General features: G+C 32.2%; 41 protein-coding genes, 1 tRNA gene, 3 rRNA genes and 1 pseudogene (1 of these 46 running past the window's edge). 3 read left to right on the top strand and 43 right to left on the bottom strand.

Going from position 1 to position 52,489, the window contains the following annotated elements; genetic code table 11:
* From DR024_RS04630 to DR024_RS04575, 12 genes are all read right to left on the bottom strand, one after another.
* On the bottom strand, window positions 1-693 hold a 693-nt coding region (locus DR024_RS04630; RefSeq protein WP_111918216.1), incomplete at its 3' end, for an ABC transporter ATP-binding protein.
* A gap of 15 nt (window positions 694-708) precedes the next feature.
* Entirely contained in the window at window positions 709-2,283 is a 1,575-nt protein-coding gene (locus DR024_RS04625; RefSeq protein WP_027097305.1) for a ClC family H(+)/Cl(-) exchange transporter, read from the bottom strand.
* Window positions 2,284-2,468: 185 nt separating this feature from the next.
* Window positions 2,469-2,888, bottom strand: coding sequence for a gamma-glutamylcyclotransferase family protein (locus DR024_RS04620; protein ID WP_034865866.1), 420 nt, complete (start codon window positions 2,886-2,888; stop codon window positions 2,469-2,471).
* Window positions 2,888-3,529 carry a pyroglutamyl-peptidase I gene (pcp, locus tag DR024_RS04615; RefSeq protein ID WP_055184884.1) on the bottom strand — a complete coding sequence of 214 codons (642 nt, stop codon included), beginning with the start codon at window positions 3,527-3,529 and terminating at the stop codon, window positions 2,888-2,890. Before pcp ends, DR024_RS04620 begins: the two co-directional genes overlap by 1 nt.
* Window positions 3,530-3,548: 19 nt before the next feature.
* Entirely contained in the window at window positions 3,549-4,478 is a 930-nt protein-coding gene (locus tag DR024_RS04610) for a DUF979 domain-containing protein (RefSeq protein WP_027097302.1), read from the bottom strand.
* Window positions 4,479-4,497: 19 nt separating this feature from the next.
* Window positions 4,498-5,181 carry a DUF969 domain-containing protein gene (locus DR024_RS04605; protein ID WP_049180371.1) on the bottom strand — a complete coding sequence of 228 codons (684 nt, stop codon included), beginning with the start codon at window positions 5,179-5,181 and terminating at the stop codon, window positions 4,498-4,500.
* A 241-nt stretch (window positions 5,182-5,422) separates the two neighbouring features.
* Window positions 5,423-6,112, bottom strand: a complete 690-nt coding sequence (locus DR024_RS04600; protein WP_055184881.1) for an amino acid ABC transporter ATP-binding protein — start codon at window positions 6,110-6,112, stop codon at window positions 5,423-5,425.
* Window positions 6,113-6,123: 11 nt separating this feature from the next.
* On the bottom strand, window positions 6,124-6,768 hold the full coding sequence (locus DR024_RS04595) for an amino acid ABC transporter permease (RefSeq protein ID WP_027097299.1): 645 nt from the start codon (window positions 6,766-6,768) through the stop codon (window positions 6,124-6,126).
* Window positions 6,769-6,790: 22 nt separating this feature from the next.
* Entirely contained in the window at window positions 6,791-7,591 is an 801-nt protein-coding gene (locus DR024_RS04590) for an amino acid ABC transporter substrate-binding protein (protein WP_027097298.1), read from the bottom strand.
* Between the two features lie 118 nt (window positions 7,592-7,709).
* Window positions 7,710-7,892, bottom strand: coding sequence for a DUF4177 domain-containing protein (locus tag DR024_RS04585; RefSeq protein WP_027097297.1), 183 nt, complete (start codon window positions 7,890-7,892; stop codon window positions 7,710-7,712).
* Window positions 7,893-7,962: 70 nt separating this feature from the next.
* Complete coding sequence (locus DR024_RS04580; RefSeq protein WP_027097296.1) at window positions 7,963-8,904, bottom strand: SPFH domain-containing protein; 942 nt, start codon at window positions 8,902-8,904, stop codon at window positions 7,963-7,965.
* A gap of 2 nt (window positions 8,905-8,906) precedes the next feature.
* Window positions 8,907-9,341, bottom strand: coding sequence for an NfeD family protein (locus DR024_RS04575; RefSeq protein WP_207734691.1), 435 nt, complete (start codon window positions 9,339-9,341; stop codon window positions 8,907-8,909).
* Window positions 9,342-9,632: 291 nt separating this feature from the next.
* Between DR024_RS04575 and DR024_RS04570 the strand changes: the two genes are divergently transcribed.
* Window positions 9,633-11,531, top strand: a complete 1,899-nt coding sequence (locus DR024_RS04570) for an NAD(+) synthase (protein WP_027097294.1) — start codon at window positions 9,633-9,635, stop codon at window positions 11,529-11,531.
* Window positions 11,532-11,670: 139 nt separating this feature from the next.
* On the opposite strand, the pseudogene DR024_RS04565 reads toward DR024_RS04570, so the two are convergent.
* The 3 genes and pseudogenes from DR024_RS04565 to DR024_RS04555 all read right to left on the bottom strand — a co-directional run.
* A pseudogene (locus DR024_RS04565) lies at window positions 11,671-11,893 on the bottom strand (transposase); the annotation flags it as partial.
* 216 nt (window positions 11,894-12,109) lie between these two features.
* Window positions 12,110-15,739 (bottom strand): efflux RND transporter permease subunit, encoded by a 3,630-nt coding sequence (locus DR024_RS04560; RefSeq protein WP_111918230.1) that lies wholly within the window; start codon window positions 15,737-15,739, stop codon window positions 12,110-12,112.
* A 165-nt stretch (window positions 15,740-15,904) separates the two neighbouring features.
* Complete coding sequence (locus DR024_RS04555; protein WP_027097292.1) at window positions 15,905-16,552, bottom strand: deoxynucleoside kinase; 648 nt, start codon at window positions 16,550-16,552, stop codon at window positions 15,905-15,907.
* Between the two features lie 181 nt (window positions 16,553-16,733).
* Here DR024_RS04555 and DR024_RS04550 point away from each other — a divergent pair, with 181 nt between their 5' ends.
* The gene (locus DR024_RS04550) at window positions 16,734-18,311 is read left to right on the top strand and encodes a DEAD/DEAH box helicase (RefSeq protein WP_055184879.1); all 1,578 of its coding nucleotides are present in this window, start codon (window positions 16,734-16,736) and stop codon (window positions 18,309-18,311) included.
* A gap of 42 nt (window positions 18,312-18,353) precedes the next feature.
* Here the strand turns inward: DR024_RS04550 and DR024_RS04545 are convergent, their stop codons facing one another.
* The 27 genes from DR024_RS04545 to DR024_RS04420 all read right to left on the bottom strand — a co-directional run bounded on the left by DR024_RS04545 (window position 18,354) and on the right by DR024_RS04420 (window position 51,644).
* Entirely contained in the window at window positions 18,354-18,566 is a 213-nt protein-coding gene (locus DR024_RS04545; RefSeq protein ID WP_027097290.1) for a hypothetical protein, read from the bottom strand.
* Between the two features lie 457 nt (window positions 18,567-19,023).
* A complete protein-coding gene (locus DR024_RS04540; protein WP_055185280.1) occupies window positions 19,024-20,811 on the bottom strand; it encodes an ABC transporter ATP-binding protein in 1,788 nt (595 codons plus the stop codon).
* Window positions 20,811-22,547 (bottom strand): ABC transporter ATP-binding protein, encoded by a 1,737-nt coding sequence (locus tag DR024_RS04535; protein WP_099313250.1) that lies wholly within the window; start codon window positions 22,545-22,547, stop codon window positions 20,811-20,813. The genes DR024_RS04540 and DR024_RS04535 overlap by 1 nt, the downstream gene beginning before the upstream one ends.
* 322 nt (window positions 22,548-22,869) lie before the next feature.
* Entirely contained in the window at window positions 22,870-23,430 is a 561-nt protein-coding gene (locus tag DR024_RS04530; protein WP_065254611.1) for a DUF5105 domain-containing protein, read from the bottom strand.
* 135 nt (window positions 23,431-23,565) lie between these two features.
* Window positions 23,566-27,084: a pyruvate:ferredoxin (flavodoxin) oxidoreductase gene (gene nifJ, locus DR024_RS04525; protein ID WP_111918214.1), complete on the bottom strand. Its 3,519-nt coding sequence runs from the start codon at window positions 27,082-27,084 to the stop codon at window positions 23,566-23,568.
* Window positions 27,085-27,321: 237 nt separating this feature from the next.
* Window positions 27,322-28,833, bottom strand: coding sequence for a carboxypeptidase M32 (locus DR024_RS04520; protein ID WP_027097285.1), 1,512 nt, complete (start codon window positions 28,831-28,833; stop codon window positions 27,322-27,324).
* Between the two features lie 67 nt (window positions 28,834-28,900).
* Window positions 28,901-29,119, bottom strand: coding sequence for a hypothetical protein (locus DR024_RS04515; protein WP_027097284.1), 219 nt, complete (start codon window positions 29,117-29,119; stop codon window positions 28,901-28,903).
* Window positions 29,120-29,150: 31 nt separating this feature from the next.
* Window positions 29,151-30,128: an ABC transporter ATP-binding protein gene (locus tag DR024_RS04510; protein ID WP_027097283.1), complete on the bottom strand. Its 978-nt coding sequence runs from the start codon at window positions 30,126-30,128 to the stop codon at window positions 29,151-29,153.
* A gap of 3 nt (window positions 30,129-30,131) precedes the next feature.
* Window positions 30,132-31,124 carry an ABC transporter ATP-binding protein gene (locus DR024_RS04505; protein WP_027097282.1) on the bottom strand — a complete coding sequence of 331 codons (993 nt, stop codon included), beginning with the start codon at window positions 31,122-31,124 and terminating at the stop codon, window positions 30,132-30,134.
* An 11-nt stretch (window positions 31,125-31,135) separates the two neighbouring features.
* Window positions 31,136-32,095, bottom strand: a complete 960-nt coding sequence (gene opp4C, locus DR024_RS04500; protein WP_034865865.1) for an oligopeptide ABC transporter permease — start codon at window positions 32,093-32,095, stop codon at window positions 31,136-31,138.
* 11 nt (window positions 32,096-32,106) lie between these two features.
* Entirely contained in the window at window positions 32,107-33,069 is a 963-nt protein-coding gene (locus tag DR024_RS04495; protein WP_027097280.1) for an ABC transporter permease, read from the bottom strand.
* A gap of 127 nt (window positions 33,070-33,196) precedes the next feature.
* Complete coding sequence (locus tag DR024_RS04490) at window positions 33,197-34,909, bottom strand: ABC transporter substrate-binding protein (RefSeq protein ID WP_055185273.1); 1,713 nt, start codon at window positions 34,907-34,909, stop codon at window positions 33,197-33,199.
* Window positions 34,910-35,364: 455 nt separating this feature from the next.
* Window positions 35,365-37,137 (bottom strand): ABC transporter ATP-binding protein, encoded by a 1,773-nt coding sequence (locus DR024_RS04485; RefSeq protein ID WP_027097278.1) that lies wholly within the window; start codon window positions 37,135-37,137, stop codon window positions 35,365-35,367.
* Complete coding sequence (locus DR024_RS04480; RefSeq protein WP_027097277.1) at window positions 37,130-38,863, bottom strand: ABC transporter ATP-binding protein; 1,734 nt, start codon at window positions 38,861-38,863, stop codon at window positions 37,130-37,132. The genes DR024_RS04485 and DR024_RS04480 overlap by 8 nt, the downstream gene beginning before the upstream one ends.
* Before the next feature lie 176 nt (window positions 38,864-39,039).
* Window positions 39,040-39,156: ribosomal RNA gene (gene rrf / locus DR024_RS04475) — 5S ribosomal RNA — on the bottom strand.
* Window positions 39,157-39,274: 118 nt separating this feature from the next.
* Window positions 39,275-42,182, bottom strand: a 23S ribosomal RNA gene (locus tag DR024_RS04470).
* A gap of 197 nt (window positions 42,183-42,379) precedes the next feature.
* Window positions 42,380-43,894, bottom strand: a 16S ribosomal RNA gene (locus DR024_RS04465).
* Together the 16S, 23S and 5S rRNA genes with 1 tRNA gene alongside form the textbook arrangement of a ribosomal RNA operon.
* A 467-nt stretch (window positions 43,895-44,361) precedes the next feature.
* Window positions 44,362-44,436: transfer RNA gene (locus DR024_RS04460), tRNA-Glu, on the bottom strand.
* A 126-nt stretch (window positions 44,437-44,562) separates the two neighbouring features.
* On the bottom strand, window positions 44,563-45,486 hold the full coding sequence (locus DR024_RS04455) for an alpha/beta hydrolase (RefSeq protein WP_027098088.1): 924 nt from the start codon (window positions 45,484-45,486) through the stop codon (window positions 44,563-44,565).
* Window positions 45,487-45,604: 118 nt separating this feature from the next.
* Window positions 45,605-45,757, bottom strand: coding sequence for a hypothetical protein (locus tag DR024_RS17630; protein WP_153246633.1), 153 nt, complete (start codon window positions 45,755-45,757; stop codon window positions 45,605-45,607).
* A 164-nt stretch (window positions 45,758-45,921) separates the two neighbouring features.
* Window positions 45,922-46,776: an NAD(P)/FAD-dependent oxidoreductase gene (locus tag DR024_RS04450; protein WP_027098089.1), complete on the bottom strand. Its 855-nt coding sequence runs from the start codon at window positions 46,774-46,776 to the stop codon at window positions 45,922-45,924.
* 6 nt (window positions 46,777-46,782) lie between these two features.
* Entirely contained in the window at window positions 46,783-47,097 is a 315-nt protein-coding gene (trxA, locus tag DR024_RS04445; protein WP_027098090.1) for a thioredoxin, read from the bottom strand.
* A gap of 88 nt (window positions 47,098-47,185) precedes the next feature.
* Entirely contained in the window at window positions 47,186-47,326 is a 141-nt protein-coding gene (locus tag DR024_RS17625) for a hypothetical protein (protein ID WP_172458917.1), read from the bottom strand.
* 201 nt (window positions 47,327-47,527) lie between these two features.
* The gene (locus DR024_RS04435) at window positions 47,528-49,234 is read right to left on the bottom strand and encodes an ABC transporter ATP-binding protein (RefSeq protein WP_027098092.1); all 1,707 of its coding nucleotides are present in this window, start codon (window positions 49,232-49,234) and stop codon (window positions 47,528-47,530) included.
* A gap of 25 nt (window positions 49,235-49,259) precedes the next feature.
* A complete protein-coding gene (locus DR024_RS04430; RefSeq protein ID WP_034866196.1) occupies window positions 49,260-49,931 on the bottom strand; it encodes an ATP-binding cassette domain-containing protein in 672 nt (223 codons plus the stop codon).
* An 11-nt stretch (window positions 49,932-49,942) separates the two neighbouring features.
* Window positions 49,943-50,695, bottom strand: a complete 753-nt coding sequence (locus DR024_RS04425) for an ABC transporter permease (RefSeq protein ID WP_027098094.1) — start codon at window positions 50,693-50,695, stop codon at window positions 49,943-49,945.
* Window positions 50,670-51,644, bottom strand: coding sequence for an ABC transporter substrate-binding protein (locus DR024_RS04420; protein WP_027098095.1), 975 nt, complete (start codon window positions 51,642-51,644; stop codon window positions 50,670-50,672). Before DR024_RS04420 ends, DR024_RS04425 begins: the two co-directional genes overlap by 26 nt.
* Before the next feature lie 321 nt (window positions 51,645-51,965).
* Here DR024_RS04420 and DR024_RS04415 point away from each other — a divergent pair, with 321 nt between their 5' ends.
* Entirely contained in the window at window positions 51,966-52,265 is a 300-nt protein-coding gene (locus tag DR024_RS04415) for a hypothetical protein (RefSeq protein ID WP_027098096.1), read from the top strand.
* A 72-nt stretch (window positions 52,266-52,337) separates the two neighbouring features.
* On the opposite strand, the gene DR024_RS04410 is transcribed toward DR024_RS04415, so the two are convergent.
* Window positions 52,338-52,489 carry the final stretch of a YaaR family protein gene (locus DR024_RS04410; protein WP_027098097.1) on the bottom strand. The gene runs 271 nt beyond the window's last position, so 152 of the gene's 423 nt are visible here — the last part of the coding sequence; its start codon lies off the right edge, out of view; the stop codon is at window positions 52,338-52,340.

The raw sequence follows: 52,489 nt of genomic DNA, 5'->3' as shown, positions 1-52,489 counted from the left end.
AACAAGCTTTACATAATCTCTCTTCTCATCAATTAAATCATATCCACCTAACTCATAGCCAATAGAACCATTATATAAGAATCCCACCCTATCAGCTAACACCTCTAGTTTATCAAGCATATGTGTAGATATTAAAAATGAGGTTTTCCTTTCTCTTTTTAAATTAGTTATTAAATCTATAATCTCTTTAATTTTAATAATGTCCAACCCATTAGTAGGCTCATCTAAAATAACTAAATCCGGCCTATTTAATAAACCTCTTCCTATTGCTACCCTTTCTCTCATGCCTAAAGAAAGCTCCTTTGGTTTCTTCTTTAATACTCCATGTAATCCAACAAGCTTTTTAACTTCCTCTATTCTTTCTTTATGATTTAAGTCCATATATCTACATACTATTTCAAGATTTTTTTCTATGGTAAGCTCCTCATAAAATATTGGTGTTTCAATAATTGCACTTATCCTTTTGTAAACATCTTTATCATATTCAGTAACCTTATTACCAAATAAATAAACATTTCCTTTAGTTGCTTTTAAAGTATTCATGATAATTTTCATCAGTGTACTCTTTCCAGAGCCATTAACTCCTACTAATCCATATACTTCTCCAGCCTTAATACTTAAATTAACATTATTTAATACTTCCTTATTATTAAATTCTCTACTAATACCTTCTAAACTAAGCACATTCCCCATCTCTCTCTCCACTCTTTAGCCAACAACCTTAGTAGCTATTCTTTCTATTTCCTCTAAAACTTGACTTACTCTATCTTCAGCAACTAAAACCACAAGAAAATCTCCACCTTCTATCTTTGTATTACCTTTAGGTATTATTTCTTTATCACCTCGTTTAATAGCCACTAATAAACAATCTTCAGGCCAATCTACCTCTTTTAAGTATTTACCTTCAATAATACTTCCCATGAATACAGCCACTTCTATTAAGGTTTTATTTCCTTTTTGAAGAACTGCTTCTCTTTTATTATTTTTTAATACTCTTTCTAAAAGACTTTCGTATATTGGCTCTGATTTAAGTATATCAGCTGTTAAGTAAGAAATAATAACTACAAAAGCTAGCGCTAACATATGCTCAAATGACCCTGTCATTTCTGTAATTAAAATTATCCCTGTTATTGGTGCTTTAACTATTGCAGCAAAATGCCCAGCCATAGCCAATATAATAAAATTTACAATATATTCACTTGGTAATCCAAAGGCATTACAAACAATAACTCCAAATATATTTCCTACCAAAGCCCCTAATACTAATAATGGAAAGAAAATTCCTCCAGGTGCTCCTGATCCAAAACTAACAAAGGTGAAAATAAACTTTATCAAAAGAAATATGATTAAGATTTTAAGTGTAAAACCTTCATTAACTAAAGATATTATTAAATCATGTCCTCCACCTAATAATATAGGGGACATTATTCCAACCACTGCTGCACAAAGAAAAGGAATAGCAACCTTAATTTCTACAGGTACTTTTTTTAGTTTTCCGTATATATCTTGAGATTTAAGCAATCCCTTATTAAATATCATTCCTGAAATACCCACAAAAACTCCCATAATCAATAAAAGCCAATAATATTTCAATGGAAAAACATCTACATTTTTAAAACTCATAGCTGGTTCTAAGCCTAAGAACTGTTTACAAACAAAATCTGCTGCTAGAGATGATGCCATAGCTGACAATAAAACTAACGGAGAAAAATTTTTATGCACCTCTTCTAATGCAAATATTACTCCTGATAGTGGAGCATTAAATGCTGCTGATAGTCCAGCGCTTGCACCACTTGTTATTAAAAACTTTTCTTCAATATTTATTCTCTTAAAAACCTTAGAAAACCCTTCTCCTACAGCTCCCCCCATTTGTACAGATGGACCTTCTCTTCCAACTGAAAGTCCAGCAGACAAACTAAGAATTCCTCCGAAGAATTTATAAAATAATACCTTCAACCAATTTATCTTTATTTTTTTTCCTAAAATACCTTCTAATTGTGGTATTCCACTTCCAGATATCATAGGCTCCTTCTTCACCATAATTCCTACTATTATTCCAACTAAAATTACAACACAAAAAACTTTTAATAAGTTCAAGAAACTACTACTAGCATCACTATATAAAGTTTTAAATAAAGGAGATAATTTAGTAATTAATATTCTATTTAATACAATTACTATTCCAACTAAAGCTCCTATAATGGTGGCTTCTCCAACCAACTTAAACCTTAAACTATGTCTGTGATTAATTATTTCTGATATTCCATTTTTTTTATTACTCATTTTGCTCCCCCCAAGCTGTTACAATAGTCCACTATACATTTTATACTATTTTGTATTTTTTTTCATTTTATTGTTGTAAATTATATATGAATTTAGCATTTAGCTAAATTACTTCAAAAAAAGAATATTCGTAAGATTTTTTTCTTACGAATATTCTTAGTAAAGAAAGAGTTTTTAAGTTCTTCCTATTTTGTCATATGCTTTTTCCAATCCCCATGTTCAACTAGAACTGCTTCATCATGGAATCTTGTATCAATACTTTTATTATAAAAATATGAATAACACTTTTCTTTTGTACCATCTTCAAATTCTACTTCAACCAAGACTTTATTATATTCATTGTTAGGATTGCCTTCTCCAAGAACTCCCTCCATCTTGTCAACTGCCTCCATTACTTCATCATAATTAGAAAATTCCATAACTTCCCCAACTACTTCACCTAAACCACTTAAAACAGCTGGATATCCTTTATAGGGCATATGATATAATACTACATCCTTAATCTTAGCCCTTCTATTAGATATGACATTCCCTTTTAAGTATTTATCATAATTGAAAAAGCCTTCTCTTAAACTTCCATAAGCAAACATTTTTATTTGACTCATTAGCAGATAGTCCCTCCAACAGCTTTTAAATCCGTGTCATTTTCAACAGCTGCCTTAATGCATAATTCTAATCCCTTAGCTATGTCATCTAGGGACATTGCTGGAGTATTTGGCTTTGTAACTACTTGTGATGGAATATATGGTACATGTATAAATCCACCCTTCTTACCTGTATACTTCTTATGAATCATATATAATACACCGTACATTACATGATTACATACAAATGTTCCCGCTGAGTTTGAAACAGATGATGGAATTCCACCTTCTTGCATTTCCTTAACCATAGCCTTAATAGGTAAGTTAGAAAAATATGCATTTTCTCCATCTTCAAATATAGCTATATCAATTGGTTGATTCCCTTCGTTATCCTCTATTCTAGCATCATCCATATTAATTGCTACTCTTTCAGGAGTAACTCCAAATCTTCCACCTGCTTGACCTATAGATATTATTATATCTGGATTATGTTCTTGTATTGCCTCTTCTATCTTTTCTAATGCCTTTCTAAAAACTGTAGGTATTTCTAACTTAATAACTTCAGCTCCTGAAATTTCATTAGGTAACTTTTTAACTGCTTCTAATGCAGGGTTTATTTTTTCTCCACCAAATGGATCAAATCCTGTTATTAAAACTTTCATATCTATCTCTCCTTTATCTTTAGAATGCTAAGAAATACATTAATGGAATATGTATTGCAAGTAAAACTATGGCATATACAGATTGTACTTTTATAACTGCATTTTTATCTTCTATTTCTAATAGTGCCACTGGTAAAACATTAAAGTTTGCTGCCATAGGAGTCATTAATGTACCACAGAACCCTGCTGTCATTGCAAGAGCTGAGGCTACTATTGGATCTCCACCTTGCATAAATACAAAAGGAACACCTATACCAACTGTTATTACAGTAAATGCTGCAAAAGCATTTCCCATTATTGCTGTAAATAATGCCATACCTACACAGTATGCTGTTATCCCAAGCCAAATATTACCTTCTGGAATAACATTTGAAATCATATTAGATATAATATCTCCAACACCTGCTGCTGTAAATAATGCACCTAATGCTGCTAGTAACTGAGGTAAAATTGCTGTAGAGCTTACTGATTGAAGCATTCTATCACTATCTTCCACTACTTCAGAAACTGAACATCTTGTAATTATAAGCGTTAATATAAGAGCTGCTACTGCTGAAATACCTATAGCTGCCACACCAGATATAGGTGTAAATTGAGCAATTGCAAGTGCAACGAAAGCTATAACTAGTGATGGTAAGAATATTTTTAACCCTATCTTTTCAGCCTTAACCCTAGAAAAAGTATTATCTAACTGCTTAATTGTACCCATATTAACTTGATTAAATCCTGATAATATAGCTATAACTATTATCAACCCTCCAACCACTTCAGCTGGAATAAACTGTCCAAATATAAATATAACTGCTAATATTCCCCAAAATGCCGCTGTACCATATCTAGTTTTATGTTTTTTATCTTTTAATGTATATATCATAGTTAATATCATCATTAATCCAACCATGACATAGAATATGTTCAATAATATATCTGAAAGTGCTTTTATATCCATCTAGATTTTCCTCCTTAGTTTATTTCTTTATTCCGTACTTTCTCTTTAAGCTTCTATCTAATAAATAATTTTGTAATACACCTAATATAAAGGCTATTATTGCAACCGGAATAGATGCCTTAGCTATTGCTAGTGTATCAACAGTTTCTCCAAGCCCTGGTAAATTTAAAGTACCAAGTGTACTTGCAATTAATAAAACTCCTGAGTTAGCCATAAATACGTTTTGTCCAAAAAAGTTTGCTATATTATCTGATGCTGCAGAATAAGCTTTTATCTTATCTTCGTCCTTTTTATCAATTTCTCCATACTCTGCTATAGCTGCTCCTTGAGCCATTGGATTTATAAGAGGTCTTACAAACTGAGGATGTCCACCTAATTTAACTGATAGTGTAATAGCAATTTCTCTTACAAATAAATACCCACTAATTATCTTACCAGTAGATAATCCTTTTGCCTTTTTTATTAACATAATTGCCTTTTCTTTTAATCCATATCTTTCACACAAACCTATTACTGGTAATGTTAAAAGAAATAAACACATTTCTCTTTTTGCTACAAAAGTTTCGCCTAAGGTTCTAAGTATTTCTACAATGCTCATATCAGCTACTAACCCCGTTACAACACCTGCCGATATAACTACTGCAATTGTGTTAAGTTTTAATGCGAACCCTACAATAATAATTAATATTCCAATTAAAGCCACTTTTAATCAATCCCTTCTCTTTTGTACAAGCTTAATTTAATTTATTATAACTAATTTTTCGACCTTTTTCCACGATTACAATTCTCATTTTATAAATAAATTATATAATTACATATCATTTTGTCGATTTTTCATATATTTTTCTCACTTTTTTATACCAACTTGCTTCAACTAATAAGTTGTTACCCAAAATTTATTTTATAAAAAAAGAGAAGATTATATTACAAATCTCCCCTTACCCCTAATTAATTTGTTCAAAAATTAAACCTTCAATTAACTTTCCTTTATCCATAGATACAATCCTGTGTGCTACCTTTTTAGCAAAATCCATATCATGTGTTATTATAAGGGTAGCCATTCCAGTTAAACTCAAACTTTTTATAAGCTTTGCCACCTCATCTGTTAACCCTGGATCTAAAGCTGAAGTTGGTTCATCAAAGCATATAAGCTTAGGTTCTAATGCTAATGCTCTTCCTATTGCAACCCTCTGCTTTTGCCCACCTGACAACTGAAATGGATAGCTATTAATTTTATCCTCAAGTCCTAAAAATCCTAAAATTTCCTTAGCCTTATTTATAGCAACCTCTTTTTTTATCCCCAATACCTTTTGAGGTGCCTCTATTAAATTTTCTAAAACACTCATATGAGGAAATAAATTAAATCCCTGAAAAACTAACCCTATATCTCTTCTTATATCTTTAAGCCCCTTTTTATCTATATACTTACCACTATGGCATAATTCTTTGCCATTAATTTCTATATTCCCAGAATCTGCTTCCTCTAGTGCATTAATACACCTTAAAAGAGTAGTCTTACCTCCACCAGAAGGCCCCACAACAACTAATATTTCTCCTGATTTAATTTCTAAGTCTACCCCTTTTAAAACCTCTACTTTTCCAAAGCTCTTAGTTAACCCACTAACTTTTAGCATAAATATCACCTCTATTCATAATAACTAAATTTCTTTTCTACATTTGATAATATCTTAGTTAATAATCCAATAAATAATAGATAAATTGCCCCTACTATTACTAGTGGAAATAATGATGCTGTTCTATTTAAAGCTATAGTCCCTACCTTTAGTAGCTCGTCCAACCCTACAACATAAATTAAAGCAGTATCCTTAACTAAAGTTATTATCTCATTCGACACTGGCGGTAATATTCTCTTAAAAGCTTGAGGAAGTATTATCCTAAAGAATATATGTTTATTTGATAATCCTAATACATATGCTCCTTCATACTGTCCTTTATCTATAGATTGAATTCCAGATCTAAATATTTCTGCAAAGTATGCCCCATAATTTAATACTAATGCTAATATAGCTGCTGGAAACCTTGATATTCCTATATCTAATAAAGGTAATCCAAAAAATATAAATATAATTTGAAGCATTAGAGGAGTACCTCTCATTATAAGAACGTAAATTCCAGTTATCCATCTTATAAAACCTAACTTTGATATTCTTCCTAATGCAATTATTAACCCTAACGGAATAGACATAATTAAGGTTAATATAAATATTTTTAATGTCGTTCCAAAGCCTTGAACTAACTGTGGCATAAGTTCTACTATCATAGTCTCCATAGAGTACTCCTCCTTAAATTAATTATTTTACCACTATATCATCACCAAACCATTTCTTTGAAATTTCTGATGCCTTTCCAGACTCTACAACTTGGTCATAAGCCTTATTAAATGCTTCCACAAGCTTTGTGTCGCCTTTTTTCATACCTACCGCATAATCTTCTTCACCAAAGTTGTCTTCTAGAAAATTAAATTTATCTGAACCTTTTTTATTTGTATAATATTTCAATAAAATTTCATCTGCTACAATAGCATCAGCTCTTCCCGCCTCTAGGTCTCTTAAAGCTTGCTCATTAGTATCAAATGTAACTAACTCCTTAAAATTGTTCTTATAATCTCCAATAGCATTAATAGCACTAGATTCACTTTGAGCTACAACAACCTTACCCTTTAAATCCTCCTTAGTTTTTATAGATGATCCAACTAAAGTTACAATAACTTGTCTATTTCTTAAATAAGGTTTTGAAAATTCAACTTGTTCCTTTCTTTCATCAGTAATAGAAAAACCATTCCATATAAAATCTATATTACCATTGTTAAGTTCTGATTCTTTCATATTCCAATTTATAGGTTGGAACTTTATTTTTTTACCCATAACATTTGATATTTCCTTTGCCATTTCAATATCAAAACCTGTATATTCCCCATTATTATCCTTAAATCCCATTGGAACAAAAGTATCATCAAATCCCAATACTAATTCTTCCTTATCTAAGGAACTTGTTTCACTTTCCTTATTATCGCCACAAGCCACTAGCCCTAAAGCCATAGCCCCTATCATTGTAAGTAATAAACCTTTTTTAACTATTTTTTTTAAACTCATATTTATACCCCCAATTTATTTTCTTTATCTATTTATTACTTTATCATACTAAAGCAATAAAATCAACATTTTTAACAAAAAAAATTGTAACCACAAAATTTGTGATTACAATTAATTTTTATTTTATTTCTTTCTCAAAAACCAAATCAAATTCTCTTACTTTTCCTTCACCATTTTGGTATGTAGGTATTGCACTAACAAACCTCCACCCTTCCTTTGCACATCTATCTATTATTTCTCTATGATTTGCATTTAAAAATAATGTACCTCCAGTTGACTTTTCATATTTATAAATAAACATATGAACTTCCTCTCTACTTCCCTAATTTTAATAAAAGTACTGTAGAAACTACAGTACTTTTAAATAATTCTTATTTTTCTCCCTTAAGCATTTCGCCTATTGCTGCTATGCTACCAAGAGATGATAATGTTTCATTTGGTAAAATAAGCTTATTAGCTGGATTATTAGCCATTTCTTTAAGAGCTTCAACTTGCTTTAATGCAATTACTCTTTCATCAGTTCCAGATTCAATAATCGCTTGGTTCACCTTTCTTATAGCTTCTGATTCTGCAATAGCTATTTGTTCTATAGCCTTAGCTTTACCTTCAGCCTCTAATAATTGAGATTCTTTTAAACCTTCAGCTCTTCTAATATTAGCTTCTTTCTCAGCTTCTGCTTGAAGAATCTTAGCTTGCTTTTCACCATTTGCTTTCTCTATTTGAGATTGTCTTTGACCTTCTGCTTGAAGAATCATAGCTCTCTTATCTCTTTCAGCCTTCATTTGCTTTTCCATAGCATTTTGAATTTCAGCTGGTGGAATTATATTCTTAATTTCAACTGAAAGTATCTTTATACCATAAGCATCTGTAACTTCATCAATAATACTTAATAGATCTTGGTTAATCTTATCTCTACCTGATAGAATTTCATCAAGACTCATATTACCTAGTATATTTCTCATATTTGTTGTAGCAGAATAAACTATACCTGATTTATAATCTTCAATATTATATACTGCATCTTTTGCATTAAGTAATTTATAGAATATTACATTATCAACAGATATCTTAACATTATCCTTAGTAATAACTGATTGAGGTGGTACATCTAAAATTTGTTGCTTTGTAGATACTCTTTTTCTAACGAAGTCTACAAAAGGTATAGTAAAATGCCAACCTGGTTCTAATATCCTATGGAATTGACCAAAACGTTCAACTACATATAAGTATCCAGTATTAACAATTTTAATTGATGATAGAATTATTATAAGAACTATTAATAATCCTACCCCTAATAATATTAATCCAACCATTATTATTCCTCCCTTATTCCTTCAATAACTAATTTATTTCCTTCAATTCCAACTACTTGGAACTTTTGGCCTTTTAATATTTTTTCTCCTTTATTTTCGCCTGTCCAATAGATTCCACTGACCTTGAATCTATATCTATAATCTATATCCTCTGAGGCGATAAAAGTTTTTCCTATATACTCTTCTTCCATAAGCTTAGTACGATTAACAGTATTCTTAAACTTTTTCCTTGACCAAGGATAACCTATTGAAATTGCAATTATACTTGAAATTCCAAACAATATTAGCTGCCATGCAAAACTTAAACCAACTAAAGCAGCAATAATTGCAACTACAGATCCTATTGCAAACCATACAAATAAGAATAAACTTGTACCAATATCAAGTAGTATTACCCCTACGCCAATAACCAACCATAATATAATAGCAGGTATCATTATTTTTCCCTCCTCCTCTGGGATTTACTCCCATACATGATATTATTATACCACTTTTACTATTTTATTTATATATTATTTACTTTATGCTTTTATTATACAAGAACAAATAACCTTATACAAAGTTTATTTTTACCCTTTATAAGTTATTTAATACTGTATTATAGAATATCTCTCTCCCTTTCTTTTGTTTTCATTGATTTTCTAATATTTTCATCTTATTATGTTTATATAATTAGATTTTTTCAAATAATACACTAGTAAGAATATATTAATTGGAGTTGAATTATTATGGATTTCATAAAAGTTGCATCAGCTTGCCCTGTTACTAGAGTAAGTGATGTTGAATTTAATATTAAAAACATACTGACTTGCATTAATGACGCCGTGTCGAATAATGCAAAAATGATAGTTTTTCCCGAACTATCTATTACTTCTTATAGCTGTGGAGACCTTTTTCTTCAAGACACTTTGCTAAATAACTCTCTAAAAGGTATAGAGAACTTACTTTCTTCTACAAAAGACTTAGATATCTTAATAGCTGTTGGTGCACCATTCTTGCACAAAGCTACACTGTACAATTGTGCTTTTGTCTTATTTAAAGGTAAGGTATTAGGAATAGTGCCTAAATCATTTATTCCTAATTATAGTGAATTTTACGAAAAACGATGGTTCTCAGAAGGAGTAGGTGTTAGAGATAAGGTTGTATCTCTTCCTTTCCAAGAAGATATTCCATTTGGAACTAATTTAATATTCTCATGTAAAGATTTTAATTATGCTTTTGAAATATGTGAAGATTTGTGGGTTACCATACCACCAAGCTCATATTTAGCTTTAATGGGTGCTAATATAATAGGTAATCTCTCAGCATCAAATGAATTAGTTAGTAAGATGGAATATAGAAAATCTCTTATTTCTAATCAAAGTGCTAGAGCTTTATGTTCCTATGTATACTCCTCTGCAGGTGTTCATGAATCATCTACTGACCTTTTATTTAGTGGACATTTACTAATTAGTGAAAATGGTACCTTATTAAAAGAGAATAAAAGATTCCAAAGAGATAATGACGTAATTTATGGAACAATCGATTTATTCAGATTAAAAGCCGAAAGAATGAAGAACTTAAGCTTTAGAGACTCTTCAAAACAAGTTAATATTGAACCTAAAATCATAAAATTTAATTATGATGATACAAAGCTAAAATCTTTTGATAGATTTGTAGATAAGCATCCTTTTGTTCCTTCTAATGAGCACGAAAGAGAAACAAGATGCAAGGAAATATTTGACATTCAGTCTGCTGCATTAGCAAAAAGATTTGAACATGTTGGTTTAAAGAAAGCTGTTATTGGAATTTCAGGTGGTCTGGATTCAACCTTAGCTTTACTTGTAGTTGTTAAAACATTTAAATTATTGAATCTACCTATGGAAAATATAGTTTCTATTACAATGCCTGGTTTTGGAACTACAGATAGAACTTATAATAATGCCCTTACTCTATGCAAGGAACTTGGTTGTGATTTAAAAGAAATAAATATAGTAAAAGCTGCTCTTCAACATTTTGAAGATATTGGCCATGATAAGGATATCCATGATGTAACTTATGAAAATGTTCAAGCAAGAGAAAGAACTCAAATACTTATGGATATTGCCAATAAAGAAGGTGGGTTACTAATTGGTACTGGTGATTTATCAGAGCTTGCATTAGGATGGTGTACTTATAATGGTGATCATATGTCAATGTACTCAGTAAATCCTTCTATCCCAAAAACATTAGTAAGATATCTTGTTAGATATGTTGCTGAAAAGGAAGTTTCCAAAGAAGTTTCTGAAACTTTACTTGATATTTTAGATACCCCTGTAAGCCCAGAACTTTTACCAAAGGATGCCAAGGGTGAAATCGCCCAGAAGACAGAAGATATAGTTGGACCATATGAACTACATGATTTCTTCCTATATCATTTTATTAAACATGGATCTTCAAAGGAAAGAATATACTTCCTAGCAAAAGAAGCATTTAAAAATGATTATAGTGATGAAGAAATTCAAAAATGGTTAGACAAATTTATGTGGAGATTCTTCACTCAACAATTTAAGAGAAGCGCTCTTCCTGATGGACCAAAGGTTGGTAGTATATCACTTTCTCCTAGAGGTGATTGGAGAATGCCATCAGATGCAGCACCATGGAAATAAGTTTAAGATAATATAGATAAAAAAGTTAATAAAGATAATCAGAACCACCCGTAAAACGGGTGGTTTGTTCTGCACCTATAAGGCTGTGCTACTCGCACACTGAAACAGTTTGCCAACCGCATACTTTTACATGCTGCACCTAAAAGGTGCTTTTTTTGCTTCCTTTTACCACCTCACCCGTAAACTGGTCAATATATTGTTTTAAACTCAATTGCTCATATGCAATATCTATATTTCAAGTTTGCATGTCTATCAAATATCATCAATGAACTCTTACCTTTTAGATATCACATAAATTGAGCTACGCTCAATTTCGGTGGTATACTAACAAGCGTATTTATATGATCTTTGCATGCATTTGCTATGTGTTAAACTACTATTGTCCATTATGGACACACCTCCTTGTATTATAGTTTTGGTCGCTAAACCTACCATAACTTTACAACGGAGGTTTTCTATTTTCTACTTACCACTAAAAGCTCTTTAGAACCACCAGCGTAGCAAATGGTTTTAAAAATACAATAAGGAAGTTACTCCAGATTGGAGTGACTTCCTTATTTATATTATCTTTCTTATCCTTAATCTACTTCTATAGGTTTCAACTCTTTTCTATGAAGAATATCATACATTATTGGAACCACAAACAATGTTAATATAGTAGCATATGTTAATCCACCTATAGTTACTATTGCCATAGGTTGAATCATATCTGATCCCATTCCAATTCCCATAGCTAAAGTTGATAATCCAAGTATTGTTGTTAATGCTGTCATAAGAATAGGTCTAATTCTTGTTCTACCAGCAATTATTAGAGCCTCCTTCTTATCTACTCCCTCTAATCTTAATTGATTTACATAATCTACGAACACTATACCATTATTAACTACAACACCTGCAAGAACTAAGAATCCAAGCATTGCTATCATACTTAAATTGAAACCTGTTAATAATAATGCAAGTAATCCACCTGTAAATGCTAATGGTATTGTAAATAGAACTATAAATGGTGATAGGAATGATTGGAACTGAGCAACCATGATAGCATAAATAAATACTATTGCAAGCAATAACATACTTACTAAGTCTGAATATGTGCTATCCATTGATTCTTTTTCTCCACCCATTTCTACTGTATATCCTTCTGGAACATTATAAGTACTTAATTTTTTCTCTACATCATCACTAACTAATCCAACGTTATGATCACTATCAACCCCAGCTTTTACAGATATATTTCTAACTTGATTTTCTCTATTTATGCTTGATAAACTTTCCTCTTCACTTATAACTGCAATATCAGTTAGTTTTATCTTCTTCTCTTCGCCATTAACAGTTGAAATTATTTCATAATTATTTAGCTTTTCTTTAGTTAATGATTTTGCATCATCATTAACCAATACCACAGGATATTCTTTAGAATTTAAATTTAAAGTTGTGGAATTTGATTCACTCTTTATTGCAGAAGCTATATCTTGATATACTTGTGCTACTGTAAGTCCATGTTCCATAGCTTTATTCTTGTCTACAGTAATCTTAGTTTCCATAGAACCTTCATCTAATCCATTTTGAATTTCCTTAGTTCCTTCTACACTTTCTAGAATTCCAGCTATATCTTTAGCCATGGATTTTAATGTATCCAAGTTGTCTCCCTTTATTTTCACCTCAACACCAGAGCCCCCTAAAGCAGACATATCCATAGTAGAGGAATTTATTTTTAAGTCACAATTTAAATCTTTAGTTTTTTCTGCAATTTCTTTTGAAACTTCCTTACTTGTTGCTTTTTTATCTTCATTTAAAAGAACATAATAAGAAATAGATTTACTTTGTCCTCCCATCAAGCTTCCTGCTCCAGATTCCATAGCCCCAACAGTTTCTACGTCATCTATTTCTGTAATTCTTTCAATTACCTTGTTACTCATTTCTCTCAAATCACTTTGAGAAGTATCTTTCTCCATACTCATAGTAACTGAAATTTGAAGACTATCCATTTCTGGCATTAATATCATTCCCTTTGTCATAACACCAATAAAACTTATAACCAGCAATATAGCTACTGCACCTAATACCCCCCACTTATATCTAAGAGCTTTTCTAAGTAACCCTTCATAAAAATTCACAAATCTATCAAATAACCCATGCTCTTTCTCATCAAGATTAGTTAATACCTTTGAAGATATTGTAGGTACTAAAGTTAAAGCTACTATTAAGCTTGCTATTAATGAATATGCAATTGTAAGCCCCATATCAGTAAATAACTGTCTTGATAATCCATCAGTAAAAACTATAGGTAAGAATACGCAGATTGTTGTAAGGGTTGATGCTACTATTGCACCTGCTACTTGTGATGCTCCTTGTACTGCCGCCTTTTTTATACCCATGCCTTCATTTCTTAATCTATAAATATTCTCTATAACTACAATACTATTATCTACTAACATACCAACGCCTAGAGCTAGTCCAGCTAATGATATAACATTCATTGTAACTCCACTAAAGTACATCATTGCAACTGCAAATAATAAACTTATTGGAATACTTAAAGCTATTATTATTGTTGGTTTTATATTTTTTAAGAATACAAATAGTATTACTACTGCTAATAATCCACCTAAAACAAGATTATTTAATACAGAACTAATTACTATATTAATATATACCCCCTGGTCTTGAAGAGGAGTAATATGTAAATTGCTATCCTTTTCTTGAAGTTGTTCTATTTTTTCATTTACTTTGTCTGATACCTCTGCTGTGGATGAAGTGCTTTGCTTTTGAAATGCAAGAATAACTCCATCATTCCCATTTATCTTTGCATACATATCACTAGAGTTATCTACCATTTCAACCTTTGCAATATCCTTTAACTTAATGTTTCCAACATTATCTACTGGAACATTAAATAATACCAAATTCTCTAATTCATCTAAACTTGTAAATGCATCTCCTACTTTTACAAGAATTTGTTCGTCCCCTTCTACTAAATAACCTGCAGGCATACTAAAGTTTTCTGCCATTAATATCTTACTTATAGTATCCTTTGTTATTGCACTACCTATGCCAGCCTTTTTATATGCTTCATCTCTTGATTTTTCAAATTCTTCATAGGCTTTATTTAATTCAACTTCAGCGTTATCTAAAGTAATTGAAGCTTTTGTTAATTCTCTTGTTAAAGTTAATTTCCCCACTTCAATTTGCTTTTGAGTTTCTGCTAAATTCTCTAATTGTTTTTCTAAATCTGGAGTTTTTTCATTAATTGAAGCTATTGCTTTATCAATAGTATCTACTCCAGCTGATATTTGATTTAAGAAAGCTTTTATTTCATCGCTAACAGGAATATTTAACCCATTAAAAAATTCTATTAGTTTATCTAAAACTTCCTTTTGTTTTATTAATTGTTCTTTTTGACTTATTAACTCTTCCTTAGTTTTGGGTAAATTCTCTAGTGCATCTTCTAACTTTAACTTTCCATCCTGAATAGCTAAGCTACCTTCCACTAAATCTTCTGTCTTTAACTGTGTTTCTTTTTCTAATAATTTTTTACTTTCTGCAATTTGCTTTTTACCTTGGTCTAACTTGGCTTGAGCTTCTGCTAATGAACTATCAACTGTAGCTAAAACCTTATTATTTATTTGGTTTATTTTATCTTCATTCAATTGAACTTTTATGCTTTCTTCAACTAATCCTGTTCCACTTACTGATGCTACTCCCTCAATTCTCTCAAATTCTGGAATAACATCATTGCTTACATACTCAGATAAATCTTTTACATCTTTGCTATTATAGTCTACACTAGCAACCATAATTGGCATCATATCTGGATTCATCTTCATGAACATAGGAGTTCCAATTTCATCTCCTAATTGTCCCTTTACCATATCAAGTTTACTATTCATCTCAATTATGATGCTATCCATATTTATACCTTGCTCAAATTCTAACATGATCATACTAGAATTTTCTCTAGATATACTGTTTATCCCCTTGATTCCACTTGTAGTTGCTAAGGCTTGTTCTAGTGGTTTTGTAACTGATAACTCTACCTTTTCAGGACTTGCACCCGGATAAGTAGTCATAACAATAACATATGGCAAATCCATGCTTGGAAGTAAATCAGTAGTCATTTTCGAAAATGAAATAAATCCTAATATACTTACTAATATTGCTGATACTATAATTGTTAGTGGCTTTTTTACACTGAATTTTGATAACATTCCCACACCATCCCTCTATACTTTGAAAACTCGATGATATCATTTTAACATTTTTATTATGACTTAGGATATAAAAGTAAATAAAAAAAAGTATTGAATCCAATACTTTTTTTTTACATAATATTAAATAAATAATAACAAATTTAACTTTTTTCTCTTTTGCTACTATTGCCTATTCTTTAATTTTTCTTCTACTAATCTAATAAGTTCTTTCTTATCTTCTTCACTATTTACTATATCTAACTTATCCATATCTATAATTACAACATCTGAAGCACTATAACAATTATTAACCCAGTAATCATACCCTTCCCAAAGGAACTTGTAATATTCCATTAGGGAATCATCTACTTCAAATTCTCTACCTCTAAGCTTTATTCTATTTATTACAGTATCAAATGACCCCTTTAAATAAACCATTAAGTCTGGAGCTTTCTTTGGTATTTCCTTTAACTCCTCCATCATATTTTCTAAAAGATCTTCATATATCTTCATTTCTAATTCTGATATTCTACCAAGTTCCATATTCTTTTTAGCAAAATACCAATCTTCATAAATAGATCTATCTAAAACATTATTATCAGCGTATAATGCTTCCTTAATACTCTTAAATCTAGTATTTAAGAAATAAAGTTGTAGCAAAAAAGGATATCTCTTTTTTTGAATTTCCTCTTCTGATTCACTATAAAAAAGGGGTAGTAATGGATTATCATCTACACTTTCATAGAATACTTCCGAATTAAAATGTTCCCCTAAAACCTTTGATACTGAGCTTTTTCCTAAGCCTATCATCCCTCCAACAACTATCACCATGATTCACCTATCCTTACTTTATCTTTAATTCATTTATAAGAATACAAAGTTACTCTTCCTTAGTCAAGAGAAAGATTTACTAATTAAAATACTTTGCATTATTGTTCAAAGTAAGCTATACTTAGAAAGTTAGTGTCGATACAATAAATTTATTTAAATATATACATGAAGGGAAAATTACATGAAAGAAATTACATTCAGAGATTTAAAATTAAAAGAAACATTATTAAGCGCAATTGATGACTTAGGATATATTAATCCTTCTCAAATTCAAGCTGAGGCTATTCCTTTAGCAATAGAAGGATATGACATAATAGGGCAAGCTCAAACAGGTACAGGAAAGACAGCAGCTTTTGGATGCTCAATAATTAATAATATTAAAAGAGGAAAAGATATATCTTCTATAATATTAACTCCTACAAGAGAATTAGCTATCCAAATATATGAAGAATTAAACAAACTTTCTAAATACGATAAGTTAAAAGTTCTTCCTATATATGGTGGAGATTCAATCACAAGACAAATTAAAGACTTAAAAAGAGGAGTAGATATAGTTGTTGGTACTCCAGGAAGAGTATTAGACTTGATTGGCAGAAAGGCTCTTCCACTATCACATGTACAATTCTTAGTTCTTGATGAAGCTGATGAAATGTTAAATATGGGATTCATTGATGATATTGAAGAAATAATAAAGGAATTACCATCTCAAGAGGAAAGACAAACTTTATTATTCTCAGCTACAATGCCACAACAAATTAAAAAGTTAGCTCAAAACTATTTAAAGAAGGACTATAAAGTAGTAAATATAAAGAAAGTTTCAATGACTGTTTCAAAGATTACTCAAGGTTTCTTTGAAGTTAATCCAAAAACTAAGTTTGAAGCCTTCTGCAGAGTGTTAGATTTAGAAACTCCAGCATCATCAATCATATTCTGTAAAACTAAAAGGGGTGTTGATGAATTAGTTGAAGCACTTCAATCTAAGAGCTACGTTGCTGAAGGTATGCATGGAGATATGTCTCAAATGCACAGAATGAGAACTTTAAAGAGATTTAAAGAAGGTTCATTAAACTTCTTAGTTGCAACTGATGTTGCTGCAAGAGGAATTGACGTAGATGGTGTTACTCACGTATTTAACTATGATTTACCACAAGATGTTGAATCATATGTTCATAGAATAGGAAGAACTGGTAGAGCTAATAGAGAAGGTACAGCTTATTCTTTTGTTACTCCAAGAGAACATTCAATGATTAAGCAAATAAAGAATGTAACTAAAGGATCTATTCCTAAGTTACCAATTCCTACAGTTCAACAAATTATTGACTCAAAGTTCAATAGTAAGTCTAAAGAAATATTAAAAGAACTTAACGATGGTAACTTTGGTAAGTATCTAATACTTGCAAATGAACTATGTGAAAATAATAATCCTGTTGAAGTAGTTGCAACCCTTATGAAGATGCAATTTGATAAAGAAATGAGCTTTGATTATAGTAAGAATGCTTTAGAGGCTCCATCAAGCAATGACGTAAGATTATTCTTCTCTATCGGTAAGAGAGATAAACTTACTCCTAAGGCATTAGTTACTTATATAACTGAAAGAGCTAATATTAGCGGAAAGAAAGTTAATAAAGTAGATATATTAGAAAGCTTCTCCTTTGTAACTGTTGATAAAGATGTATCACAAAAAGTTCTAGAAACTTGTTCTGGTAATAAAATTAACAAAAGAAAAGTTAATGTAGAAGTTGCTACTAAGAGAAGATAATAAAAAAGGCGAGATATCTCGCCTTTTTTTATTTTATATTTATTATATTCTCACTCCAGCTTCTTCATCTGATATAGGTATTAACGTGTCTCTTAAAAACCCTTTTACTCTACGTGCATAAAAATAAAAATCATCCCCTACTTTGCATCGTATATTAGTATTCTTTTCTATATTGTACTTTTTACCGTTATAATCTTCACCAATAAAAAAGTTTCCTTTTTCTTTTTTGATAATGCATCTGAATGTATCTGACAACTTAATTCCTCCCACTAACGTTTGCACTACCATTTTAATACACTTTTATTATTTTTTCAACATAATATTCCAATTAATTTATTTTATATAAAATTCTTTAACTGTATTCAACAATAAATAATAGATATTTATTATATTAAAAAATCACAAAATGTAGAAAACTATTTAAAGAATATAACTCTAACCTATAACCTACAAATGTATCTTTATTTAACTAGTATCTCTTCAAGATTTTTAGACAAACTATAAATGTAAGGAGTTGATGAACCATGGGAAATAAAAAACAACATAGAACAGACGGAGTAATTAATTCATCAGAAATTAGATTTCCATCGTCTATGAAGTCATTTAATACGCCAACCTCAGAATACTCTTACACTAGAGGGGAACATGCAAGTAAAACTGCATTCCAGATCCCTACAAAATTTTAAAAAGAAAGGCATTACGCCTTTCTTTTTTATGCTCCTTCATTTAAGAACTCATATTGTGACATATATAAATTATAATAGTTTCCTTTAATAGCCATTAAACTTTCATGATTGCCATGCTCTATAATCCTACCATCTTCAACAACCATAATTCTATCGCAGTCTCTAATAGTAGATAATCTATGGGCTATTACAAAGGAAGTTCTTCCTTGTAATAGTTTTTCAATACCTTGTTGCACTAACCTTTCAGTCTTTGTATCTATATTAGATGTAGCCTCATCTAATATTAGAATTCTTGGATCTGCAAGAAGTGCTCTAGCAAATGATATAAGTTGCCTTTGTCCAAGAGATAATCTTGAGCCTCTTTCATTAACTTCAGTATTATATCCCTCTTCAAGATTCATAATAAAATCATGTGCATTAACTGCCTTTGCTGCATTCATTACTTCCTCATCAGTAGCATCTAACCTACCATATCTTATATTTTCCATAATTGTATCTGAAAACAAGAAAGTATCTTGTAGCATTATTCCCATATTAGATCTAAAAGACTCTATATCCAAATCTTTTAGATTTTTACCATCAACTAATATTTCTCCAGAAGTAACATCATAAAATCTACTTAATAAAGATACTATTGTAGACTTACCAGCTCCTGTACTTCCTACTAGTGCTATTCTTTCTCCTGATTCAACTTTAAAACTAACATTCTTTAAAACATTTATTCCATCTTCATATGCAAAGTATACTTTTTTAAATTCCACATCGCCTTTTATATCCTCTACAACTTTTGCATTATCCTTATTTTTTATATTTCCTTTAATATCTAAAATATCAAAAATCCTATCTGCAGCTGATAAGTTAGTTACAAAAGTATTATAAAAGCTTGATATATTCATTATAGGTCTCCAGAACATTCCTACATACATAGAAAAAGCTAATAGGGTACCAATTTCTATTTCTCCATTAATGATTAGATTATATCCAACTGCAAATACCACTACTGTTCCAATTCCCCAAGCAAGTTCAGATAAAGGCCAGAAAAAATCATTAATTCTTACAGCCTTTATAAAGGCTTCTACCACTTGATGAACTAGCTCTTTAAACTTATTACTAGTATGGTCTTCTCTAGCAAATCCTTCAACTACTTTAATGCCTGAAAAATCTTCATGAGTAAAAGCATTTAAATTTGAACGTTTATTTCTATAAACTTCCCAGCGCTTTCTAGAAACTATATCAATAACCACCATTGCAGCACCTAGCAAGGGTAATAAAGCCATACATGCTAATGTTAACTTTACATTTAAAAATAACATTACTACTGAAACACAAATAAAACTTAATAATTCAGGGATTAATGATTGAATACTTTGATTAAATAAATTTTTTAATGCATTAACATCTCCAACCACTCTTGCTAGTATTTTTCCAACTGGCCTACTATCAAAAAACTCAAAAGATAAAGTTTGTATATGAGAATATAGTTCATGTCTTATATTAATTAAAATATTATTAGTTATTTCTGAAATCATATTCCATCTTATTCTTGAAAATACCCATGCAATTAGATTTAAAACAACTAAAACCACTCCTATTAATACTAATCCACTAACATCCTTATTAACAACTTTATCATCAATAGCTACCTTTAAAAGATAAGGATTGATAACTGAACATAGCATTACAAAAAACATTAATAAAATTACTATAACAGATTGTTTTTTATATGGTTTTAAATATTTTGATAATCTAATTATTATATCTTTTTTACTTCTTCTAGTTACCTTTTCATCTTGTTTTGTACTGTTCTTAGCCATTATATCGCCTCGCTTTCTAAGGCTTCAAAATCTTTAAATTGTTCACGGTAAATATCATAGTATATTCCCTTTTTCTTTACTAATTCATTATGCTTTCCTATTTCTCTTATTTCACCATTTTCTAAATACACTATTATATCTGCATTTTTTACTGCTGAAATTCTATGCGCTATTATAAATGTTGTAGAATTGCTATCTCTTTTTCTTAAATTTGCTAACAGCTCATGTTCTGTTTCCATATCTAAGGCTGATGTAGAATCGTCTAAAATTAGTATAGGAACTTTCCTTACTAAAGCTCTAGCTATTGATATTCTTTGCTTTTGACCACCTGATAATCCTACACCTCTTTCACCAATTTCAGTTTCAAAAGATTGTGGTAAGTCTTTTATAAATTCGTAGCAACAAGCATTTCTACATGCTTTATCTATTTCATCCTTTGTGGAATTAAGATTACCAAATCTAATATTATTTATAACAGTATCTGAAAATAGGAAGACATCTTGTGGAACTATAGACATATTACTTCTTAATTTATTTAAGTTATATTCCCTTATATCAACGCCATCAATTAAAACCTCTCCATTGCAAACATCGTAATATCTACCAATTAAATTCATCAAACTAGACTTACCAGAGCCTGTTGTCCCCATGATTGCCACTGTACTTCCTGCTGGTATTTTAAGATTAATGTTCTTTAGTACCAAATCTTCATTGTACTTAAATGACACATTTCTAAGCTCTATATCTCCCCTTATATTTTCCGGGAAATATCCATCTTCTTTTCCTTGAATATTAGATATTCTATCCATAATCTTAAATACTTTTTTTGCTGATGCAATAGTTCTTGATAATAAGTCAGTAAGTTGCCCAAGCATTTTCATAGGCCATATCAAGTTCCAAATATAACCACTAAAAGCTACTAATACACCTAAAGTTATTTCTTCAGTTAAAACAAAGTATCCTCCTAAAATAATCATAATAACTAGAGATATATTTGTTAAAAAATCAATTGGAGGAAAATGATTCCCCATTATCCTTGCCTGCTCCATATTTAAATCATAGTATGATTTATTTAATTTATAGAATTTTTTAATTTCATACTTTTCCCTAGCAAATGCTTTTACCAATCTTACTCCTGCAATATTTTCTTGAGCCGTTGTATTAATTTCTGCTGTTTTATCACTTATCTTTTCATAACATTCCCCAAACTTTTTCTCAACCTTTATAGCTATTATTCCAATCGGAATCATAACCGTAAAGCAAGCTAAAGCAAGTTTCCAATTAAGATAAAAAAGTATAATTGTAGATAAAACAAAATAAAATATATTTTCTACAAACAGTCTTAATCCATATCCAATAGTTTCCCATATAGTATCTGTATCTTCACCTATTCTTGACATTAGTTCTCCAGTATTCATACCATCAAAATATTGAAACTCTAGCTCTTGTATATGGTTAAATAAATCGTTTTTTAGTTCTTCACTAACCTTACTACTAGATGCATCATATAAATATTCTTTTAAATATCCCAAAATTGCTTTAACTATGGATATTCCTACTAATAATACTATAATTGGTACAAATAATTCCTTTTTCCCACCTATTATCCCTTCATCTAAAAAAACTTTTTGAAGATAAGGAACACATAAATCTACTGCAATTACCCCTAACATTGAGAGGCTTCCAATAATTAAACTCATTTTATACTTAAGTAAATAATTTAATATTCTTTTCATGATGTCACATCCCCTTTTTCTTGTCCATCTACTTTTGATTTATTCTTCTAAAGAATAAAAAAAGGTCATGGTAATACCACGACCTAAAAGTACATTGCTGCAGTTATACAAAAAGGTCATGGAACTATAGTCCATGACCTCTAATACTTCAAAATAAATCAATAAAGGTAAATCTTATTTAATCTTCTCTAATAAGATAGGACTATAGAAATATTCTTTTATTCTTATATTTACACTAATTAAATTAAACATAATCCTACCTCCTTTTAAATATTTTTACCATTTATTTCATTGTATATGTGTATCTAAATTTTGTCAATTATTATTTTAATAAACTATTCATATCTGCTTCTGTAATACCTAAAATCACCTCTAAAAGTGAATCATCCTCTACAACCTTCCAGTCATCACCTGACTTTGTTAGATTCACTACACCAGTTCTTTCTTCCACTGGTGCATCATTTATTGATTTTACTAATACATCAGTAACTAATTTTTCAGTCTCTTCATCAGTCATATTAGCAGCACCACTTTTCATAGCCTCTGCCATTAAATTTCCCATAAAATTACCTATTACAGTTTTAAAACTTACCCCTTTAATAGTTACATTAACTGTAGCTCTTTCACCATCAACTTTTTCATCTGTTGGTGAAACCTCTAATTTGCCTAACATGCTTATTATTGCATCTGCAGCCTCTTTAGGCATGTCCTCATCTGATAACTGTGCAGATATCATTTGTTGTGCTATCTTACTTTCAGTTCCACTTTTTACATCATTAAAATAGTCAGTTACATACTCTTTTGGACCTTTACTACCTCCACACCCTACTAATAAGAATATTGAAAGTATTAAAGACATTAATATTGATATTTTCTTTTTCATTATACCCCTCCTCTATTATAATTTACTACCTTTTATATTATTTGTAAACTTTTAACATGTTGTCTTAAATTTTTTTAAGATAATTTGTTTTAAAAGAAAAAAGGTTACATTATAACAATGCAACCTTCTAATCTATTATTCCTCACTTGCTAATTTCTTATATTTAGTATATCTTTCTAAGGCATCCTCTTCTGTTTTCTTAAATAACATTTCAGCTGTTTCTGGGAATGTTTGTGCTAATGATGCATACCTTACTTCTCCCATTAAGAAATCTCTAAAGTTTGCCTTTGGTTCCTTAGAATCTAAACTGAAAGGATTCTTCTTTCCTTGAAGTTCTGGATTATATCTATATAATGTCCAGTATCCACAATCAACTGCTCTTCTTTCCTCTTCTTGTGAGTTTGACATTCCTATCTTAATTCCATGAGCTATACATGGTGCATAAGCAATTACTAGGGATGGTCCATCATAGCTTTCTGCTTCTGTAATAGCTTTTATGGTTTGATTCTTATCAGCACCCATAGCAACTTGAGCAACATAAATATATCCATATGTCATTGCTATAGCTCCTAGATCTTTTTTCTTTGTTCTCTTACCTGATGCAGCAAACTTAGCTACTGCTGCTGTTGGAGTTGACTTTGATGATTGCCCTCCTGTATTAGAATACACTTCTGTATCAAAAACTAATACATTAACATCTTCTCCTGAAGCTAGCACATGATCAAGTCCTCCATAACCAATATCATATGCCCAACCGTCTCCACCAAATATCCATTGTGATCTCTTAACAAAGAATTCTTTATCATTAAGTATCTTTTTAGCTATTTCGCTATCTTCATTTTGAAGAACTTTTTCTAGTTTATTAGCTCTATCTCTTGTTCCTTCTCCTACATTCATATTATCTAACCAATCCTGTAATACAGCTTTGGTTTCCTCAGACATATCAGATTCTAATGCTTTTCTAACATTATTAGCTATCCTAGTCCTAATTGTCTTTACTGCTATAAGCATACCTAATCCATACTCAGCATTATCCTCAAATAAAGAATTAGCCCAAGCTGGACCATTTCCTTCTTTATTTGCTGTATATGCCATTGCACTTCCACCAGCAGCCCATATAGATGAGCATCCTGTAGCATTGGATATCATCATCCTATCTCCAAATAATTGAGTTACTAGCTTAGCATACGGAGTTTCTCCACACCCTGCACAAGCACCATTATATTCAAGTAATGGTTGCTCAAATTGACTACCTTTAACTGTAGTTTTTTTCATAGGATTTGGTTTTATAGAAAGTTCTTCTACAGCATAGTTCCAGCATTCAATTTGTTCATGTTGGCTATCTTGAGGTTTCATTATTAACGCTTTACCTGGTGCTGGACATGTTTCTACGCAATTACCGCAACCAGTACAATCTAAAGGAGTTACTCCAATCATGTAATACATTGCCTCTCCTTTAAATCCATTAGCAGGTATTATCTTCATACCTTCAGGTGCATTTTCTTTTTCCTTTTCATTTATAAGGAATGGTCTAATCGTTGCATGAGGACATACATAAGAACATTGATTACATTGAATACAATTTTCAGGTATCCATTCAGGAACATTAACTGCTATACCTCTCTTTTCATATGCAGTTGTTCCAGACATAAATGTTCCATCAGTCATATCAGCATTTACAAAAGCTGATACAGATAGTTTGTTTCCTTCTAGCTTATTCATTGGTTCACAAATATTTTTTATAAAGTCTGGAACATCCATATTTTCTTCAATTTTTCCATCTTCTTTTGCATCTTTCCATGAATCTGGAACATCTATTTTAACTATAGCATCTACCCCCGCATCAATAGCTGCATGATTCATATTAACAATCTTTTCACCCTTTTTACTATATGTATTAATCACTGCTTCTTTCAAGTACTTAATAGCATCCTCTACTGGAATTATATTAGCAACTTTGAAAAACGCTGATTGCATTATCATATTTATTCTTCCACCAAGCCCTACTTCTTGAGCAATCTTAACAGCATTAATTATATAGAACTCAATGTTGTTATTAGCTATATATCTCTTTAAATTTGCAGGTAATTTTTCTTCCACTTCTTCTGGCGACCAAATAGTATTTAAAACAAATTTACCACCCTTTTTAAGTCCATCTAATATTGGAAATGTATATACATAGGCTTGATTGTGACAGGCTACAAAGTCTGCTCTATCAACTTCGTAATGAGCCTTAATTGGAGTTTTTCCAAATCTTAAGTGTGATACAGTAACTCCTCCAGATTTTCTTGAATCATATGAAAAATATGCTTGAGCATACATTTCTGTATGATCCCCTATAATTTTTATAGCACTCTTGTTAGCACCAACTGTACCATCTGAACCTAAGCCCCAGAACTTACAAGCTGTTGTGCCTTCTTGAGCTACATCTATATCTTTAACTGGTTCTAGTGAAAGATTAGTAACATCATCCACAATACCAATAGTAAATCTATCCTTTGGCTTACTTTCTGAAAGATTCTTAAATACAGCTGCAATATCTGATGGTGTAGGATCTTTTGAACCAAGCCCAAATCTTCCTCCAATAATCATAGGTGCATTCTCTTTTCCATTAAATGCTTTTACAATATCTAAGTATAAAGGTTCTCCAATTGCCCCTGGCTCCTTTGTTCTATCTAATACAGCAATTTTCTTAACAGAAGTAGGTATAGCCTTAAGAAGTTTTTCTACTGAGAAAGGTCTATATAACCTGACCTTAACTAATCCTACTTTTTCCCCATTTTTATTTAAATAGTCAACTACTTCCTCAACGACTTCGGAAACTGCACCCATTGAGATAATAATTCTGTCTGCATCTTTTGCTCCATAATAGTCAAAGCAATGATACTCTCTTCCTGTAAGCTTTGTAATTTCGCTCATATAGTTTTCAACTACATCTGGTATATCTTCATAATATTTATTAATTGACTCAGCCATTTGAAAGTAAACATCTGGATTTTGTGCTGTTCCTCTAATAACAGGATGATTAGGATTTAAAGCTGAATTTCTAAAATCCTCTAATGCTTCATAGTCTATAAGTTTTGCAAGTTCTTCTTGCTCAATGACTTCAACCTTTTGAAGTTCATGAGATACTCTAAATCCATCAAAGAAATTTAAAAATGGCATTCTCTTCTTTATAGCAGTTAAATGGGCCACCCCTGATAAGTCCATAACTTCTTGAACAGAACCTTCACAAAGCATAGCAAAGCCTGTTTGTCTTGTTGCCATTACATCTTGGTGATCACCAAATATACTTAAAGAAGATGTAGCTATGGCTCTTGCTGAAACGTGTATAACAGCTGGTAACCTTTCTCCAACTATCTTATACATATTAGGTATCATTAGAAGTAACCCTTGAGAAGCTGTATATGTTGAACTTAAAGCACCACCTTGAAGTGATCCATGTAAGGCACCTGCTGCCCCTGCTTCAGATTGCATTTCTACAACTTTTACTGGCTCTCCAAAAATATTTTTCTTTCCTTTTGCTGCCCACTCATCAACAGTTTCTCCCATAGGTGTTGATGGAGTAATTGGATAGATTGCTGCAACCTCAGTGAACCCATAAGAAATGTGAGCTGCTGCTGTATTTCCATCCATTGTTTTCATTTTCCTCATACTGTTCCCTCTTTCTATTTTAAAATTTTATATACTATTTCAACAAATATATCTTTTACAAATATTAATAAATATATTTATAATATTTAGTATTTCTAACAATAATCTTTTTTATTTGTTAAGAATATTCTCAATAAAAACTGTTAATAATACCAATAGACCTATGATATATAAAATTTATTAAGAAACAAAAAATAGAGCTCTACCTTTTTTTATAGTAGTGCTCTATTTTTATACCTATTTTAAATCATATAACTTTGTATACTTTTCTTCTAAATACTCTAAGAAATACCTTGTTTTAAGTTCTTCTCCAGTTACTTTCCTAACTAATTCATCAGGAGTATATATTCCTCCATGAATATGAATATTATCTTTTAACCAGCTATTTATATAAGTTAAATCTCCATTAGCTAATTCTGACATTACAGAAGGATTATCCTTTAACATTTTATTTAAGAATTGTCCACCATAAAGATTTCCCAAAGCATAACTTGGGAAATATCCTATATTTCCAGCAGACCAATGCATGTCTTGAAGTACTCCTTCTTCATCATCTTGTGGAGTAACTCCTAGATACTCCTCATACTTCTTATTCCATACCTTAGGTAAATCTCCTACTTCTATTTCACCATTTATAAGTGCTTTTTCAATTTCATATCTAATTATTATATGAAGACTATAAGTTAATTCATCCCCCTCTATTCTTATTAGAGATGGTTTAACACAATTTACCCCCTCATAAAACTCATCTAAAGTTATATCTGATAAACTTGGGAACTTTTCTTTTATATGAGGTAAAATAAAGTTTAAAAACTCTTTACTTCTTCCTACTATATTCTCATAAAATCTTGATTGTGATTCATGAATTCCCATTGAAGCACCACCATCAAGTCCTGTGTTTACAAGGGTATCTGGAATATGCTGTTCATACAGTGCGTGTCCACCTTCATGTACAATACTAAAAATATTAGATAATAAATTATCCTCATAATAATGAGTAGTAATTCTTACATCCTTATTTCCCATATTTAAAGTAAATGGATGTGTAGTTTCATCTAATCTACCCGCTTCTTTATCAAACTTTATTACATCTAGTAAATATTCACTTAGCTCTTTTTGTGCTTCTATAGGATATTTTCCCTCTAATAATTTACTATTAACTACCTTAGTACTATTTTTAATTCTACCTAATAGATTTAAAATTCCTTCTTTTAACTCATTAAATAACTTATCTACCTTTTTAACTGTAAGCCCTTCTTCAAATTGGTTTAGTAATGCATCATATTTATTTTCCTTATATCCATAATACTCAGTAAATTCTCTTAATAAAGAAACTATCTTTTCTAACTTTGGTTTAAATATTTCAAAATCTTTTTTAGCTTTAGCTTCTTCCCATGCAGCTTCTCCTAAGGATGTGGCGACTGTATATTCTTCAAATTTATCTTGTGGAATATTTTTTATTTCATCATAGTTCTTTTTTAATGCTTTTATCATAGATCTGTCAACTAACTCTAATTCATTCATAATAGGATCAAAGAACTCTATAAATTCCTTTACTTTATCATCTGTTACCATCTTAAATATTTCTCCAGATAAAAATCCTAAAGTGTTTGCCCTTTGCTCAGTTGCTTTAGACGGCATACTCATTTTCATATCCCAATATGCTAAGGAGCTTAGTTTACCAAGTTCACTTATTCTTTGGTTGTACTTTTTAACTTCTTCTAACTTTTCTTGAATACTTACATTCATATTTTACCCCCTCAATAATAATTAAAATAGCCCCGAAGAAAATCAATTCTTCGAGACCTAATTAAATCTATAACCAAACCTGCGTTAGAAATAACATTATTAAAAAATAAATAAATATGATTCCTAATGCAAATGGCAGTACTAATTGAAACATTGCAACTATAAGGGCTATAATATCTCTTCCAGGAAGATTTTCTGCTTTAAGCTTTTTTATGCCTTCCTCTAGTTCACGCTTCTTTCTGTTTTTTTCTTCTATTTTTTCTATGTTTCTTTCAAATATTGCCACTAAAGCGCCCCCTTATAATCTATTTAAATCTTTATATTTCTCCAACTCTATGACAAGCAACAAAGTGTCCTTCTTTAATTTCTCTATATTCAGGTGCTTCTTTCTTACATTTATCAGTAGCATATGGACATCTTGTATGGAACTTGCACCCCTTTGGAGGATTAGCAGGTGAAGGTATATCCCCTGTTAATATAATTCTGTCTCTCTTAATTGTTGGATCTGGTATTGGAATAGCTGAAAGTAATGCCTTTGTATAAGGATGTAGAGGATTATCAAATAATTCATCCTTATCTGCAAGTTCAACCATTGATCCTAAGTACATAACTCCAACTCTTTGGCATAAATGTTCAACAACAGATAAATCATGTGATATGAACATATATGAGAATCCTTTTTCTTTTTGTAGTTTAACTAATAAATTAATAATTTGTGCTTGAATAGATACATCAAGTGCAGATACAGGTTCATCTGCAACAATGAACTCTGGATCAAGTGCTAGTGCTCTAGCAATACCTATTCTTTGTCTTTGTCCACCTGAAAATTCATGTGGAAATCTATCTATTTGATATTCAGCAAGCCCACATAGATCCATTACTTCTAAAACTTTCTCTCTTAGATTCTCTTTAGTAGCCATTTTATGATCTATTAAAGCTTCCCCAATTATTTGTCCAACTGTCATTCTCGGATTTAGTGAAGAATATGGATCTTGGAATATTAATTGCATCTTAGGTCTAAGTGCTCTCATTTCCTTCTTACTTAATTTACTTAAGTCTTGGTCTTTAAAGTATACTTTTCCCCCTGTAGGCTTAAGTAATTGAAGTATGGCTCTACCAGTTGTAGATTTACCACAACCTGATTCTCCAACTATTCCTAGAGTTTCTCCTTTTCTTACCTCTAAAGATACACCATCAACAGCTTTTACATTACCTATAGTTTTAGAAAAAAATCCACCCTTTATTGGAAAATATTTTTTTAGATTTTCTACTCTTAGTATAACTTCTTGTTCCATCTACTAATTTTCCTCCTTTGATGTATTTTCTTCATATAACCAACAAGCTACCTTATGGTTATCTTCTATTAATCTTAAATGTGGAATTGTATTCTTACATTCTGGTTTACAACATTCACATCTTTCACTGAAATAACAAGAATCAGGTATTCCAACAGGATTAGGAACTTGTCCAGGTATAGAATATAATTCTTCTTTTCTTTCAGTAATTATAGGTTTTGACTTTAAAAGTCCCTTTGTATATGGATGAGATGGATTTTTAAATATCTCCATAACTCCACCTTCTTCAACAACCTTACCTGCATACATAACAACAACATAATCTGCCATTTCTGCAACAACCCCAAGATCATGAGTTATTAATAAGATTGATGTATTAAGATCACTTTTTATCTTTCTCATTAAATCTAAAATTTGTGCTTGTATTGTAACGTCTAATGCTGTTGTTGGTTCATCTGCAATTAGAAGTTTTGGCTTACAAGCAAGCCCCATAGCTATCATAACTCTTTGTCTCATACCACCTGATAATTCATGTGGATAACAATCAACAATTTCATTAGCTCTAGGTATTCCTACCTCTTCTAATAATCCTATTGCTCTCTTTCTAGCAGTTTTCTTATCTAAACCTTCATGTAAAATTAAAGGCTCCATAACTTGAAATCCTATTGTAAATGTTGGATTAAGAGAACTCATTGGTTCTTGGAATATCATTGCGATATCCTTACCTCTAATACTTCTCATTTCTGCATCAGTTGCTTTTAATAAATCTTTGTTCTCAAATAAAATTTGTCCACCATCATTAAAGCCAGTATCCTTAGATACTAATCCCATAATACTCATAGCTGTTATTGATTTACCACATCCTGATTCACCAACAACACATACAGTTTCACCTTTTTTGACCTTAAAAGAAACATCATTTACTGCTTTAACTATTCCTGCTTCTGTTTTGAAAAAGGTTTTTAAGTTTTTTACTTCTATTAAATTTTCACTCATACCTCTTCCTCCTATCTTCTCTTCTTAGGGTCAAGTGCATCTCTTAGGGCATCCCCAAAAAGATTAACTGCCATTACTGTAATTACCATACAAGCACCTGGTGGCATCCAAAGCCATGGTCTTTTTTGTAAATCAATTGCTTTATTTGATGCTGAAATCATATTTCCCCATGATGGTGTAGGTTCAACTACTCCCATACCTAAATAACTTAATGCTGATTCAGTAAGTATTGCAGATGCAACTCCTAAAGTAGCGTTAACAATTATTGTAGGGATAACATTTGGAATTAAATGTTTTAAAATCTTTCTAGTATCTTTAAGTCCTAATGATTCTGTAGCTTGCATAAATTCTTGCTCTCTTAAAGATAATATTTCTCCTCTAACCAACCTTGCAATAGATGGCCAAGAAAGTAAACCAAGCATAAACATCAATGCTACTATTCTCATATTAGGATTTACTTTTAAATCAGACAACATACTTCCCATTAAAATTACTATTGGTAAGAATGGTATTGATAAGAATATATCTGTAAATGCCATTAAGAAATAATCTATTTTTCCACCATAATATCCTGCTATAGAACCTATTAAAGTACCTACAACAACTGATATAACAACTGATACTACACCAACTGCTATTGAAATTCTTCCTCCAACCATAACTCTTGTAAGTACATCTCTTCCAAGATAATCAGTACCAAACCAATGTTTTAAAGATGGCGCTGCTTTAATTAATGCGCTTCTATCATTATAACCATATGGAGATAATAACGGTCCTATAAAGGAAAATATAAACATAAATATTAATAAAGCCAATCCTATCATTGCGAATTTATTTTGCTTTAGTCTTCTTATAATTAATTTTCCAGGGGATTCAATTTCATAACTTGTTGCATCTTTTTTATCAACATTAGATTCATCTATTTCTTTTGCCTCTATTTGTTGCTTGTTTTTCTTTAATTTATCTAGCATCGTTTCCCCTCCTACTTTAATTTTATACGTGGATCAACCACTGCATAAAGAATATCTGATAGTAAATTACCCATTAAAGTAAGTACAGCCATGAACATATTAAATCCCATAAGTAAAGTATAGTCTCTATTTAATATTGCTTCATATCCTATTCTACCTATACCTGGCCATACAAATATTGTTTCAGTAATAAGAGCACCTGCAAATAAACCAGGTAAACTCATACCAATATAAGTTATTACTGGAATCAATCCATTCCTTAAAGCATGTTTATAAATAACAACCTTCTCTTTTAGCCCTTTAGCTCTAGCTGTTCTTATATAATCTTGGTTAATTACTTCTAGCATAGCTGTTCTAACGTATCTTATCAAAGATCCTGCTTGTAAGATAGTTAAACTAACAACTGGCAATACCATATGAATTAATACATCCTTGTAATAAGCAGCTCCTGTTAAATTAGAACCTGCTGTAGTCATTCCCCCTATAGGAAATAATTTAATCTTTAATGAAAATGCATTTATAAGCATAAGTCCAAGTAAAAAAGATGGTAATGATATAGAAACAAATGTCAGTATTGTAGTTGCCTTATCTGCAAGAGAATACTGTTTTGTTGCACACACTATACCTAATGGAATAGCAATTAATATAGATAATAAAAATGCTGTTCCAGCTAAAACAAATGAATTCCAAGCATAATCTTTTATAATTTCACTTACTGGTTGTCTTAACTTAAGAGACTCATCAAAATCTCCTTTTACTGCTTTCTTAAGCCAGTTTACATATCTTTCACCAAAAGGCTTATCAAATCCGTATACCGCTTCTAACTGCTCTAACTTTTCTACTGTCATATTAGGATTAACCTTAGTATCCAGAAAATTTCCTGGTGCTAAGTCAATAACCTTAAATAACAATATAGAGATTATTAGCAATGTAGGTATCATCTTCAATATTCTTTTTACTGTATATTGTAACATTTTCTCTCCCCATTTCTAAGTTCGTTAATTACATTTAATTGAATAATTAGAAAAATAAACTAATTTATTCTTCTAATTATTAGAGGCATTTCATTATGAAATGCCTCACAAATTAATTAGTGAACTATTATTCTGCTAAAGTTGCCTTATAAAGGTTCCAAGTATAGTGAACAAATGGTGAGTTTTCTAATCCTTTAACTCTTCCATTGTAAGCCCACATATCACTTCTTTGATATACAAATATATATGGTAAATCATTATTTAATTCAGTATATAATTGTTTATATAACTCTTTAGCTTTTTCTTTATCTAATTCTTTATTAATTTGATCATATAATTTGTCAACCTTCTCATTGCTGTAATTTGTCTTATTTTGAGAACCATTTGTTCCATAAACATCCATATCGTTAGGGTCATTAGTTAATCCCCAAGCCATGAACATCATATCCCAATCGTTACCTTGTTGCTTTTCTCTCATAGCAGTGAAGTCCATCTTTTCACTAGTGTACTTAACTCCTAGTTCTTTCCAGTCATCATTAGATACTGAAAGTATTGAATCTACAACATCATTATCAGAAGTACCAGTAAAGTTAATTGTTAATTTAACTCCATCTTTTTCTCTGATTCCATCTGCTCCTACTTTCCAACCAGCTTCATCTAAGATTTTCTTAGCTTCTTCTAAGTTGTATTCGTATTTATTATCACCTTCATAGTAAGCCCATGAAGCTTTTGTTTGAGGAACATTTATAACTTCAGCATACTTATTAAAGATTGAAGAAGTTATAGTTTGTCTATCTAAAGCAACTGTTAATGCCTTTCTAACTGCTGGATCTTTAAATTGTGGTTTATTATGGTTAAAGCAAATATATCCGTAACCATTTGTTGGATATAACTTGTATCCAAGATATCCTAAATCTTCACTATGACTTACATTATCTTCACTTACTGATAGATCAACTAAGTCAATATCTCCAGCTTCTAACATTTGAAGTTTTGTAGCTTCAGTAGTAACTTTATAAACTATATTCTTAATTCCAGGCTTTCCAAGAACAAAATTATCATTAGCTTCTAGAACTAATTCTTGTCCCTTTTTGTAGCTCTTGAAATTATAAGCTCCTGATGTTGGACCTGGATTTGTAAATGTTTCTTTTAATTTATCTGTATGTCCTTGAGAATAGTACTTAGCCATGTACGCTGCATTAACTGGTTGAGTACCTCCTAATACTATTTCAGCTGAAGAACTCTTTTCTACTAATGTAAACTTAACAGTTTTATCATCAACTATTTCAACACCTGATACTGAATCAGCTTTTCCTTCAAAATATTCTTGAGCTCCCTTAACTTTTACTCTTCCTGTTCTATAGTCTGCAATTCCTGTATAGCTGCTATCACAAGCTATCTTTATTGCCATTTCTACATCTTTCGCAGTAACATCTGTTCCATCAGACCACTTTGCGTCTTTTTTAATCTTATAAGTATAAGTTAGACCATCTTCTGAAATTTCTGGTAATCCTGCTAAGTATTCTCCCATAGAACCATCAGCTTGAGGTGCTGTTAATGCACCAAACATTAATTCAGTTGGATACATGTCATATGCACTTTCTGCATACAATGGATTAAATACTCCATCTGGTGCAATAGTACCAATTACTAAAGTATCCTTTCTATTTTTTGCAACTTCAGGATTATTAGTCATATCCTTAGCTTCATATGTTGTAACAACATCTGATGATAAATCTGTAGTACCACCATTACTTCCGTTATCACTTCCTCCGCATCCTGCTAATACAGATACAGAAAGAGCAGCTGATAACGCAATAGCTATTTTTTTACGTTTCATGTTTTTATCCCCCTTTATTTTTTATGTATGATTATTGCTTTATATAATTCAATATATTCATATTAACTAACATTTTATGTTAATCTTTTTATAAATATACTGACTATATTCATTACTAAGGTATTTATAATAAAAGGGTATCAGACAAGTTAATTACGTCTAACTACCCCATTGTTATCTAGATGTTCCTTATAATACCTAGTTACCAAAATTGTACCATATAATTAATATAATAGTAGGTGGCTTGTCCTTTGTCAATATTCTTCAATAAATTTATTATATTTTTAATAGTTTAATATAAAAATACTAGTTAACCTTAGCACTTTAATATTTTGTTATAAATTTTACAATTCTTTATATTAATTTGTCAATTTATTTTTTTAAAATTATATTATTATAATTTAATAAAAAAAGACTCAATGAATAACCTTAAGTTATTCATTGAGTCTTTTTTATTATTTATTTGCAAACTGACTATTGTATAATTTTTCATAGAATCCTCTATAATTCATTAGCTCTTCATGTGTACCTTTTTCAACAATATCTCCATCATTAATAACTAATATTAAATCTGCATTTCTTATTGTAGATAATCTATGAGCAATTACAAAACTTGTTCTACCGCTCATTACGTTTTTCATTGCATTTTGAATCATAAGTTCTAATCTTGTATCTACTGAACTAGTAGCTTCATCAAGTATTAAAATGGCAGGGTCAGCTAATATTGCTCTAGCAATAGTAAGTAATTGTTTCTCACCCTGAGATATGTTTGAAGCTTCTTCATTCAGAATCATATCATATCCATCTGGTAGGGTTTTAATAAAATGATGTACATTTGCAACTTTTGCTGCATTTATAACTTCTTCATCACTTGCATCAAATCTTCCATATCTAATATTATCTTTTATTGTGCCTTTATAAAGCCATGTATCTTGGAGTACCATTCCAAACATCTTTCTTAGCTCTTCACGCTTTATATCTCTAATATCTACGCCATCAATTTTAATAGCTCCTCCTTGAATCTCATAAAATCTCATTAGTAGATTGATAATTGTTGTTTTTCCTGCACCAGTTGGTCCAACTATTGCAACCATCTGACCACTTTTTATATCTACATTCAAATCTTTAATAAGAGTTTTATCTTCAAAGTAGCCAAATTTAACATGATCAAAGGTTACATTTCCCTTTGGATCCTTTAGTGTTATTGAATCTACTTTATCTTTTATTTGTTCTTCCTCATCTAAGATTTCTATTACTCTTTCCATAGCTGCTACAGCTGATTGCATAGCAGAAGATAATTGAGTTACTTGCGATAAAGGTTGGTTTATTTGCCATATATATCTTATGAAAGCTTGTAAGTTTCCTGTAGTAATTATTCCTCTAATTGCATCTATAGCTCCTATTGCTCCTATTATAGCAATTCCAATATAACTAACTAATGAAACAAGTGGAGACATTGTGCTTGATATAAACTGTGCTTTAAATCCAGTTCTACAAAGTTCATCATTGGTTTCCATAAACTCTTTTATAGAATCTTCTTGCTTTCCATAAAGCTTTATTTCATTAAAACCAGTATACATTTCTTGTACTTTACCATTTAATTTTCCCAGTGCCTTCTGCTGTCTATAAAATAGATTTTGTGATTTACTTACAATAAATCTTGATACTAATATACTTAACGGAATTATAAAAACAGCTATAAATGCCATTTTTATATTTATAGTAAACATCATTATAAGTGCAAGGGTAATTGATAAAAATGAATTAACAACTTGCACAAAACTTTGTTGAAGGGCATTAGATATTGTGTCTATGTCATTAGTTATTCTGCTTAATACATCTCCATAACTATTCCCATCAAAATAGCTTATTGGCAACCTTCTTATCTTATCTTGCACAGCATTTCTAAGTCCTTTTACTGTATTTTGAATTGCATTAGTTAAAAGAAAACTTGCAATATAAGTTGAAGCAGTACTTGAAACATAAACGCCCCCTAAAACTATCATTACCTTTATTACGTATCCAAAGTCAACTCCAGCTCCCTCAATTCCTTTCATTATATTGAAAGAATCCTCAGTTAATTGAGTGATTATTAATCCTTCAGTTACTGGAGCTAATGCATTAAATATTGCAGCTGAAATTATAAAAATTATGGCTCCAAAAAATGCCCATCTATAAGGTTTTATAAAAGGAGAAATTTTTTTAACTATAACTTTAAACTTATTCATATTCTAATTCCTCCTTTGTTAATTGAGATGATGCAATTTCATTATAAATTTTACAATTTTTTAACAACTCTTTATGCTTTCCTATTCCAACTATTTCTCCTTCATTTAGAACTACAATTCTATCTGCCTCCATTATAGACCCAACTCTTTGAGCAACTACTAACACAACAGACTCTTTTGTTTCTTCCTTAAGTCTTTCCCTAAGTATTGAATCCGTCTTAAAATCTAAGGCTGAAAAACTATCATCAAATATATATATTTCCGGCTTTCTTACTAATGCTCTAGCAATAGATAACCTTTGCTTTTGTCCTCCAGAAACATTCTTACCACCTTCACTTATTATTTCTTCAAATTGTTTAGGCTTCTTTGATATGAAATCATATGCTTGAGCTACTTTTGCAGAATGAACTACTTCACCTGTTTTTGCATTTTTCTTACCAAACTTTATATTGCTAGATATACTTCCTGTAAATAATAAAGTCTTTTGTGGTATAAAACCTATTTTCTTTCTTAAAGCCTTAAGGTCATAATCCCTTACATCAACACCATCAACTTTTATACTACCCTCGGTAACATCATAAAATCTAGGTATAAGATTTATTAATGTACTTTTACCACTTCCTGTACTTCCTATAAACGCAATCATTTCTCCCTTCTTGCATTTAAAAGATATGTTTTTAAGTACTGGCTCTTCTCCATTAGGATAAACAAATGTTACATTATCAAACTCAACTTCACCCTTTACTTCCGTTTGCTTTACTCCGTTTTCAGGGTTTTTAATTAAAGATTCTTCATTTAATAATTCCTCAATTCTATTAGCAGATACCTGTGCTTTAGGATACATTACAAATACCATTGAAAATAGCATTAATGAAAACATTGCATGAAATAAATATTCTATAAATGCAACTAATTCTCCTATTTGAAGAGTACCAGCATCTATCATATTACTAGAAACCCAGAATATTGCTAAAATTGCTACGTTAAGTAACAAAAAGAATGATGGCTGTGACACTGCCATCAGCTTAAATAACTTTTTAGATACACTTGCATATGCTTCATTTGTCTCTTCAAAACGTTCTTTTTCATGATTATCATTACCAAATGCCCTTATAACTCTTATACCTGTTAGATTTTCTCTAGATATTCTATTTAATTTATCTAGTCTTTTTTGCTGAGTTTCAGATAATGGCTCAGATATTTTAGCAATAACAATAACACCTATAACTATAAATGGTACAGTAATAGCAAGTACTGTTGATAGCTTTACACTAGTTCTAAGTATTAGTACTAGACTAATTCCAAACATAACAGGAGTTAATACTGCCGTTCTTAAAAGAGTATTAACAAATTGCAATAAAACAAATGCATCATTTGTAGTTCTTGTAATCATTGATGATATACCAAACTTATCATATTCACTATGAGAAAATTCTTGAGCTTTCTTAAAAATATCATTTCTTATATCTCTAGTTATACCAGTAGATATTTTAGCTGAACAATACCCTAAAAGAATTGTTCCTGCAACACCTAAAATTGAAATAAGTACTATAACTCCACCCATCCTTTTTATATATTGAATATCTTTATTAGCTATCCCACTATCAATTACTTTTGCCATTATAGTTGGTATTCCTAACTCTACCAGAGCAAATCCAAATACTGATATAACATTAACAACTACTAATAACTTATAATTCTTTAAATACTTCAATATCAGCCTCATATAATTCTTATCCTCCTTTATTAGTTATGTATTTCTTACTCAATTATATATCATATAATATATTATCTATTATTGTACATATTTTTATTTGTAAAAAAGTGGCGTAGATATTTATTTTTTGTTCCATAACAAAACTTATATAAAAAAAGAGAATAGCTATTGCTATTCTCTTTATAACTTGGCAACGTCCTACTCTCCCACACAGTCTCCCATGCAGTACCATCGGCGCTATAGAGCTTAACTTTCCTGTTCGGTATGGGAAGGAGTGTTTCCTCTATGCCATCATTACCAAATGCCTGACAGTCCAAATTTTATATTTGGTTACTGGAAGGTATGCAATCCCTTAGGATTGTATTCCTTAATCAGAGTTGTTCTCTGAAAATTGCACATAATTATTGAAATATCTTTAACTTGGTCAAGCCCTCGACCTATTAGTATCAGTCAGCTACATACATTACTGCACTTACACCTCTGACCTATCAACCTCGTGTTCTTCAAGGGGTCTTACTAGCTTATGCTATGGGAAATCTCATCTTGAGGTGGGCTTCACGCTTAGATGCTTTCAGCGTTTATCCCTTCCCGACTTAGCTACCCAGCTGTGCTCCTGGCGGAACAACTGGTGCACCAGAGGTCAGTCCATCCCGGTCCTCTCGTACTAAGGACAGCTCCTCTCAAATTTCCTACGCCCGCGACGGATAGGGACCGAACTGTCTCACGACGTTCTGAACCCAGCTCGCGTGCCGCTTTAATGGGCGAACAGCCCAACCCTTGGGACCTACTTCAGCCCCAGGATGCGACGAGCCGACATCGAGGTGCCAAACCTCCCCGTCGATGTGGACTCTTGGGGGAGATCAGCCTGTTATCCCCGAGGTAGCTTTTATCCGTTGAGCGATGGCCCTCCCACGAGGTACCACCGGATCACTAAGCCCGACTTTCGTCCCTGCTCCACTTGTGGGTGTCGCAGTCAGGCTCCCTTCTGCCTTTGCACTCTTCGAACGATTTCCGACCGTTCTGAGGGAACCTTTGGGCGCCTCCGTTACTTTTTAGGAGGCGACCGCCCCAGTCAAACTGCCCACCTAACAATGTCCTGTCACCAGATTCATGGCACCCAGTTAGAACCTCAGTACTGTCAGGGTGGTATCCCAAGGACGACTCCATCAAGGCTGACGCCCTGATTTCCCAGTCTCCCACCTATCCTGTACAGACAATACCGAAATTCAATGCTAAGCTACAGTAAAGCTCTACGGGGTCTTTCCGTCCAATCGCGGGTAGCGAGCATCTTCACTCGCACTACAACTTCGCCGGATTCACAGTTGAGACAGTGCCCAAGTCATTACGCCATTCGTGCGGGTCAGAACTTACCTGACAAGGAATTTCGCTACCTTAGGACCGTTATAGTTACGGCCGCCGTTTACTGGGGCTTAAGTTCACACCTTCGCTTGCGCTAAGTGTTCCCCTTAACCTTCCAGCACCGGGCAGGCGTCAGCCCCTATACATCAGCTTTCGCTTTAGCAGAGACCTGTGTTTTTGCTAAACAGTTGCTTGGGCCTATTCTCTGCGGCCTGCTCTCACAGGCACCCCTTCTCCCTAAGTTACGGGGTCAATTTGCCTAGTTCCTTAACTGTGATTCTTCCGCCGGCCTTAGGATTCTCTCCTCATCTACCTGTGTCGGTTTGCGGTACGGGCACTACATCTCTCTCTAGATGCTTTTCTTGGAAGCATGGAATCAAGTACTTCGGTTCCGTAGAACCTTCCCCATCACGCCTCAGAATTGTTAGGACGGATTTGCCTTTCCTAACTCCCTAAACGCTTAGACTAGCATCCAATAGCTAGCACACTCTATCCTTCTCCGTCACACCATCGATAATAACGATCAGTAGTGGTATCGGAATATCAACCGATTGTCCATCGCCTACGCCTTTCGGCCTCGGCTTAGGTCCCGACTAACCCTCAGCGGACGAACCTTCCTGAGGAAACCTTAGATATTCGGCCTGTGGGATTCTCACCCACATCTCGCTACTAATGCCAACATTCTCACTCGTAATCAGTCCACCGCTCCTTACGGTACGACTTCAGCCCGATTACGACGCTCCTCTACCGCTCACACATAAGTGTGAACCCGTAGCTTCGGTGGTAAGTTTGAGCCCCGGACATCTTCGGCGCAGGATCTCTCGACTAGTGAGCTATTACGCACTCTTTTAATGAGTGGCTGCTTCTAAGCCAACATCCTAGTTGTCTTAGAAATCCCACATCCTTTTCCACTTAACTTACACTTTGGGACCTTAGCTGACGATCTGGGCTGTTTCCCTTTTGACTACGGAACTTATCTTTCGCAGTCTGACTGCCGGACTAATAGTATGTGGCATTCGGAGTTTGATAAGGTTCGGTAAGCGCTATGCCCCCTAGCCCATTCAGTGCTCTACCTCCACTACTCATATCCGACGCTAGCCCTAAAGCTATTTCGAGGAGAACCAGCTATCTCCGAGTTCGATTGGAATTTCTCCGCTATCCACAGCTCATCCCATGCTTTTTCAACAGCAACGTGGTTCGGTCCTCCACGGGGTTTTACCCCCGCTTCAACCTGGCCATGGATAGGTCACCCGGTTTCGGGTCTACGGCATGCAACTAGTCGCCCTATTAAGACTCGGTTTCCCTTCGGCTCCGTACCTTAAGTACTTAACCTTGCTACATACCGTAACTCGTTGGCTCGTTCTACAAAAAGCACGTCATCACCCTCATAAGGGGCTTTGACCGGTTGTAGGCACACGGTTTCAGGTTCTATTTCACTCCCCTCCCGGGGTTCTTTTCATCTTTCCCTCACGGTACTGCTTCACTATCGGTCATCAGGTAGTATTTAGCCTTGGGAGGTGGTCCTCCCTGCTTCCCACAAGGTTTCACGTGTCTCGTGGTACTCTGGATCAGAACTTGATTATTATGAATTTCACTTACGTGGCTATTACACTCTATGGCTTGACTTTCCAGTCATCTTCAATTATCCATAAATTCTCGTTAATGTTCTGTCCGCAACCCCGGAAATAAATTTCCGGTTTGGGCTCTTTCCCTTTCGCTCGCCGCTACTAAGAAAATCGATTTTTCTTTCTCTTCCTCCAGGTACTTAGATGTTTCAGTTCCCTGGGTTTACCTTCCATAAGCTATGTATTCACTTATGGATACATGGGGTTTCCCATGTGAGTTTCCTCATTCGGAAATCTTCGGATCTCTGGCTATGTGCGCCTACCCGAAGCTTATCGCAGCTTATCACGTCCTTCATCGGCTCCTGATGCCAAGGCATTCACCATGCGCCCTTTGTAGCTTGACCTATTGTCATGATATTAGTTTTAAAACTAAGTTACAAAGAATATTTCTTGGCTATGTTGTATTAACATATCTATATAATTATGTGCAATTTTCAAAGAACATTTGAGCAAACTTGGTCGCTCAAAATTGAACAGAAAGTTAAAAAACAGATTCTAATTTGTACTAGTCAAGCTTCTTGCTTGCTAGATTTCTCCGTAGAAAGGAGGTGATCCAGCCGCAGGTTCTCCTACGGCTACCTTGTTACGACTTCACCCCAATCGCTGACCCTACCTTAGGTGGCTTCCTCCCTTACGGGTTAGATCACCAACTTTGGGTATTGCCAACTCTCATGGTGTGACGGGCGGTGTGTACAAGGCCCGGGAACGTATTCACCGCGACATTCTGATTCGCGATTACTAGTAACTCCAGCTTCATGTAGGCGAGTTTCAGCCTACAATCCGAACTGAGACCGGTTTTATAGTTTTGCTCCACCTCACGGTATTGCATCTCGTTGTACCGGCCATTGTAGCACGTGTGTAGCCCTAGACATAAGGGGCATGATGATTTGACGTCATCCCCACCTTCCTCCCGGTTAACCCGGGCAGTCTCGCTAGAGTGCTCAACTAAATGGTAGCAACTAACAATAAGGGTTGCGCTCGTTGCGGGACTTAACCCAACATCTCACGACACGAGCTGACGACAACCATGCACCACCTGTCTTCCTGTCCCCGAAGGGACTTCCCACATTACATGGTAATTCAGGAGATGTCAAGTCTAGGTAAGGTTCTTCGCGTTGCTTCGAATTAAACCACATGCTCCGCTACTTGTGCGGGCCCCCGTCAATTCCTTTGAGTTTTAATCTTGCGACCGTACTCCCCAGGCGGAATACTTAATGCGTTAGCGGCGGCACAGAGGTCACGACAACCCCTACACCTAGTATTCATCGTTTACGGCGTGGACTACCAGGGTATCTAATCCTGTTTGCTCCCCACGCTTTCGAGCCTCAGCGTCAGTTACAGTCCAGAAAGTCGCCTTCGCCACTGGTGTTCTTCCTAATCTCTACGCATTTCACCGCTACACTAGGAATTCCACTTTCCCCTCCTGCACTCTAGATTTCCAGTTTGGAATGCAGCACCCAGGTTGAGCCCGGGTATTTCACATCCCACTTAAAAATCCGCCTACGCTCCCTTTACGCCCAGTAAATCCGGACAACGCTTGCCACCTACGTATTACCGCGGCTGCTGGCACGTAGTTAGCCGTGGCTTCCTCCTTGGGTACCGTCATTATCGTCCCCAAAGACAGAGCTTTACAACCCGAAGGCCGTCATCACTCACGCGGCGTTGCTGCATCAGGGTTTCCCCCATTGTGCAATATTCCCCACTGCTGCCTCCCGTAGGAGTCTGGGCCGTGTCTCAGTCCCAATGTGGCCGATCACCCTCTCAGGTCGGCTACGCATCGTCGCCTTGGTGAGCCGTTACCTCACCAACTAGCTAATGCGCCGCGGGCCCATCTTATAGCGGATTGCTCCTTTAATTGCTACTTCATGCGAAGCTACAATCTTATGTGGTATTAATCTTCCTTTCGGAAGGCTATTCCCCTCTATAAGGCAGGTTGCCCACGTGTTACTCACCCGTTCGCCGCTAATCCGTTCCCGAAGGAACTTCATCGCTCGACTTGCATGTGTTAGGCACGCCGCCAGCGTTCGTCCTGAGCCAGGATCAAACTCTCAATAAAAAGTTTAATCTTGCTACTTGATTTCTCAAGTTTACTCGTAAAAAAGAATTGCTGGTTTTTAACTTTATATTCTGTTCAATTTTCAAAGACCAATTTGTGTGTCGCACTCAAGCGACTTGCTTATCTTAACACCCTCATCGAAACTTGTCAACAACTTTTTTATCTTTTGTTGCGACCTCTTGTGCTGAGGAACGAGACTTATAATATCATCTATATTCTTATCATTAGTATATTAAAATGTAAATATAACAATTTTATCTTTAAATCTCTTTATATATTGCAATAATACTCTATATTTCTTATGTAGACACACTAGGGTTAGTTTCTAATATATTATAAAAAAACTAATTCTACAAAAACCCAATAAAACCCTACACATCTAAAAATTAGTCTTACTAAAATTTTATGATTTCCTAGACATTAAAAAAAGCCATACCAAAACTTTTAAAGCATTGGTATAGCTTGAATGGTAGTCCCTAGGGGAATCGAACCCCTGATTCCACCGTGAGAGGGTGGCGTCTTAACCTCTTGACCAAGGGACCAAAGACATTTGTTATTATATCACACTTTTCCCAAAATTATAATTTACTTTCCAAACAAATCCATTCATTTTTTTAGTTTTTTATGTAATTTACTCCTTTTTCCTTTATTTCTCTTTATCTTATGATTTAATTTTCACCATTTACCTTGCTAATGAATTTTCTCACTACCTCTTCATACTTTTCTCTATTTGCTCCATAGCATTCCATATGATCTGCATCTTCAACCAAATATAATATATCTTCCTTATTAGCTCTTTTATTATACATATCTTCTGCCATAGTATATGGAACTAACTTATCCTCTTTCCCATGGATAAATAAAATTGGCTTATTAGAATTCTGTATTTCTTTTAATGGATTAACTTCATCCATATCAAAATTACATCTACATTTAATCTTTTTTCTTAGTAACCAATATACAGGTTTAAAAGGAATGTATCTTTGTTTATCAAACTCGTGCTTTATTTCTTCTTTTCCATTAGAAAAACCACAGTCATCAATGATGAATTTTACTTTATTATTATTAACTCCACACATTAATACAGTTGCTCCTCCTAATGACTGACCATGAAGACCTATATATATATCTTCTCCATTCTTCCCTTCTAAATACTTAATCCACCCATCTATATCATTCTTTTCATAATATCCATAGGTAGTATACTTTCCTTCACTTCCGCCATGTGCTCTTTGATCTACTAAAAGAACATTAAACCCTTCATTTAAAAACAATCTAGCAAAAGGCATATGAATATGATAATTAGCACTATACCCATGAACAAGTATCATATATTTATTATTCTTATATTTTTCAATAAGGTACCCCCTTAAGGTATATCCCTCTGAAGATTTAATTTTTACATTAAAAATATCTTCCTCATTATAAATTTCCTCATCTAAAATTCCTTTATCTTTTAAATATAGAAATGCCTCTTCTTTATTCTTCTTATGTTTTAAAAATATCCTTTTAAAGGCTAATTCTGAAGAATAGTGTAAAAATATAACTCCAAAGATAAGTATCAAAATAATTAAGCTAACAATTGCCAACATACTTTTACCTCCCTATCCTTTACTTTTATAAATTATACTAAAAATAAAAAAGAGTAGCTATAACTTTTCTTGCTACTCTCTCTTATTTAATAGATGAACACATTTTTTCCCCTTCCAATTAACCTTGTAATTTTTCTGCTAAAAGCTTTAATTCTTCAAGTGTTAATTTCGCTAAGTAAGGTCTAGATATTTCATTCCCCTCTTGAATCTCACCTCTTCCAAGTTTAAGAATTGTACTTATATACATTTCTCTATAATCCCTCACTGCCATAAAGATTCACCCCCTTTTATCAACTGTTTCTCATTATATTTTATATACTATGCTATACCCCAATAATGATTACAGCTTTTGGATGTATAATATTTTTATATTATATCACAATAATGTAAATTTTCAAAATATTAGGTCAAAAAAATAAGAGAGGTATCCCTCTCTTATTTTCCATCTAAATATGAAACTGCACTTAATGAAGCAATATTTCCTTCACCAGCAGCTTTTATATACTGATAGGGCTTACCAACACAATCTCCAGCTGCAAAGCATCCTTTAAGATTTGTTTTCATAAGTCTATCAACCTTTATATGACCTTCCTCTTCTTGAAGTCCTGGTACTAATTGCGATGGAGATATGGCATCCTTTAATAAGAATACCCCATCTGCTTCTATCTCTCTTGATTTAAATAAAAGCTTAGAAACCTTACTTTCTCCAACAATCTCAGTTGGTTTATCTTCAACTAACTCTATTGAGTCATTTAATTTATAGTTACCTTTATATAATGGAATATAATAAACTTTACTTGCAAGTTCACTTACATAGTTAGCTTCATGTTCCCCTTCTTCATTAGAAGATATTATACATACGGTTTTTCCTTTATATAAAGGAGCGTCACAAGTTGCACAATACCCCACACCTTTACCTAGGAATTCTAACTCTCCTTTTAAAGGCTTCGAGAACTCTACTCCTGTTGCTAAAATTATTGATTTAGCTTCGTACATTTTATCATTTGCCATTAAAGTGAAGTATTCACCCATAGAATAAACATTATTTATTCTTTCTTCAGTAATTTCTATTCCCATAGAGCTTATATGCTCTCTAAAAGCTTCTCCAAGCTTACTTCCTGTAGAATTAGGGAATCCTAAATAGTTATTTATTTTTGGTGCTCTTTGTACCTTTGAACTAAGATTTCTCGTACCAAATAATATAAATGATTTATTTCTTATCTTAGCATTAAGGGCCGCTGATAATCCAGCAGGCCCACTACCTATAATAGCTATATCATATCTATCCATTAGAAATTAAAGAACCTCTTCTATAGCTTCCTTTAATATATCCTTTGGCATAAATCCTACTTTTGTTTCTACTTCAGCACCATCTTTGAATATCTTTATTGTAGGTATACTTTGAACGCCATACTTTGTAGCTGTTTCTGGACTTTCATCCACATCAATCTTTAACACCTTAACTTCTCCCATTTCTGAAGCAACCTCTTCTAAAACAGGTGCTAACATCTTACAAGGTGCACACCAAGTTGCAAAGAAATCAACAACTACTACTCCTTTCGCATTAAGTACTTCTTCATTAAAATTACTATCATTAATATGGTTTACCATTTTATTACCTCCTTATACCCCTTAGGGGTATGTTTCATTTTCTTTATTGTATCTCAATTTATGTCCTATGTCAACCATAAGCCTATATTTATTCTGCTGTATTTACATTATTTTTATTCTTTCTATCTAATTTATTTAATTCTCTACATTCAAAACAAATACACCATTCCTCTCCTGTACTATCATTCCTTTGAAAAAAGAAATCTTTCCCTTCCTCATCTTTTCTCATGCGAAATCCCATGCCGCAGAAACTACATGAAAGGGGTAAAAAATTATTTAACTCTCCTGATGAAATATCACTAATCAAAACTTCCACCTTCTCCAATATAAATTTCTTTATATTAAATTCTATTTTACTGTGCCTTTATTATTACAAAAATTAAAGAGGATATATAAAGTAATAATCACTTAATATATCCTCTTAATGAACTTAATTATGCACAAACTTATTTAATTTTTTATATATACCTTCTATATTCATTAACTCTTCATGAGTTCCTCTCTCTTCGATACCTTTATCTGTAAGAACTATAATTTCATCTGCATTTCTAATTGTAGAAAGCCTATGAGCAACTACTATAGTTGTCCTTCCTTTAGCTAATTCATCAAGAGACTTCTTAATATAATACTCTGTAGTATTATCTAGTGCAGATGTTGCTTCATCTAAAATAAGTATTGGAGGATTTTTCAAGAATACTCTTGCAATAGATATTCTTTGTTTTTGTCCCCCTGAAAGCTTAACTCCTCTTTCTCCAATATAAGTATCATAGCCATCTTCTAAACTCATAATGAAATCATGCATATTAGCTTTTCTTGCAGCTTCATATACCTCTTCATCACTAGCTTCCATATTACCATATCTTATATTATCCTTTATTGTACCAGTAAATAAGAATACTTCTTGTTGAACTATACCAATATTTTCTCTTAAAGAACTTAAAGTAACATCATAAATACTCTTATCATCTATTAGGATATCACCTTTATCTATATCATAAAACCTTGGAATAAGATTACAGAAGGTTGTCTTACCTCCACCTGAAGGACCAACAAGAGCTAGAGTTTTTCCAGCTTCTATCTCTATTGATAATCCATTTAAAATTTGATTATCTTCATAACTAAAGTATGTGTCCTTAAAGGTTATCTTACCTTTTACATCCTTTAATTCAATTGCATCTTTCTTTTCCTTTTCTCTATCCTCTGCAAGTATCTCAACATATCTTTGGAATCCTGTCATACCACTTTGGAATTGCTCCATAAAGTTAATAAGCTTCTTAATTGGGTCCATAAACACCTTAATATATAAAAGATACGCTGTAAAATCTCCTACAGTAATACTGCCGTTAAAAGTATATATTCCCCCGGCAATTAAAACTACATAATTAAGAATATCTAATGAAAAGTTAGCTCCTGAGAAGTATTGAGCCATTATTTTATATGCACCTTCTCTTGCATTCATAAAGCTCTTATTTCCCTCTTCAAACTTTTCTTCCTCATAATCATGTGTTACAAAGGCTTTTGATACCCTTATACCACTAATGCTATTTTCAAGTCCTGCATTTACCTTACCAGTTTCTACTCTAGTTTTTAAGAAAGCTTTATTCATTCTCTTTCTTTGATACATTGTAAATATAACTATTATAGGAATAAAGGCAAATATAATTAAGGTTAAAGTTAAATTTATACTGCTTAAAACTATAAATGAACCAATTAACATTACTATTGATATAAACAAATCTTCAGGACCATGGTGTGCAAGCTCTGAAATATCTTGTAGGTCATTTATAATTCTTGACATAATGTCACCAGTTTTTGTGTTATCAAAGTAGGTATTAGGTAATTTTTGAAGATGATTAAATACCTTTCTTCTCATATCTCCTTGCATTCTTACACCTACAACATGTCCTTGATACTGCATAAAGTATCCACATCCTGCTTTAATTAAAAATAAAATAATTAAAGTCACTGCAAATACTCCAATTACTCTTAGTTCTCCATGATTTGTAGCATTGTCCACTATTTCTCTTGTCATCATTGGATAAACTAAATCTATTGCAGCCGCTAATGATGCTGCCAATAAATCTAATATAAACAGCTTTTTATATGGCTTATAAAATCTAATAAACTTTTTAAACATTTTTCCTCCTTAGTTTCAACAATTACTATATTAATTTTATTATTTCCTGCTTACTCTCTAATAAATTCTTTTTAAATATTCCCTTTATATTAAATGGCTTTCCACCTAACACATAAATTACACCATTCATAAAAATAGCTTCGTCCACATCATGTGTAACAAATATAACTAATCTGTTTTCTTTATTGAATATTTCTTTAAGTTCGCTCATTATTGAATATTTAGTTTTATAATCAAGGGACTTAAAAGGCTCATCCATTAAAATTACTTTTGAAGGCTTTAAAAGAGCCCTTGCTATATTAACTCTTTGCTTCATACCGCCACTTATTTTTTCAGGATAATCATCTTCAATACCTGAAATATGTAATAAGCTAAATATTTCCTTTAATCTCTTTTCTCCCTCTTCCTTAGTAAAATAGTTATAAAGAAACAACTCCATATTTTTCTTTATAGTAAGCCAAGATATAAGTCTATCCTCTTGAAATATATAACTTATATCTTCATTATTTACTCCAATTATTTCTCCACTATCTTTAGAAGACAAACCTGCGATAATATTTAAAAGTGTACTTTTACCTCCACCGGAAGCTCCAATAATACAATTTATCTTATCTTTACTAAATTCAATATTAAAGTTTTCATATATCTCATTTTCATCAAAGCTTTTGCACAAGTTTTTAATAATTAAATCGCTCATATTTTTTCCTCTCACTTCCACTTATTAACCTTAGATATAAGTACCTTATTAGCCCATTCAAAAATCACTGAAATTATTGCTATTAGAACAATCCAAGCAAAAATTGATGTTGTATCAAAATTCATTTTTGACAATTGAATAGCTGAACCTATACCATATTTAGGTTGTCCGTGTACTTCTCCTGCAACCACAACCTTAAATGCTAAAGAAAAAGATGATATTAAGATATTCATTATATAAAACACTATTATTGGAATATATATTTTTTTAATTTTTTCTATAGTAGAAACTCTATATATTTTGCACATATCCACTATTTTATTGTCTATTCCATTTAATGAATTAATTATGCCTTCATATAAGATAGGAAATACTATAGCAAACCCTACTACAAATGGTGCTTTATCCTTGTTAAACCAAATCAAAGCTAATACTACTAAAACCATTGTTGGAATAGTCTTACCTATTGCATTTAAAGGACTTAAAAAATTTCTAAAGAAGGGGTACTGTTTTGAAAGCACCCCTAAGATAATAGCTAATACTAAAGCTATTGAAAAACTAATTAAAGTTCTATATAAACTACTTATTACATTCTGGAAAAAATCAGCACTCCATATTATATCCCCCATAGAAACTAATACTTCCTCAATTCTTGGAAGATATATGTTATTATTAATTTTTACAGCTATTATTTCCCATAGAATTAATAGCACAAAACAAGCCAATAACCTTTGCCTTCTATTTTTCCATGAATACTCCTTCATCTGGAACCTTTCCTCCTATTGTCTTAGGATCAAATTCGTTTAGTTTATTAAAATAATTTATATACTCTTCAGATGTACCTTTTATTTTTGCAAATTTTATATTCCCCTTTTCTACAGCCTTAGGGATAATTGCTTTATTTGCTGAAACTCCAATTTCTTCGCAATATGCTGCCAAAGTTTCACCATCTTCATTTGCAAAATTACAACTATTTTCAACTTCCTTTAAGAACTTTTCCACAAATTTATTATCATTATCTATAAGTTCTTTTTTAACTATAATTGTAGCTTGCGGAAAACCATATTCTGAATTATTAAGAGTTTTCCATTCTTTATTAAAATCCATTATTACATTAATATCAGACTTCTTTGATAAGACTTGGGAAAGTGCTGGTTCTGGAATCACTGCATATTTTGTCTTTCCAGCCAGTATAGTTGGTGCCAATTCTGTAACTCCATTTACATATGAAAAATTAAAATCTTTATCCGGATCGTATCCCTTATCCTTCAAAACTGTTCTTGTAACAATATCAGGTGTTAAACCCTTTCCTATATTGTAAATTTCTTGTCCCTTAAGTTGGTCTAAAGTTTTCTCTCCATCTGCTGATATTAAATAGAATGATCCCCATCCTGTAGTACCCACAATTTGGTATCCTGCATTTTTATTATATTGAGTGGCTGCTACATTTGAAGGTACAACAGCTATATCAGCTTCCCCCTTAAGAACAGATGTAACTATATTTTCAGAAGTTTTTTCAATTGTGTAATTAATATTATACCCTTTCATAACTTCTGGTTTTTCTTTAATCATTTTAGCTAAGGCCATACTTGGTAAGCCATCAGGAATAACAACTTTAACTTCCTTAGTTCCCTTAGGCTCTGACCCTAAGCATCCAGCAAACAATCCTAAAGAAAATAATGCTACTATAATTACTGCTAATTTCTTTTTCATTCTTTATTCCCCCTTTTTTATTTCTCTCATTTTATATTACTACAATATGCAAAAAATTCCTACCTACTTTCCATATTTATTAATAATGATTATCCATTAAATTTAAATTGTTAACTTTACTAAACTTATACTTTTATCTCTTTTTTTCAATAGAAATTTCATTTCACATTAAAGTTATTTACCATAATTGTACAGTGAAATCATTTAAAGTATCACTTTGATTATTGAGTCCAGTCTCCTTAGATTATAGCTATGTACTTTAGAGTAAATAAAGAAATATAATATAAGTGTAAAGAATTTCATTGTAGGAGGAGAAGTCTAATGATATTTTTATTAAAAGTACTTGCTTTTTCTTTTATTATTACAGGATTTATTGCAATGTTTTCTAATCTTTATTTAGGAAGATCTGAACTAGTTAGTCTATATAAATCACTACAAGATAATGTAAATATAAAAAGATTATCACAATATGAAGGAAGTTTTGGCATTATATTCGGTACATTATTATTATTACTATTATATAGCTCATATAATATGAGAATTTTATTCTTTATTCCTTTATGTTTGCTAACATTAATCTATATTCCACTTAGAACTAAACTTATGGCAGATAATAGATAAAAAAATGAGATAGATATTTATTCCCTTAGTACTAAAGGTAAGAAAAAAAGGAATCAATTTTGATTCCTTTTTTCATCTATAAATATCTACAATTAATCCTTGAATTTCATCTATTGTAGCAGCTATACTCATATTTTCCTTTTCTTCACCTAATACAGCTTGAGTTAACTCCTCTAATTTTTCATCTACAGTATCTACTGTAATAAAATATTGAGTTTGCCAAA

This window comes from Clostridium paraputrificum (assembly GCF_900447045.1).
Lineage (GTDB): Bacteria > Bacillota > Clostridia > Clostridiales > Clostridiaceae > Clostridium > Clostridium paraputrificum.
Note: the sequence above shows the minus strand (reverse complement) of the source record. Positions and strands in the feature narration are given on the sequence as shown.

Bases quoted from the DNA above. Each gene is read 5' to 3' on its own strand.
- DR024_RS04625 (WP_027097305.1), bottom strand. From the start codon at position 2,283: ATGAGTAATAAAAAAAATGGAATATCAGAAATAATTAATCACAGACAT.
- DR024_RS04620 (WP_034865866.1), bottom strand. From the start codon at position 2,888: ATGAGTCAAATAAAAATGTTTGCTTATGGAAGTTTAAGAGAAGGCTTT.
- pcp (WP_055184884.1), bottom strand. From the start codon at position 3,529: ATGAAAGTTTTAATAACAGGATTTGATCCATTTGGTGGAGAAAAAATA.
- DR024_RS04610 (WP_027097302.1), bottom strand. From the start codon at position 4,478: ATGGATATAAAAGCACTTTCAGATATATTATTGAACATATTCTATGTC.
- DR024_RS04600 (WP_055184881.1), bottom strand. From the start codon at position 6,112: ATGCTAAAAGTTAGTGGGTTAACTAAGAGCTTTGGAAAAGTAGAGGTT.
- DR024_RS04595 (WP_027097299.1), bottom strand. From the start codon at position 6,768: ATGGAGACTATGATAGTAGAACTTATGCCACAGTTAGTTCAAGGCTTT.
- DR024_RS04590 (WP_027097298.1), bottom strand. From the start codon at position 7,591: ATGAGTTTAAAAAAAATAGTTAAAAAAGGTTTATTACTTACAATGATA.
- DR024_RS04585 (WP_027097297.1), bottom strand. From the start codon at position 7,892: ATGTTTATTTATAAATATGAAAAGTCAACTGGAGGTACATTATTTTTA.
- DR024_RS04580 (WP_027097296.1), bottom strand. From the start codon at position 8,904: ATGGTTGGATTAATATTATTAGGGGTAGGATTATTAATAGTTCTTATA.
- DR024_RS04575 (WP_207734691.1), bottom strand. From the start codon at position 9,341: ATGATACCTGCTATTATATTATGGTTGGTTATTGGCGTAGGGGTAATA.
- DR024_RS04570 (WP_027097294.1), top strand. From the start codon at position 9,633: ATGGATTTCATAAAAGTTGCATCAGCTTGCCCTGTTACTAGAGTAAGT.
- DR024_RS04560 (WP_111918230.1), bottom strand. From the start codon at position 15,739: ATGTTATCAAAATTCAGTGTAAAAAAGCCACTAACAATTATAGTATCA.
- DR024_RS04555 (WP_027097292.1), bottom strand. From the start codon at position 16,552: ATGGTGATAGTTGTTGGAGGGATGATAGGCTTAGGAAAAAGCTCAGTA.
- DR024_RS04550 (WP_055184879.1), top strand. From the start codon at position 16,734: ATGAAAGAAATTACATTCAGAGATTTAAAATTAAAAGAAACATTATTA.
- DR024_RS04540 (WP_055185280.1), bottom strand. From the start codon at position 20,811: ATGGCTAAGAACAGTACAAAACAAGATGAAAAGGTAACTAGAAGAAGT.
- DR024_RS04535 (WP_099313250.1), bottom strand. From the start codon at position 22,547: ATGAAAAGAATATTAAATTATTTACTTAAGTATAAAATGAGTTTAATT.
- DR024_RS04530 (WP_065254611.1), bottom strand. From the start codon at position 23,430: ATGAAAAAGAAAATATCAATATTAATGTCTTTAATACTTTCAATATTC.
- nifJ (WP_111918214.1), bottom strand. From the start codon at position 27,084: ATGAGGAAAATGAAAACAATGGATGGAAATACAGCAGCAGCTCACATT.
- DR024_RS04520 (WP_027097285.1), bottom strand. From the start codon at position 28,833: ATGAATGTAAGTATTCAAGAAAAGTTAGAAGAAGTTAAAAAGTACAAC.
- DR024_RS04510 (WP_027097283.1), bottom strand. From the start codon at position 30,128: ATGGAACAAGAAGTTATACTAAGAGTAGAAAATCTAAAAAAATATTTT.
- DR024_RS04505 (WP_027097282.1), bottom strand. From the start codon at position 31,124: ATGAGTGAAAATTTAATAGAAGTAAAAAACTTAAAAACCTTTTTCAAA.
- opp4C (WP_034865865.1), bottom strand. From the start codon at position 32,095: ATGCTAGATAAATTAAAGAAAAACAAGCAACAAATAGAGGCAAAAGAA.
- DR024_RS04495 (WP_027097280.1), bottom strand. From the start codon at position 33,069: ATGTTACAATATACAGTAAAAAGAATATTGAAGATGATACCTACATTG.
- DR024_RS04490 (WP_055185273.1), bottom strand. From the start codon at position 34,909: ATGAAACGTAAAAAAATAGCTATTGCGTTATCAGCTGCTCTTTCTGTA.
- DR024_RS04485 (WP_027097278.1), bottom strand. From the start codon at position 37,137: ATGAATAAGTTTAAAGTTATAGTTAAAAAAATTTCTCCTTTTATAAAA.
- DR024_RS04480 (WP_027097277.1), bottom strand. From the start codon at position 38,863: ATGAGGCTGATATTGAAGTATTTAAAGAATTATAAGTTATTAGTAGTT.
- DR024_RS04455 (WP_027098088.1), bottom strand. From the start codon at position 45,486: ATGTTGGCAATTGTTAGCTTAATTATTTTGATACTTATCTTTGGAGTT.
- DR024_RS17630 (WP_153246633.1), bottom strand. From the start codon at position 45,757: ATGGCAGTGAGGGATTATAGAGAAATGTATATAAGTACAATTCTTAAA.
- DR024_RS04450 (WP_027098089.1), bottom strand. From the start codon at position 46,776: ATGGATAGATATGATATAGCTATTATAGGTAGTGGGCCTGCTGGATTA.
- trxA (WP_027098090.1), bottom strand. From the start codon at position 47,097: ATGGTAAACCATATTAATGATAGTAATTTTAATGAAGAAGTACTTAAT.
- DR024_RS17625 (WP_172458917.1), bottom strand. From the start codon at position 47,326: ATGAGAAAAGATGAGGAAGGGAAAGATTTCTTTTTTCAAAGGAATGAT.
- DR024_RS04435 (WP_027098092.1), bottom strand. From the start codon at position 49,234: ATGTTTAAAAAGTTTATTAGATTTTATAAGCCATATAAAAAGCTGTTT.
- DR024_RS04430 (WP_034866196.1), bottom strand. From the start codon at position 49,931: ATGAGCGATTTAATTATTAAAAACTTGTGCAAAAGCTTTGATGAAAAT.
- DR024_RS04425 (WP_027098094.1), bottom strand. From the start codon at position 50,695: ATGAAGGAGTATTCATGGAAAAATAGAAGGCAAAGGTTATTGGCTTGT.
- DR024_RS04420 (WP_027098095.1), bottom strand. From the start codon at position 51,644: ATGAAAAAGAAATTAGCAGTAATTATAGTAGCATTATTTTCTTTAGGA.
- DR024_RS04415 (WP_027098096.1), top strand. From the start codon at position 51,966: ATGATATTTTTATTAAAAGTACTTGCTTTTTCTTTTATTATTACAGGA.